Raw genomic sequence first — 57,671 nt, forward strand, 5'->3', positions numbered from 1 at the left:
GATATTGGTCGTCGTGTGTTGGCACAACTCAGTGGCGTCGAAACCCCGAGCGAGCCGGAACAACCTTACATCCTGGTGATGGACGAAGTCGGTCCCTCCGATGTGGCGCGTCTCGATCCCGCGCGTGTCGCCGGTATTCTCACCGCACGCGGTGGCGCGACGGCTCACAGCGCGATCGTCGCCCGTGCCCTTGGCATCCCGGCGCTGGTCGGTGCTGGCGCCGCCGTGTTACTGCTTGCACCGGGCACGCCGCTGCTGCTTGATGGCCAGCGTGGTCGATTGCATGTCGACGCCGACAGCGCCACGTTGCAGCGCGCGACCGAAGAACGCGACACCCGTGAAGAACGCCTGAAGATGGCCGCCGAGCAGCGGCATCAGCCGGCGCTCACTACCGACGGTCACGCGGTCGAAGTGTTCGCCAACATCGGTGAAAGCGCGGGGGTGACCAGCGCGGTGGAGCAGGGCGCCGAGGGCATTGGCCTGCTGCGCACCGAGCTGATTTTCATGGCCCATCCGCAAGCGCCGGACGAGGCGACCCAGGAAGCTGAATACCGCCGCGTGCTCGACGGGCTGGCGGGGCGGCCATTGGTGGTACGCACCCTCGACGTTGGCGGCGACAAACCCTTGCCGTATTGGCCGATTGCCAAGGAAGAAAACCCGTTCCTCGGTGTGCGCGGCATTCGCCTGACCCTGCAACGTCCCAAGGTCATGGAAGCGCAATTGCGCGCCTTGTTGCGCGCCGCCGATAACCGCCCGTTGCGCATCATGTTTCCCATGGTCGGCAGCGTCGATGAATGGCGCCAGGCCCGAGACATGACCGAGCGCCTGCGCCTGGAAATTCCGGTCGCGGACCTGCAACTGGGAATCATGATCGAAGTGCCGTCAGCGGCATTACTGGCGCCAGTGTTGGCCAAAGAGGTCGACTTCTTCAGTGTCGGCACCAACGACCTGACCCAGTACACCCTGGCCATCGACCGTGGTCATCCCACCTTGTCGGCACAGGCTGACGGCTTGCATCCGGCCGTGCTGCAACTGATCGACATCACCGTGCGCGCGGCCCATGCCCACGGCAAATGGGCGGGCGTTTGCGGTGAGTTGGCGGCTGATCCGTTGGCGGTGCCTGTACTGGTCGGCCTCGGCGTCGATGAGCTGAGCGTTTCTGGCCGCAGCATCGCCGAGGTCAAGGCGCGCATTCGCGAACTCAACCTGACTCAGGTGCAGACCCTTGCTCAACAGGCCCTGATCGTAGGCAGCGCGAATGAAGTGCGCGCATTAGTGGAGGCGCTGTAATGGCCCGGATCCTGACCCTGACACTTAATCCCGCGCTGGACCTCACCGTCCAGATGGCGCGAATGGAGCCCGGTCAAGTCAACCGCAGTGACGCGATGCACACCCACGCCGCCGGCAAGGGCGTGAACGTGGCGCAAGTACTGGCGGACCTCGGGCATCAGCTCACCGTCAGCGGTTTTCTCGGTGAAGACAATCTTCAGGCTTTTGAAACGCTGTTCGCCAAACGCGGTTTCGTCGACGCCTTTATCCGGGTGCCCGGCGAAACCCGCAGCAACCTCAAGCTGGCGGAAGCCGACGGGCGCATCACGGACATCAACGGCCCCGGACCACTGGTGAGCCCAGCGGCGCAGCAGGCGTTGCTTGATCGACTCGATCAGATTGCACCCGGTCATGATGCGGTCGTCGTCGCCGGCAGCTTGCCCCAGGGCGTCAGTCCTGCGTGGTTGCAGGCGTTGATCGTGCGGCTGAAAAATCTGGGGCTGAACGTAGCTCTCGACACCAGTGGCGAGGCTTTGCGCGCAGCGCTCAAGGCCAGCCCTTGGCTGATCAAACCCAACACCGAAGAACTGGCCGATGTGCTTGGTTGTGAGGTGTTGTCGGTGGCGGCTCAAGCTGAAGTGGCGAGCCGTCTGCATGCACAGGGCATCGAGCACGTGGTGATTTCCCACGGCGCCGACGGTGTGAACTGGTTCAGTGTCGGCTCGGCGATGCGCGCCACGCCGCCCGAGGTCAGCGTCGTCAGTACGGTGGGCGCGGGTGATTCATTGCTGGCGGGCATGCTCCACGGTTTGCTCAGCGCCGACACGCCTGAGAAAACCTTGCGAACCGCCACTGCCATCGCCGCCATGGCGGTGACACAGATCGGTTTCGGCATCGGTGATGCAGCGCAACTGGCGCGGCTTGAGCAGGGTGTGCGCGTGCGTCCCCTGACAGAACAATAAGAGGGTTTTTCATGAAGTTAGCCATTGTTACGGCCTGCCCGAACGGAATGGTCACCAGTGTGCTGTGCGCGCGCTTGCTCGATGCCGCCGCGCAGCGTCAAGGCTGGAGCACCAGCGTCGAAGTGACCGATGCCACGCACCCGGAACGTCAATTGTCGGCCGCCACGATCGAGGCGGCCGAGTGGATACTGCTGGTGACCAGCGCACCTGTGGACATGTCGCGATTCGTCGGCAAGCGCGTGTTCCAGAGCACCCCGGCTCAGGCGCTGCAGGACGTTGAAGTCGTGCTGCGCAAGGGTGCGCAAGAGGCGCAGATTTATGTCGCTCCTGCCGTCATCGCCGAACCCGTTGCCGCGAGTCAAAGCGCTCCGCGAATAGTCGCCATCACCGCCTGCCCGACCGGTGTTGCACACACCTTCATGGCCGCTGAAGCGCTGCAACAAGCGGCAAAACGTTTGGGTTATGACCTGCAAGTGGAAACCCAGGGCTCGGTCGGTGCACGCAATCCGCTGAGCGCTACCGCCATTGCTGACGCCGATGTGGTGCTGTTGGCCTGCGATATTGAAGTCGCCACCGAGCGTTTTGCCGGCAAGAAAATCTACCGCTGCGGCACCGGGATCGCGTTGAAGCAAGCGGAGGCGACGCTGAAAAAAGCCTTGGCCGAAGGCAAGCAGGAAAGTGCTGCAAGCGGCGCCAAGGGCGCGGTGAAACAAGAGAAGACCGGCGTCTACAAGCACCTGCTGACCGGGGTGTCGTTCATGCTGCCGATGGTGGTGGCGGGCGGTTTGATGATCGCGTTGTCATTCGTGTTCGGCATCACCGCGTTCAAGGAAGAGGGCACCCTCGCGGCCGCCCTGATGCAGATCGGCGGCGAGACCGCGTTCAAGCTGATGGTGCCGCTGCTGGCGGGTTACATTGCCTACTCCATTGCCGACCGCCCGGGCCTGGCGCCGGGGATGATTGGCGGGATGCTCGCCAGCACCTTGGGCGCGGGTTTTATTGGCGGGATCATTGCCGGTTTCATCGCCGGTTATGCAGCCCAGGCGATCAATCGTTATGCGCGGTTGCCGCAAAGTCTTGAGGCCCTGAAACCGATCCTGATCATTCCATTACTGGCGAGTTTGTTCACCGGTCTGGTGATGATTTACGTGGTCGGCAAACCGGTCGCCGGGATGCTCGAAGGCCTTACCCATTTTCTCGACAGCATGGGCACCACCAATGCCATTCTGCTGGGTGTACTCCTCGGCGGGATGATGTGCGTCGATCTTGGCGGGCCGATCAACAAGGCAGCTTATGCCTTCTCGGTGGGGCTGCTGGCTTCGCAAAGTTATGCACCGATGGCCGCCACCATGGCGGCGGGCATGGTGCCGCCGATAGGGCTGGGCATCGCCACGTTCATTGCCCGCCGCAAGTTCGCCCAGACCGAACGCGAAGCGGGCAAGGCGGCCTTGGTGTTGGGGCTGTGCTTCATCTCCGAAGGCGCGATTCCATTCGCCGCCAAGGACCCGCTAAGGGTGATCCCGGCCAGCATCGCCGGTGGTGCGTTGACCGGCGCGCTGTCGATGTACTTCGGCTGCAAACTCATGGCGCCGCACGGTGGATTGTTCGTGCTGGCGATTCCGAATGCGATCAATCACGCGTTGCTGTATCTGCTGGCGATTGTCGCGGGGAGTCTGCTGACGGCAGTGACGTATGCACTGCTCAAACGGCCGGAAGTGGTAGAACTGGCCGTAGAACGCGTCAACGCCTGACCCATTCCTCCTGTGGGAGCGGGCTTGGTCCGGGCGGCTCCCACAAGGTTTTTCCAGTCAGTAGACGTCGCGGCGATAGCGGCCTTGTTCAATCAACCGGTCAACCTCGGATATCCCGAGCACCTCGTTGAGTACGTGATCCACGCCCGACGCCATGCCCTGCAAACTCCCGCAGATGTAAATCACCGCACCGTCAGCCAGCCACTTCTTCAACTCTTCCGCTGAATCGCGCAGTCGATCCTGCACATAAATCTTCTCGGCCTGATCCCGCGAGAACGCCAAATCGAGCCGCTCCAGATCACCCGAAATCAGCCATTCCTGAAGCTCATCACGGCAGAGAAAATCGTACTCGCGATTACGCTCGCCAAAGATCAACCACTGCCGTTGCTGACCATCGGCAATCCGCGCCTTGAGCAAGCTGCGCAAACCCGCCAGACCGGTGCCATTGCCCAGAAAAATCATCGGTAGCGGCTCTACGGGCAGGTGAAAACCGCTGTTGCGACGTACCCGCAGGCTGACAGCGCCACCCACAGGGGCGTGCTCGGTCAACCAACCGGAACCGACGCCGAGGCTGCCGTCAGGATGGACTTCCTGGCGCACGATCAGCTCAAGCACACCGTCGGCCGCGATCGAGGCGATGGAGTATTCGCGCATGGCCAAAGGCACCAATGCATCCGCCAGCGCCTGGGCGTGCAAGCCGACCAGGTGGGTTCGGTTCTCAGGCAGTTGGCGACTGGCAAGGGCCTGATCCAGTGTTTGCGACAAGCCATCAAGTTCCACTGTGGCACGCCCGTCGATCCCCAGGCCGTCGAGGAAATGCTCGATCGCCCACGGGCAGTTGCGTGGCATCACTTCCACCAGGTCACCGGCCAGCCAACCGCTAGGAGCAGGGGGCGTCAGAGCCAGCAGGTAAACCGGTGAGCCTGTGCTGTCCGGGTTCATCAATTCCCGGCGGGTCAGCGTCCAGTTGTCATAGCTGGGCGCTTGCCAGGTGTCCGCGGGCGCCTGACCGGTCACCACGCCGAGTTGTTGCTGCCAGTGACGCAAGGCGTAAGGGTCGCCGCTGTCGACTTCCACGGGTGCAAACAGCGTCTTGCCGCCGTGCTCACCCAGCCAGCCGTGCAAGCGTCGGGCGAATCCACAGAAGTGTTGATACTGCCGATCACCCAGGCCCAGTACGGCGTAGTTCAAGCTTTCCAGACTCGACGCGTGACCCAGCACTTTGCGCTCGAAACCCCGTGCACTGTCAGGCGCTTCGCCGTCGCCGAAGGTGCTGACCACGAACAGTGCATTATCCGAATCCCGTAAGTCCTGCTCGCTGACGGTGGCCAGCGGCTGAACCTTCACAGGCAGACCGGCAGCCTGTAATTGCCCGGCGGTCTGCCAGGCCAACTGCTCGGCAAATCCGCTTTGGCTGGCGAAACCGATCAACCACGCCGGCGTATCGCTACCGGGTTGGGTCAGGCCTTGGCGCGCATTTTTGATCTGCTTTTTCTTGCGACGACGATCGAGGTACAGCAACCAGCCGGTGACAAAAAACATCGGCATCGTCAGTGCGGAAATCGTCAGGATCACGCGCCCGACAATGCCGAAATAGCTGCCGACATGCAGGGCGTAAATGCTGGTCAGCAGTTGCGCATTAAGGCTCTTTTCGCTGTAGCGATCATGCCGCTTGACGATGCCGGTCGCCGGATCGAGGGTGATCTGGTTCAGGGCACGGTCGTGTGGCGAAGTGTTCAGCAGGTAGAACACGGTTGCCGGTTGCCCGGCCACCGGCGGCATACGAATGTTGTAGGCGGACAGGTTCGGACCGGCAGCGCTGTAGATGCTGCTCCACATGGCCGCGTAGTCCGCAGTCGGCGCCGGACCGCTTGGGGCAGGGCCACGACCGCCACGGACGCGCTCGTTTTGCGGCGAGTCGGAGAGCAATCGGGTGAGGCCCTTGTTGTACCACTCGTAAGACCAGGACAACCCGGTCAGGGCCGCCAGGAGGTAGAACACCAGGCACCAGGTGCCGGCAACCGAATGCAGGTCCCAGTTGAAGCTGCGGCCTTTTTTATTCCAGTCGAGAGTCAGCCAGGCACGCCAGCTTTTCCACTGCCGTGGCCAGCGCAGGTAAAGTCCGGACAGGCAGAAGAACACCAGAATCAGCGTGCAGGCACCGGTAATCTGCCGGCCGGTATCGCCCATGGCGAGAAAACGGTGCAGTTGCAGCATCAGGCCGAAGAAGTCCTGGCCGGAGGCGTCGCCCATGAACTCGGCGGTGTACGGATTGAAGTAGCGCATCTCGCCGCGACGCTCACCCGGTTTCGGCGTGAACCACACCTTCGCCGCCGCACCGCTGTCCGTTTCGACGCTGAGCATCGAGACCTTTTTTCCGGAAGCGGCTTCGATGTGCTCCACCAGCTCGGCGGGCGGCAACACGCCGGCCACCTGCTTTTCGACCTGCAGCACCGACGGATTCAGTGCGCTCAGGAACTCATCCTGAAACGACACCGTCGCCCCGGTAATGCCCATCAGGGCCAGTACCAGCCCGGCGCTGATGCCGAAAAACCAGTGCAACTGGAACAGGGTTTTCTTCAACACGTCGCTCGCCTTGTTCGTTCGAAAATGATCATCACGGCGCGCATTATGCCGTGGGTTATCGAGAAACTTTCTTTATTACGCACAAAAGCCCCGTTCATCTGGATGAACGGGGCCCAACTCCTGTTGGAGCTGCCGCAGGCTGCGATCTTTTGATCTTCTGCGATTCCGGATGCGCCAGGAATCAAGATCAAAAGATCGCAGCCTGCGGCAGCTCCTACAGTGGAGCCGATCTCGGCTGCGCCCTGATCGTCCGACGCGGCCCGAGTTTGCGGCAGCTTCTACAGTCAGAAGTGGAAGTTGGTGCTCAGCAACGCTGTACGGCCCGCCGCCTGGTTGGCGAAGTGGGTCGAGAACGCCTTGTCGTAGTAGGTCTCGTCGGTCAGGTTTTGCACGTTCAGCTGCAGGTCGACGTTTTTGGTCAGCTTGTAAGCGACCATGGCGTCGTAACGTACGTAGTCATCAACCATCGTGGTGTTGGCCACGCTGCCGAACACGTCGTCGACGTAGAACGCGCCGCCACCGATGGTCAGCTTCGGCGTGACCTGGTAGGTCGTCCAGAGGCTGGCGCTGTTTTTCGGCGTGTTAGGCAGCTCGTTGCCATCGTTGGCTTTGTTAGCCGGCAGGTCACCACCATCGACTTGCTCGCTGTCCATGTAGGCGTAACCGGCGAAGACTTGCCATTTGTCGGTGATCTTGCCCGTGGCCGACAATTCAATGCCTTGAACACGGGTTTTACCGGCGTTTTCATACGACGTGGTGTCGACTTGAACGCGGGCGTTGTCTTTCTCGGTGCGGAAGATATCGGCGGTCAGGGACAGGCGATCGTTCAGCAAATCCCACTTGGTACCGATTTCGTAGTTCTTGGTGGTTTCCGGCTCCATGTCGCTGCTTACTTGGTTGCCGCTGCGATCAGGGGTGTTACCCAGCGAGTTGCCTTCCATGCCCTCACCCAAAGTATTGCCTGGTGGAGTAGCCGAAGTGGCGTACGAGGCATAAATGCTGCCGTTATCAGCAGGTTTGTAAACAACGCCGAACTGACCGGTGACAAACTCACTTGTGTCTTTGGCCTTGGCAGGCACGCCTTTGTTCACGACCGTTGCACCGGAAGCATCATAGGTGCGGTACTGGGTGTCGAAATGGTCGTAACGCAGCCCCATATTCACCAGCCATTGATCGGACAATTCCAGGGTATCGAACACGTACAGAGCATAAGTGTTGGCTTTGGTGTCTGTGCCAGCGTAGTTACGTGAGATCGAACCGTTCCATGGATCGCTCGGGGTCGGGTTGGACAACGAGGTGCAGTTGTAGCCACTTGGCGCGCCAATTAGTGCGGGCGAGCAAACTGTTGGCCCGAGGTTAGGGTCTGTCGGAGTGGTGTCGGTGTTGACGGTGTACGAGGACTTCTTGCTTTCCTCACGGCTCAACTCGATACCGGTGGCGAAACTGTTCTTGAACCCGGCAATGTAAACGTCACCAAACAGATCGGTCTGGTTGGTGGTGGTGTCAGTGTTGCTGACACGGGTGTTGGCACGACGCCACACGCTGCCGTTGTTAACGTTGCCTTTGGAGTCGTCCGGCTGGGTCAGGATGTAATCCTGCATGCTGCTGCCGTGGCGCAAGGTGTTTTTGACGGTCAGTGCGTCGTTCAGGTCGTGCTCGATGGCGATGGTTGCGGTGTCGGTGCGGCCTTTGCGGAAGTCGCGGCCGTCGAGACCGTAGAAGTTACTGCTGTCACCGCCGTCGTCCGGCGTGCTCGGATTGGACTTGGTGCGCGCGGCAGAACCCGCTACCGGAATGCTGTACGGAATACCCGAGTCCGGGGTGTCGTTGCTTTCCAGATGGTAGTAATCAAGGTTGACGCGAGTGTCGGTGCCCAGACCGAAGGCCACGGATGGCGCGATGCCCCAGCGATCGTAGTCGACGCTGTCACGGCCAGCGACGTTGCTTTCGTGGCTCATCAGGTTCAGCCGGCCAGCGGCGGTGTCAGTGAACTGGTAGTTGCCGTCGAAGGTGTAGCGCTGCGTCTGGTCCGAACCCCAGGTGAATCCACCGTCGAGCGAATCGCCCAGGTGTGCTTTCTTGCTCACCAGGTTGATGCTGCCGCCAGCAGCGCCCCGGCCGCCAATGGCCGAGTTCGGGCCTTTGCTGACTTCGATCGACTCGACCGCGAAGATCTCGCGGCTTTGCGAACCGGTGTCGCGCACGCCGTCCAGGTACGTATCGCCCTGAGCATCGAAACCACGAATGAATGGACGGTCACCCTGTGGGTTGCCACCTTCACCGGCACCGAAGGTGATGCCTGGAACGGTGCGCAGTGCGTCCTGCATGTTGAGGGCGCCGGTGTCCTTGAGGACTTGTTGCGGAATCACGGTAATCGAGCGTGGGGTGTCGACCAACGGCGCGGTGTACTTGGGCGAGGAGGCTTTCTCGACGTTGTAGCTGGTCGCGTCCTGCGCTTCGCCAGTGATGGCGGTCGCGTCCAGGGAAATCGCATTGCCCGGTGCTTTGGCGTCGGTCTTTTCAGCAGCGAAAACCATTTGGCCAGCCGAGCCGGCGGTGATTGCCACGCCAATTGCAGACGCGAGCAAACGCGGTGAACTGACAGGTAATTGTGGTTGTTGGCGTGACATCGGAATTCCCCTCCCCAAGGATTTGAGGTCGCGGAATATAGGGTAGACGCGTATTTGTATCAATTGCGAAACGTTATTATTCGCGAAGAATTTACATTCTTTACAATTTAGCCTTACGGTTTTTGGTGTTTCATTCGTCTGTGGGGTTTTACACGGGCAATAAGAATCAATACCATTGCCACTCCTTTGCCTTCAGGTCTCTTCCCATGCTGCTGCACATTCCCGGCGTGTTCGCGAAAGAAGAAGTGCAGCGCATCAGAGAGGCCCTGGAGCAAGCCGATTGGGCAGATGGCAAGATCACCGCGGGTTTTCAATCGGCGAAGGCCAAGCACAATCTGCAGCTGCCCGAAGGTCATCCCCTGGCCAAGGAAGTCGGCGCGGCGATGCTGGAACGGTTGTGGAAAAATCCGCTGTTCATGTCCGCCGCGTTACCGCACAAGGTCTTTCCTCCGTTGCTGAACTGTTACACGGCGGGTGGCAGTTTCGATTTTCATATCGACAACGCCGTGCGCCAGCCTAAAAACAGCATTGAACGGGTGCGCACCGACCTGTCGGCGACGCTGTTTTTCAGCGAGCCTGAGGACTATGACGGCGGAGAGCTGGAGATCCAGGACACCTTCGGCACCCAGCGAGTGAAGTTGCCCGCCGGCGACATGGTCCTGTACCCCGGCACAAGCCTGCACAAGGTCAATGCCGTCACTCGCGGAACCCGCTTTGCCTCATTCTTCTGGACCCAAAGCCTGGTGCGTGAGGACAGCCAGCGCGCCTTGCTGTTCGAAATGGACGGGGCGATCCAGCAGCTGACCCAGGACATGCCCGACCACCCTTCGCTGATTCGCCTGACCGGCACTTATCACAATCTGTTGCGTCGCTGGGTCGAGGTGTAAGTGGCGGACTTCCGTATACGCCGCGAACAAGTACTCGACGGTGACGGGCTCAAATCCATGCTCGACGAAAGCCCGGCGCGCGCCGCTCAGGCGATTCTGAGCGCTGCCCGCGAAGACATCGTCGATGCTCAGGCGCTGCTCGGTCAGATCCTGCTGGACGGGCAAGGAATCGAGCAGGACCAGCCGCTGGCCGTGCGCTGGTTCGAGATCGCCGCACAGCGTGGGCATCTTATGGCGCGCAATATGCTCGGTCGTTGTCATGAGCATGGCTGGGGGTGCAACGCGGATGCATCGTTGGCGGCGCGACATTATCGAGTCGCCGCTGAAGCAGGCCTGGATTGGGCGATGTACAACCTGGCCAACCTACTGGCGACCGGTCGCGGAGTGGCTGAGGATCAGGTGCAAGCCTTGGGGTTCTACCGCCACGCCGCCGAGCTCGGCCACGCGAAATCGATGAATTTGCTTGGGCGTTATCTGGAAGAAGGGCAGTTCTGTTCAGCGGATCCGCAGGCGGCGCGCAGCTGGTATCGGCGCTCGGCCGTCGGCGGCGATTTTCGCGGGCAGTTCAGTTATGCCGCCGTGCTGGCGGGCGAGGGGAACATCGAGGAAGCGCTGGACTGGTTGCGTCAGGCACTGGCTACTGGAAATCTGAATTTCCTGCGGGTGGCGAGCAAAGCGCTATTGAACGCAACCGATCCACAAGTTCGAGCCTTGGCAACAGAGTACGCCCGGCGCCACGCCGAGCTCGAACAGGAACGCAATCTCCCGTAGGAGCTGTCGCAGGCTGCGATCTTTTGATCTTGCCTTTAAACACACGATCAAAAGATCGCAGCCTCGTTGCACTCGACAGCGCCTACAGGTGTCGGGTCGTTCCGGAGCGAATGGCAGACACAAAAAAGCCCATGACACGTCATGGGCTTTTTGATTGCTGCGCCGACGTTTACACGTAGAACGATTTCAGCGGCGGGAAGCCGTTGAATTCAACAGCGCTGTAGCTGGTGGTGTAGGCGCCGGTCGACAGCCAGTACAGGCGGTCGCCAATGGCCAGGTTCAGCGGCAGGCCGTACTTGTAGTTCTCGTACATGATGTCGGCGCTGTCGCAGGTCGGGCCGGCGATGACCACTTCTTCCATCTCGCCTTTCTTCTCGGTCCAGATCGGGAACTTGATGGCTTCGTCCATGGTTTCGATCAGGCCGGAGAACTTGCCCACATCCGTGTACACCCAGCGCTCGACGGCGGTACGGGATTTGCGCGCAACCAGTACCACTTCGCTGACCAGAATACCGGCGTTGGCAATCAACGAACGGCCTGGTTCCAGAATGATTTCCGGCAGTTCGTCACCGAAATCTTCCTTGAGGAAGCGGATGATTTCTTCGGCGTAGGTTTCCAGGCTGTTGGTGCGGGTGATGTAGTTGGCCGGGAAGCCACCGCCCATGTTGATCAGCTTCAGGTGGATACCGTCTTCTTCTTTCAGGCGCTCGAAAATCACTTTGACCTTGGCGATTGCCGCGTCCCATACGCTGATGTCGCGCTGTTGCGAGCCAACGTGGAACGAGATGCCATAAGGCACCAGGCCCAGGTCGCGGGCGAGGATCAGCAGGTCCATGGCCATGTCGGTCTGGCAACCGAATTTGCGCGACAAAGGCCAGTCAGCCGTGGTCGAGCCTTCGGTGAGGATGCGCACGTAGACTTTCGAACCCGGTGCCGCCTTGGCGATGTTGCGCAGGTCGGCTTCGGAGTCGGTGGAGAACAGGCGCACGCCCTTATCATAGAAGTAGCGGATGTCCTTGGACTTCTTGATGGTGTTGCCGTAGCTGATCCGGTCGGGGCTGACGCCGCGGTCCATCACTTTGTCCAGCTCATAGATCGACGCGATGTCGAAGCTCGAGCCTTTCTCTTTGAGCAGGTCGATGATTTCGACGGCTGGGTTGGCCTTGACCGCGTAATAGACTTTGGCGAATTCGAAACCGGCGCGCAGGTCGTCGTAGGCCTGGCTGATCATCGCGGTGTCGATCACCACGAACGGGGTTTCTTGCGTGTCGGCGAACGCCTTCAATTTGTTGAAGGTATCGCGCGCGTAATAGTCTTCGACGTTGATCGACATGCTGGGAACTCCTACTGGCAAACTGAAATTAACAATGGGTGCGAGGGTGTGTCATCAATGAAATCGCGAGTGCGTGATTTCATTGATGACACACCTTCCTGAACGTCCTCCGTATCCCCACTTTGGTTCGCCTACTTCCCAAGGCATGTCGCCGAAAGCAAAAAGGCCATGGGAAATGGTGCTTCCCTTGGCCTTGCTGTCTCGTCGTCAGTACTTGAGCCGGATGGATCGTTTCCAGCATGGACGTTCGGCGCGAACTTTAGGGCGTGAGGGGCTTGAGATCAACAAAAAATGTCGCGTTTTTGCACGCTTCCGTCGTGCGGTCCAGGACAGCTACCTGTGTAGCTGACAGTGATGACGGATTGATGTTCCCCCCGAAGGGGGAAGCTGGAGGTGTTTGAGGAGGAGGAAACAAGAAAATCGGTACGTAAATCAGTGATACGAAAGCCACTGATGTATCAACCTATTACTTCAACTACCACGGTATATATCCCTGTAACAATCGGATTGGTTTGCGTGGTAACACTCACGTTGATGGTCATATTTTGCTGCACATTGGTTACTACAACTCTACCGTTCAAGCCCCCTCGGGAAAATACTGATACTCCAGGAAGAGGGGTCACTAATCTAAAAGTCCCAGACACGTTAGGTACGATGTTGTTTTGTGCGTCCAGTGCATCACCGGCTGGAAGTTTTTCAAGGCTGCCGCCTCGGCGAACTTTGTTCGGATTGCCAGCGCCGTTGAAGCGAAGCTTGACAGGCGGGCCTGCTAGGGCGGAATTCTGATCGTTCACGGGTAACTCCTGATGGGGTCATACATCTTATGTGGGGGTTCTTTTGGTTTGATATCTGAACGGCGTAAACAGGCCGTCAGTTACGTGTCCAGTTAAACCAATTCCACCAGAAATAGGACCTATCAGAAGTGACCGTATGTTTTGCGAATTGTAATGGCAGGAAGTTTTCGGGAGTTTATAAATGTTTATTACGTCGTTACTTCTCTCAATAAAAAAGCCGCCGGATAATATTATCCAGCGGCGGTTAATCCACTTCAGGCCAGCGCAGTCTCGGCGGGCGAAACAATACTGGTCTTGCCGCCACGGGACTTGCCGGAGCTCAGGTACTCGGCAATCGATTCCTGGGTCACTTCACCCAGGAACACGCGATCGGCATCCATCACCGGCAGCCATGAGCGGTTGAACTCGTACATGCGCGACAGCAGGATGCGCAAATGCTCGTCGTACGCCGCCGTGGCGTTGAACTCGCGCAGGTACTGCGCGCACGTACCGGTCTGACGGTGCAGATCGCGACGTCGTACATACCCGAGCGCCTTGTTCTCACCATCGGTGACGACGACATAACGACGGTCATGCTCGTCCATCAGCTCCAGCGCATCCGCCACCGGCGTTTCCGGGCTCACGGACGGGGCGTTGTCCGCAGCATCCTCGGCTTTTACCAGCAGCAGACGCTTGAGCGTGCTGTCCTGGCCGACGAAGTTACTGACAAATTCATCTGCCGGATGCGCCAGCAACGTGTCCGGATGATCGATCTGCAACAGTTTGCCGGCACGGAAAATCGCAATCTTGTCACCCAGCTTGATCGCCTCGTCGATGTCGTGGCTGACCATGATCACGGTCTTGTTCAGCGCACGTTGCATCTCGAAGAATTCGTTCTGGATCATCTCGCGGTTGATCGGGTCGACCGCGCCGAACGGCTCATCCATCAACAGCAGCGGCGCATCCGCTGCCAGGGCGCGAATCACGCCGATTCGCTGCTGCTGGCCACCGGACAGTTCACGCGGATAGCGATTCAGATACTGCTTGGGCTCGAGCTTGATCATGCTCATCAACTCGCGGGCGCGGTCGTGGCATTTCTGTTTGTCCCAACCCAGCAGGCGCGGAACGATGGTGATGTTTTCCTCGATGGTCATGTTCGGGAACAGACCGATCTGCTGGATCACATAACCGATGTTGCGACGCAGGGTGACGGCGTCGAGGTCGGTGGTATCTTCGCCATTGATCAGGATCTTGCCGGACGTCGGCTTGATCAGGCGGTTGATCATTTTCAGCGTTGTGCTTTTGCCGCAGCCCGATGGCCCGAGGAACACACAGATCTCGCCTTCATTGACGGTCAGGCTTACCGAGTCCACGGCTTTTACGTCTTTGCCGTTGCTTTGGAAGGTCTTGCTGAGGTTTTGAAGTTCGATCATTTCAGGAGTCCTTTTGGAGTCAGCGTGCGTTGCAGCCATTGCAGAAGCAGGTCGGCGAAGATGGCCAGGAGACTGACCAGCACGGCGCCGACGATCAGCATCGACATATCGCTGCGGCTGATTGAAGCGAGAATGAGTACACCAAGGCCACCGGCGCCGATGGTCGCGGCGATGGTCATGACACCAATGTTCATGACCACGGCGGTGCGCACGCCAGCGAGGATGACGGGCACGGCAATTGGCAGTTCGACCATGCGCAGGCGCTGGCCGAAGGTCATGCCGATGCCGCGGGCGGCTTCGCGGATGCCCGGCTCAACGCCGGTCAGCGCCAGGTAGGTGTTACGCATGATCGGCAGCAGCGAGTACAGGAACACGGCGGTGATCGCTGGCATCGGGCCAAGGCCCTGGCCGAATTTCGAGTAGAACGGCAGCAGCAGGCCGAACAGCGCAATCGACGGCACGGTCAGCAACACCGTGGCGCTGGCTTGCAACGGGCCGGCGAGGGTCGGGAACCGGGTCATCAGGATGCCCAGCGGCACGCCGACGAGGATCGCCAAGGTCACCGCAATGCCGACCAGGGTGATGTGCTGCCAGGTCAGGTGCGCGACCTGCGCCCAGTCGAGATGGGAAAAGGCGTTCAAAAATTCCATGTCTTTTCCTCCTCAGTTGAGTGGGTGCTGGCGCAGGAAATCTGCGGCAACGGATGAAGGGCTTTCGTGATCGACATCGACCCGTGCATTTAGCGCACGCATGGTTTCGTCATCGAACAGTTCGGCCAGCGGCTTGATGTCTTCGGCGAGTTTCGGGTGGGCGTCGAGGTAAACCTGACGCACTACTGGGGCCGCGGTGTAGTCCGGGAAGTAGTGCTTGTCGTCTTCCAGCAGTTTGAGCTTGAAGGCGTTCAAACGACCGTCTGTGGTGTAGACCAGACCGGCAAACACCTGACCATTACGCAAGGCGGTGTAGACCAGCCCTGCGTCCATCTGGCGGGTGTTTTTACGGGTGAGGTTCATGCCGTAGAGGTCGACCATGCCGGCCATGCCGTCGGAACGGTTAGCGAACTCGGTGTCCAGGGCCACGAGGTGGTTGGTCTTCGCCTCAGCCTGCATCACCGTGTTCAGCTCGCTGATGGTGTTGATCTGCGGATAAGCCTTCGCGGTTTTTTCCGGCAGGGCCAGGGCGTAGGTGTTGCTGAACCTCGACGGCGTCAGCCAGACCAGGCCTTTCTTCGCGTCAAGTTCTTTCACCTTGGCGTAGGACTGAGCGCTGTCGAGTTTGTCGGTGATGTGGTTGTAAGCCACCAGCGACACGCCGGTGTATTCCCATATCAGGTCCAGTTGGCCGCTTTCCTGAGCGCTGCGGGCGAGGTTACTACCCAGACCACCAGTAACCTGGGTGTCATAACCCTTGGTGCGCAGGTACTGGGACGTGATTTCCGCGAGCAGGGTTTGCTCGGTGAACACCCGGGCGCCGATACGGATCACGGGTTTCTCTGCGGCTTGGGCAACTCCTGCAAACAGCAGGGCACAGCCCAGTAACAAGCCGAACTTCTTTGAAAAGTAGGTCTTCATGATTATTCCTTTGCCGAGGCTTAAGACGGGCGCAGGCCGCGTTCGAGCCAGAGACGACTGGCCAGTATCACCAGGCCGTCGAGCAGCAAGGCCAGCAGGGCGGTGCAGGCCGCGCCGAGCATTAGTTGCGGCTGATTGTTCAGGGCAATGCCAGGGAAAATCAGGCTGCCCAGGCTGTTGGCGCCGATCAGGAACGCCAAAGGCGCAGTACCCACGTTGATCGCCAGGGCGACACGCACACCACCGATGATGATCGGCACAGCGTTCGGCAGTTCAACCCGCCACAGCACCTGAGTCGGTGTCATGCCGATGCCGACGGCCGCTTCCTTGAGTGAACCCTGGACGTTTTTCAGCCCTTCGTAGGTATTGCGCACAATCGGCAAGAGCGAGGCGAGGAACAGGGCGAAGATCGCAGGGCCGCTGCCGATGCCGAGGATACCCAGGGCGATGGCCAGTACGGCGAGAGGCGGCACGGTGTTGCCGATGTTGAAGATCTGCATGAAGCGTTCGGCGCGTCCAACCATGGTCGGGCGGCTGAGGAAGATGCCGGCGGGTATGCCCACGACAAGGGCGGCCAGCATGGAGACAATCACAAGAATCAAATGAGCTTGCAGGTAAAACAACAAATCGTCGCGGTAATGTTCGATCGTGTTGATGCCAATCCAGTGGACCAGCAGGGCCAGAAGGGCGACGACAACCGCTCCTCCTATCAGCCCTTTGCCATAGCGAATAGCCACAGGCGGACTCCTTTTTTTCTTTGTCGGCGAACGCAGTCCCGTGTGGCAATGCCATTCCTGGCTGCCGGGTGTTTTACGTTCGCGAGAAGCAGCTCGTTCTATGTCCGCAACGGGACATGAATCGGGCCATAAGCGCAGCCTCGTCAGGCTAACTTGCTGATTTATCAGCCCCTGGTACGAGTGCAGTAACAGGGGAGTGGACGCCTCCACCTTTTAAAAGGTTCCATAATTAGCAGCAATTAGCCACCCCGCATGTCGCATCGCCTCCTGCAGCAGCTGCCGAGTGGTGAGGGGATTTATCCCCGTTGGGCTGCGAAGCGGCCCTGTTTTTCCAGTCACACCTCGTCCAATGGCTTGCGACGGCTTCGCCGCCGAACGGGGATAAATCCCCTCGCCACAGTCTCGCAAGCTCGGCAGCTGCTACAGGTCGAACGGTGGTCTGTCGAGGTCGGTTTGCGCTATACTCGCCGCCCTTTTTTGAATCACCGCCAGGCGATTTCCCATGACCAAACAGGCCGCCGAAGTCGCGAAACGCCGCACTTTCGCCATTATTTCCCACCCCGATGCGGGTAAGACCACCATCACCGAGAAGCTCTTGCTGATGGGCAAGGCGATTGCGATTGCGGGCACGGTGAAGTCGCGTAAATCCGACCGCCATGCCACCTCCGACTGGATGGAAATGGAAAAACAGCGGGGTATTTCCATTACCACGTCGGTCATGCAGTTCCCGTATCGCGATCACATGATCAACCTGCTCGACACCCCGGGCCACGAAGACTTCTCCGAAGATACCTACCGCACCCTGACGGCGGTCGACTCGGCATTGATGGTCCTCGACGGCGGTAAGGGCGTAGAGCCACGGACCATCGCGCTGATGGACGTCTGCCGTCTGCGTGACACGCCGATCGTCAGCTTCATCAACAAACTCGACCGTGACATCCGCGACCCGATCGAACTGCTCGACGAAATCGAAGCCGTCCTGAAGATCAAGGCCGCGCCAATCACCTGGCCGATCGGTTGCTACCGCGACTTCAAAGGCGTTTATCACCTCGCCGACGACTACATCATCGTGTACACCGCCGGCCACGGCCATGAGCGCACCGAGGTGAAAATCATCGAGAAGCTCGACTCCGATGAAGCCCGTGCGCACTTGGGCGACGAGTACGATCGCTTCGTCGATCAGCTGGAGCTTGTGCAAGGCGCCTGCCATGAATTCAATCAGCAGGAATTCCTCGACGGCCAGCTCACCCCGGTGTTCTTCGGTACCGCACTGGGCAACTTCGGTGTCGATCACGTGCTCGACGCGGTGGTCAACTGGGCGCCGAAACCGCTGGCCCGTGTCGCCAACGAACGCACCGTGGAGCCAATCGAGGAGAAGTTCGCCGGCTTCGTGTTCAAGATCCAGGCGAACATGGACCCGAAACACCGCGACCGTATTGCCTTCATGCGTATCTGCTCCGGCAAGTACGAGAAAGGCATGAAGATGCGCCATGTGCGCACCGGCAAAGACGTGCGGATCGGCGATGCCCTGACGTTCTTCTCCTCCGAACGTGAGCAGCTTGAAGAAGCCTTCGCGGGCGACATTATCGGCCTGCACAACCACGGCACCATCCAGATCGGCGACACCTTCACCGAAGGCGAAGTCCTGGGCTTCACTGGCATCCCGCACTTCGCCCCGGAACTGTTCCGCCGCGTACGCCTGCGCGACCCGCTGAAATCCAAGCAACTGCGCCAAGGCTTGCAGCAACTGGCGGAAGAGGGCGCCACCCAGGTATTCTTCCCCGAGCGCAGCAACGACATCATCCTCGGCGCCGTCGGTGTGCTGCAGTTCGATGTGGTCGCCAGCCGTCTGAAAGAGGAATACAAGGTCGAATGCTCCTACGAGCCGATCACCGTGTATTCCGCGCGCTGGATCGATTGCAGCGATAAGAAAAAGCTCGAAGAGTTCAGCATCAAGGCCGTGGAAAACCTCGCCATCGACGGCGGCGGTCACCTGACCTACCTGGCCCCGACCCGGGTCAACCTGGCACTGATGGAAGAGCGCTGGCCGGACGTGAAATTCCGCGCGACGCGTGAGCATCATTAAGCGCTGATCCGAAACACCCAAACCCCGCTGCGAAAGCCGCGGGGTTTTTTGTGGCTGAACACAATCCCTGTGGGAGCGAGCCTGCTCGCGATGGCGACGGATCATTCAACATTCACGTTGACTGACACTCAGTCATCGCGAGCAGGTTCGCTCCTACACGTTTTATGTTGACAGTCGCTACGTGGAATCAATGTTCCCTGATGAAAAACCATCTGCCATCGATCACCCTGCAGGCGCCAGATCGAGCTGCGCAAGCTTGTGACGGGAGTAATGGAGCCGGTGTGACAGTGATAGGTCACTAATGCCGTATTGGGTGAGAGCTGTTTGACTGCGAACTCGCTGATGGTCCGTGGGGTAAAGGGTTGATCAGGGAGGTGCTCGACGATGTCGGCTTTATGCCAGACGCCGCCGCTGGCGCCGAATTCGGTGAAGTCGTCGGCGATCAGGCCCGAAATAACCTCGGCATTACTTCGAGTAGCCTGCGACATCAGGCATTGCTCCATCTCGAGCAGGGTTTGCACTAGATCCATTGTTCCGACACTCCTCTCAGACACCAGGCCTGACTCTTGTAGGAGCAGCTTTGCTCCTACAAGGCTCCCCTCCTTCGTAAATAACCAATCGCCCTAACGATTATGCAAAACCAGTCTGCCGGTCAATGGCATTTCCACCCATTCGTTAGCGTCCTATCTGGAGAACCGAGTCAATCGGAACTAGATTTGATTCAGTTCCACTCAGGCACCCCACGCTTCACCCCAAAAAGGATGGATTCAGCTATGAGCATTTTTCAACGCATTGTGCTGTTGCTTAAGGTTTTGGTGATGCTTTCTGTTGGTATGTCAGCGGCATGGGCCGAGTGCCCGGATCAGGGTGAGCACGCGTCGAGCGGGCAGGTGGTGCACACGGGCATGATGATCGCCAAGTCCGAATCGGAACCCGGGGATCAGGATCAGGGTGGCAGCAAGGACGATGACGACTCCACCACCGATGAGCCGGACTCCGATGACCCTGACGAAGGCGATAGCCAGACGTAGTCGGTAAATTCCGCGCCAAAGAAAACCCCTTCTCCCTCGACTGATGCGCAATCGAAGTGGAAGGGGTTTGGTCGACGGTGTAACGGTGGGAGCAAGTCTGCTCCCACTTTTTTTATGCCGCGCCGTCCAGGAACTGTTCGGCGTAATGGCAAGCCACCTGGCGGCTGTCGAGCAGGCGCAGGGCCGGCTCTTCAGTGCTGCAGCGCTCGGTGGCGTATGGGCAGCGCTTGTGGAAGGAGCAGCCGGAAGGCGGGTTCAGCGGGTTGGGGAGTTCGCCGACAATCTTGATCTTCGGCTTGTTCGGGTCCGGGTGAATGGTCGGGGTGGCCGACAGCAACGCCTGGGTATACGGGTGCAGAGGACGGGCATAGATGTCGTTCTTGGGGCCCATTTCCACCGGGCGACCGAGGTACATCACCATCACGTCATCGGCGACGTGCTGCACGACCGCCAGGTTGTGGGAGATGAACACGTAGGCGGTGTTGAACTCTTGCTGCAGGTCCATGAACAGGTTCAGTACCTGAGCCTGAATCGACACGTCCAGTGCGGAAGTCGGTTCGTCCGCCACCAGCACTTTCGGTTGCAGCATCATGGCGCGAGCGAGGGCGATCCGCTGGCGCTGACCGCCGGAGAACATGTGCGGGTAACGCTGATAATGCTCAGGGCGCAAACCCACTTGCTTCATCATCGCCTGCACTTTCTCGCGACGTTCAGCCGCCGACAGATTGGTGTTGATCAGCAGCGGTTCGCCGAGTTGATCACCGACTTTCTGCCGGGGATTCAACGACGCGTAAGGGCTTTGGAACACCATCTGCACGTCTTTGCGCAGTTGCTTGCGCTGAGCCTTGTCAGCGCCCGCGACTTCTTGCCCGGCGATTTTCAAGGAGCCTGAAGACGGCTCCTCGATCAGCGTCAACGCACGAGCCAGGGTGGACTTGCCGCAACCTGATTCACCCACGACAGCGAGGGTTTTGCCAGCTTCCAGTTCGAACGACACGCCGTTGAGGGCGCGTACGGTCGCATGGCCTTTGAACAGGCCACGGGACACTTCGTAATGACGGGTCAGGTCGCGGGCGGTAAGTACGACGGCCATTACGCCACCTCCTGGTTCAGCGGGTAGAAGCAGCGGGCGAGGCTGTTGCTTTTCGGGTCAAGGGCCGGACGCTGGGTGCGGCAATTCTCTTGCACATACGGGCAGCGCGGCGACAACAGGCAACCTTGCGGGCGGTCGTAACGACCAGGAACGATGCCCGGCAATGTCGACAGGCGTGACGCACCGAGGCTGTGTTCCGGAATCGCCTTGAGCAGCGCTTCGCTGTACGGGTGTGCCGGGATGTCGAACAATTGCGGCACCTGACCGACTTCCACCGCCTGACCGGCGTACATCACACACACACGCTGAGCGGTTTCGGCCACGACAGCGAGGTCGTGGGTGATCAGCACCAGGCCCATGTTCTGCTCTTTTTGCAACGCCAGCAGCAGGTCCATGATCTGCGCCTGAATCGTTACGTCCAGTGCCGTGGTCGGTTCATCGGCAATCAGCAGTTTTGGTTCGCCGGCAATCGCCATGGCGATCGCGACACGCTGGCTCATACCGCCGGAGAGTTGATGCGGATAGGCGTCCATACGGCTCGCAGCGCCCGGGATCTCAACTTTTTCCAGCAGTTCGATGGCGCGTTTGCGCGCTTGCTTGCCCGACATTTTCAGGTGCAGGCGCAGCACTTCTTCGATCTGGAAACCGACGGTGTAGCTCGGGTTCAGCGCGGTCATCGGGTCCTGGAAAACCATCGCCAGGTCTTTGCCGACGATTTGCCGACGCTGACGGTTGCTGAGCTTGAGCATGTTCTTGCCATCGAAATTCAGGGCGTCGGCGGTGACGATCCCTGGATGTTCGATCAGGCCCATCAGCGCCATCATGGTCACGGACTTGCCGGACCCCGATTCGCCAACGATGGCCAGGACTTCGCCCTTGTCCACGGAGATGTCGAGACCGTCGACCACCGGAACAGCATTCTTGTCGCCAAAGCGAACGTTGAGATTCTTGATTTCTAGCAATGACATTTGAATCTCCTCAGGCGGCGTTCTTGAGTTTCGGGTCCAGCGCATCGCGCAAGCCGTCACCCATCAAGTTGATTGCCAGCACGCTGAGCAAAATGGTCAAACCAGGCAGACTCACTACCCACCAGGCGCGTTCGATGTAGTCGCGAGCCGAAGCCAGCATGGTGCCCCACTCAGGGGTTGGCGGTTGTACGCCAAGGCCGAGGAAGCCCAGTGCAGCGGCATCGAGAATCGCCGAGGAGAAGCTCAAGGTCGCCTGAACGATCAGTGGGGCCATGCAGTTAGGCAGCACGGTCACGAACATCAGTCGTGGCAGACCGGCACCGGCCAGGCGCGCGGCGGTCACGTAGTCGCGGTTCAATTCGCCCATCACCGCGGCGCGGGTCAGACGAACATAGGACGGCAACGAAACCACGGCGATGGCAATAATGGTGTTGATCAGGCCAGGGCCGAGGATGGCGACAATCGCCACTGCCAAGAGCAGGGACGGCAGGGCCAGCATGATGTCCATCAGACGCATGATGGTCGGGCCGAGCAAGCGCGGGAAGAACCCGGCGAACAGACCCAGGAGGATGCCCGGAATCAGCGACATCACCACCGATGACAAACCGATCAGCAGGGACAAGCGCGAACCATGGATCAGCCGCGACAGCAGGTCGCGACCCAGTTCATCGGTGCCGAGCAGGAACTGCAGCTGCCCACCTTCCAGCCACGACGGCGGGGTCAGCAGGAAATCACGGTATTGCTCGCTCGGGTTATGCGGCGCGACCCACGGCGCGAAAAGCGCGCAGAAGATCACCAGCAGCATGAACAACAAGCCGGCAACAGCGCCTTTGTTCTTGGAGAACGCTTGCCAGAATTCTTTGTACGGAGACGGGTACAGCAGGCTTTGATCGACTGCTACCGATGGAATTGGAGTGGTCATGGTCATGATCTCAGCGCTGGTGACGGATGCGTGGGTTGGCAAAGCCGTAGAGGATGTCCACTACGAAGTTGACCAGAATCACCAGGCAGGCGATTAACAGGATGCCGTTCTGCACCACGGGATAATCCCGTGCGCCAATGGCTTCGATGAGCCATTTGCCGATGCCGGGCCACGAGAAAATGGTTTCGGTCAGGACCGCACCGGCCAGCAGTGTGCCGACTTGCAGGCCGACTACGGTCAGTACCGGAATCAGCGCATTACGCAAACCATGGACGAACACCACGCGCGAAGGCGACAGACCTTTTGCGCGGGCGGTACGGATGTAGTCTTCACGCAGCACTTCGAGCATCGAAGAACGGGTCATCCGCGCGATCACTGCCAGCGGGATGGTGCCGAGCACGATGGCGGGCAGGATCAGGTGGTGCAGGGCATCGAAGAATGCGCCCACATCATCGGCCAGCAGGGTGTCGATGAGCATGAAACCGGTGCGGGGCTCGATGTCATAGAGCAGGTCGATCCGCCCGGACACCGGGGTCCAGCCCAGGGACACCGAGAAGAACATGATCAGGATCAGGCCCCACCAGAAGATCGGCATCGAATATCCCGCCAGGGAGATGCCCATCACCCCATGGTCGAACAGGGATCCTCGCTTGAGTGCCGCGATCACCCCGGCCAGGAGGCCCAGGATGCCGGCGAACAACAGGGCGGCCATGGACAGTTCCAGGGTCGCGGGGAATAGAGAAGTGAATTCACTCCAGACGCTTTCACGGGTACGCAGGGATTCGCCGAGATCGCCGTGGGCCAGTTTGCCAATGTAATCCAGGTATTGGGCATACAGGGGTTTGTTGAGACCTAGGCGTTCCATTGCCTGAGCATGCATTTCGGGGTCGACTCTGCGTTCGCCCATCATTACTTCCACGGGGTCGCCTGGAATCATGCGAATCAACGCGAAAGTCAGCAAGGTGATGCCGAAGAACGTGGGGATCAGTAACCCCAATCGGCGGGCAATAAAACTAAACATCTTGTGGTGTACCTCATCAGCCGGTTAGGCGTGCCCGGTATCCCTGGGGTCAGGGACACCGGGAGTTTTCTTATCTACTTCACCTGGGTGGTGGCGAAGTTATTAGTGGTGAGAGGGCTGATGTGATAGCCCTCTACGTTCTTGCGCATTGCAGTAAACATACGGGTGTGTGCCAAGGCGATCCAGGGCTGGTCCTGGTTGAAAATCTCCTGCGCTTGCTCATAGAGCGCTGCGCGTTCGTCCGGGTTCACTTTAGCCCGGGCTTCGTCGAGCAGCGCCTGAAACTTCTCGTTACACCAGCGCGCGTAGTTTTCGCCGTTTTTGGCCGCCTCGCAACTGAGCATAGGCGTCAGGAAGTTATCCGGGTCGCCGTTATCGCCCGCCCATCCGGCTGCCACCATGTCGTGTTCGCCATTTTTGGCGCGCTTGAGCATCTCGCCCCATTCCATGACACGGATGTCGAGTTTGATCCCGACCTTGGCCAGATCCGCTTGCATCATCTGCGCGGCGAGCATCGGGTTAGGGTTGGTCGCACCCCCGCCGTTGCGCGTGAACAGGGTAAATACGGTGCCCTCTGGCACGCCGGCTTCCTTGAGCAGGGCGCGAGCCTTGTCCAGGTCGCGAGGCGGGTTGGCCAGTTTGTGGTTGTAACCCAGCAGGGTGTCAGGGTACGGGTTGACTGCCACGGTGGCATTGCCTTTGCCAAACAGCGCGTTGACCGCTGCGGCTTTGTCGAAGGCGATGTCGATGGCTTTGCGTACGCGCACATCACTCATGTACTTGTGCGAGGTGTTCATGGCGATGTACGAAACGGTCATCGCATTCATTTCATCAACCTTCAGGTTGGTGTCTTTCTTGATGCTCGGGATGTCATCCGGTTTTGGATACAGCGCGATCTGGCACTCGTTGGCCTTGAGCTTCTGCAGGCGCACGTTGTTGTCGGTGCCAATGGCCAGGATCAGCGCGTCTGCCGGAGGCTTGCCACGGAAGTAGTCCGGGTTGGCCTTGAAACGGACCTGGGCGTCTTTGTTGTAACGCTGAAAGACAAACGGGCCAGTACCGACCGGTTTGTTGTTCAGGTCGCCCATCTTGTCGCCCTTGACCAACTGGTCGGCGTACTCGGCGGAGTAGATCGACGCGAAGGCCATGGCGACGTCGGCCAGGAACGGTGCTTCGCGGCGGGTCAGGGTGAATTTGACGGTGTTGTCGTCAACCTTCTCGACGCTTTTCAGCAGTTCCTTGAAGCCCATGCTTTCAAAGTAGGGGAAGCCCACGGTCGACTGTTTATGCCAAGGGTGATTCGGGTCCAGCTGACGCTGAAAACTCCAAAGCACGTCGTCGGCGTTCATGTCGCGGGTCGGCTTGAAATATTCGGTGGTGTGGAACTTGACGCCTTTGCGCAGGTGGAACGTGTAGGTCAGACCGTCTTCGCTGATGTCCCAGGATTCGGCCAGCGCCGGAATCACTTCAGTGGTACCCGGCTTGAAATCGGCCAGGCGATTGAAGATGGTTTCAGCTGCGGCGTCGGCGGTGACTGCAGTCGTATACAGGGCCGTGTCGAAGCCTTCCGGACTGTTCTCGGTACAAACCACCAAGGGTTTGGCCGAGACGCCGACAGCGACACTCAGCAACGCGGCAGCGATGGCCGCACGTAGGGGAAGCATTTTCATCAAGAACCCTCTGCAATCAGGTGAAAGGCAAACGCCGAATGGCCGATTCATCACTGAATCAGCCGTTCGGCAGGCGCATTACAGAATGTTGAACGGGATGGTGGTCACGAGACGGAACTCGTTGATGCTGCCATCTGCCTGGTTTTCGCTGGCGCGGTGAGCGGTGTAGGTCGCACGAATCGCGGTGGCCTTGAGCGGGCCGCTCTGCACGGCGTACGCAGCGCCGATGCCGTATTCGTAGTGAGTTTCGCCGTCCATGGCCTGCACGCCATCGTAGCCGCCACCTTTGTAGTGGGTACCGTCGATGCCCCAGCCGCGAGCCTGGTAGATGTTGAACTTAAGGCCCGGCACGCCGTATTCGGCCATGTTCAGACCGTAGGCGATCTGGAAGGATTTCTCGTTCGGGCCGTTGAAGTCCGACAGCAGGGAGTTGGCCAGGTAGATGCCGTTGGTTTCGTGCAGGTAATCGAAGTACTCGTTACCGTTCACTTCCTGATACGAGAAGGTCAGGCTGTGGGCCATGTGGGTCAGGCCGAGCGACAGGGAGTACGTGTCGTTGTCGATTTCGCCCAGCAGCTTTTTGCCTTCGTCGACGGTCTTGTAGTAGTTCAGGCCGGTGGTCAGGCTCAGTACCGAGCTGTCACCCAGCACGTGGCTGGCGCCGAAGTAGTACTGGTTCCACAGGTCTTCGGCTTGCGTGCCCCAAAGGCTGGTGGTCAGGCTGGCGAACGGCGTGTAGGTGATACCGGCGGTGTTCACGTGATCCGCTTCGGCGTCGATCGAGCCGTATTCGGAGCGGAACTTGCTCAGGCTTTCTTCGGTACGCGGTGAATTGCGATCGAAGGTAGCCAGGTCGAAGGACAGGTTGTTCAGTTCTTCGCTGTGGATCGCGATACCTTCGAAGCTCGAAGGCAGGGCACGGTTGCCGATAACGTCGACTTGCGGGCTGCTGAAGTTCATGCGGCCGGCGGTCAGGGTGGTGTTGGAGATGCGCGCCTTGACGTTGGCCAGGCCCAGTTTGCTCCACTGACCTTGAGCGTCGCCGCCTTCTTTGGTCAGGGTACGGTTGTTGCCCGCGCCTGGACGAGTGCCCGGTGCGCCGCCGTTGTTGGAAGCCAGGTTCTCGCGGTCGCGCTCCAGCGCGATGGCGTTGTAGGCAGCGACTTCAGTGCTGAAGCCAACGGTGCCTTCAGTGAAACCGGAGTTGTACTTGATGATGGTGCCTTGAACCCAGTTGATACGACGATCAGTCGGGGTCGAAACGCCGTCTTTCTTGTAAGCGAACTTGCCGCCGCGTTTCAGTTGCTCGTTGGCGTACCAGTTACGGGTCGTGCCGCTGATCGACTGGCCTTCAACAAAACCGGTGGCTTCGGCTTGGGCGCTTTTGGTGTTGACCGATACCGGGGTGAATTCCTGGCTTTGGGTCTCTGCGTACGCCGTGGCGGTGATGCTGCTGATGGCCAGGGCCAATAACGCGGTGCTGCTCAGTTTCATGGGTGAAGCTCCTTTCTTTCTTTTTTTTATGCCGGTCTTTTTTTGTGATCCGGCTTTATGGTTTTGAACTCATTCGACGCGTGCAAACGTTTGCAACACGCCTGATAGGCGAATTACGGCAATACGCTTGCGTGAGGGCGGAATCCGCCCCCAGCGTTTTTCGGCTAATCGGTTATTTTTCTATGCTGACACCCGAGAACACGTTGCGACCGAAAGGACTGACCTTGAACCCTTCGATTTTGGCGCTCAACGGCTGGTTGACCGTCGAGTGGGCGACTGGCGTGATCGGCACTTGCTGCTTGAGCAATTGCTGCGCCTGTTTGTAAAGCACGGTGCGCTGGTCGCGATCGGTGACGATCTTGGCCTGCTTGATCAGCTTGTCGTAAGCCGGATCGCACCACATGGAGTAGTTGTTGCCGCCAATGGCGTCGCAGCTGTAAAGCGTACCGAGCCAGTTGTCCGGGTCCCCGTTGTCACCGGTCCAGCCGATCAGGCTGATATCGTGCTCGCCGTTTTTGGTGCGCTTGATGTACTCGCCCCATTCGTAGCTGACGATCTTCACCTTGAGGCCGATCTTCGCCCAGTCAGCCTGAAGCATCTCAGCCATCAACTTGGCGTTGGGGTTGTAGGGACGCTGGACCGGCATGGCCCAGAGGGTGATCTCGGTGCCTTCCTTCACGCCGGCAGCCTTGAGCAATTCCTTGGCTTTCTCCGGGTTGTAGGCGGCGTCCTTGATGGTTTCGTCGTAGGACCATTGGGTCGGCGGCATGGCGTTGACTGCGAGCTGGCCGGCGCCTTGATAGACGGCGTTGAGAATCCCTTGCTTGTTCACCGCCATGTCCAGCGCCTGGCGTACTTCGAGCTGGTCGAATGGCTTGTGGCGCACGTTATAGGCGATGTAGCCAAGGTTGAAACCGGGCTTTTCGATGAGCTTGAGTTTCGGGTCGTTCTTCAGGGCGGTGACGTCGGCAGGGCGCGGATGCAGGGTGATCTGGCACTCGTTGGCCTTGAGTTTCTGCACGCGCACAGAGGCGTCGGTATTGATTGCGAAAATCAGGTTGTCGAGTTTGACCCGGCTCGGGTCCCAGTACTGCTTGTTGCCGCTGTAACGGATGTTCGAGTCTTTCTGATAACTCTTGAACACGAACGGCCCGGTGCCGATCGGCTTCTGGTTGATGTCGCTCGGCTTGCCACCGGCCAGCAGCTTGTCGGCGTATTCGGCGGAGAGGATGGCGGCGAAGCTCATGGCGATGTTCTGGATGAACGCGGCGTCGACACTGTTGAGCGTCATGACCACGGTCAGCGGCCCGGTCTTTTCGACCTTGGCGATGTTCTTGTTGAGGCTCATCCCGTTGAAGTACGGGAATTCGGTTGGATAGGCCTTACGGAAAGGCTGTTGCGGATCCAGCATGCGATTGAACGTGAAGAGCACGTCATCGGCGTTGAAGTCGCGGGTAGGCGTGAAGTACTTGGTCGTATGAAATTTCACCCCTTCGCGCAGGTGAAAAGTGTAGGTGAGGCCGTCTTCGGAAATATCCCAGCTGGTCGCCAGGCCCGGTACGACATTGGTCGCGCCTTTTTCGAACTCTGCCAAGCGGTTGTACAGCGGCTCGGCGGCGTCGTTATCGGTCGCGGTCGTGTACTGCGCGGTGTCGAAGCCAGCGGGGCTGCCTTCGGAACAGAACACCAGGCTGTCAGTGGCGGCCTGGCTGATGGAAGTGGCGGCCAAGAGGCCGGTGCCCAGCAATGCGGATAAAACCAAGGTATGGCGCATGACGCTCCCTCTTGTTCTCGTAGTGTTTTTCAATGAGCCCGCCGTCCCGTCCGGGGAGAAGGAGGTCTCTTTGAATCCAGACCGTGCATGCAGCAATAACCGAGAGCCCACGCATGGACTGGTCGGATCCCCCGACGGTATGAGCCGTGGGGGCCGGCAGTAAATGCGCAGAGTCCTAAAAACTCGTAGGAAAAGTCGACGCGTCGCACCTCGCTGCTGTAGTCCTCAGCGGAAGTCGACGTAGGGCGTTTCCTGCTTTCTCGGTAGATAAAGCAACGGCGACGTCAAAGACGTCGCCGTTGCCAGATCTTATTTGCTGACGCTGACGCCGTAGAAGGAGTTCAAGCCAAACGGGCTGATCTTGAAGTCCTGCACGTTGTTGCGCATGGGTTGGAACACCGTCGAGTGAGCGATAGGTGTCATCGGAACGGCGTCTTTGAGGACGTGTTGCGCCTGCTTGTACAGTTCGGTGCGCTTGGCCTGATCGGTTGTGCGCTTGGCTTCCTTGACGATGCCGTCAAATTTCTTGTCGCACCATTTCGAGAAGTTGTTGCCTTCCAGCGAGTCGCAGCCGAACAGCACGTTGAGCCAGTTGTCCGGGTCACCATTGTCACCGCTCCAGCCGATGATCATCGCCTGGTTCTCGCCGCCCTTGGAGCGCTTGATGTACTCGCCCCATTCGTAGCTGACGATTTTGACTTTGAGACCGATCTTGGCCCAGTCGGACTGCAGCATTTCAGCCATCAGCTTGGCGTTCGGGTTGTACGGACGTTGCACTGGCATCGCCCACAGAACGATTTCGGTGCCTTCCTTGACGCCAGCTTCCTTGAGCAGCTCTTTGGCTTTCTCAGGGTCGTACTTGGCGTCCTTGATGGTGGTGTCGTAAGACCACTGGGTCGGCGGCATGGCGTTAACTGCCAACTGGCCGGCACCCTGGTAAACCGAGTCGATGATCTGCTGTTTATTGACGGCCATGTCCAGTGCCTGACGCACTTTCAGCTGGGCCAGCGGGTTCGCCTCGTTGCTGCCCTTGACCTTGTCCATCACGTTATAGGCGATGTAACCCAGGTTGAAACCAGCCTGGTCAGGCACTTTCAGGGCTTTGTCTTCTTTCAGCGCCTTGAGGTCCGCCGGACGTGGGAACAGAGTGATCTGGCACTCGTTCTTCTTCAGCTTCTGGATGCGTACCGACGGGTCGGTGGTGATGGCGAAGATCAGGTTGTCGATCTTGACGTCGTCAGGCTTCCAGTAGTCCTTGTTCCCGGTGTAGCGGATGTTGGAGTCTTTCTGGTAGCTCTTGAACACGAACGGACCAGTGCCGACCGGCTTCTGGTTGATGTCGGCAGCCTTGCCTTCCTTGAGCAGCTGGGCAGCGTACTCGGCGGACTGCACGGACGCGAAGCTCATCGCCATGTTCTGAATGAACGCGGCGTCTACGTCTTTAAGGGTGAACTTGACAGTGTGGTCGTCGACTTTATCGATCTTGGTGATGTTGGTGTCCATCCCCATGTCGGTGAAGTACGGGAATTCGGTTGGGTACGCCTTACGGAACGGGTCGTCCTTGCTAATCATGCGATTAAAGGTGAACAACACGTCGTCAGCGTTGAACTCACGAGTCGGCTTGAAGTACGGAGTGGTGTGGAACTTGACGCCTTCACGAAGGTGGAAGGTGTAAGTCAGGCCATCGTCGGTAATGTCCCAACTGGTCGCCAGACCAGGAATCACGGCGGTGCCGCCGCGCTCGAACTGGGTCAGGCGGTTGAACATGGTTTCTGCAGAGGCGTCGAAGTCGGTTCCGGTGGTGTACTGACCAGGATCAAAACCGGCCGGGCTCCCTTCGGAGCAAAACACCAGGTTAGTCGCCGCAGAGGCGAAAGGAGCGCTAGCCAACAGGCTGGCGCCGACTAAAAACGGAATGACCGCGTGTTTAAGCATGGTGGCCTCATGATTTGTTGTCATTTTTGGAATTAGAGGACGACCTCGTGAGTCGTGCCTGCGGATACTTATGCAGGGGCCATACCCATTGCAAGATGCTGGGTGGCTCCAAGCCTTAAACAGTGGCACGAACGTACCTTAATGTCGCATATGTATAAATTCACGCGCATTTGACCGTTTGCGCGGGGTTTTTTCGGTGCAAATCGCGCACCGATCAGGTGCGCCCGGGCAACGGCCGCACCCGGTTGGCGCGGGGTGTTACTTATCTATACCCACTCCGTAGAAGGGCGTCAGTCCAAAAGGACTGATCTTGAAGTCGGTCACTTCCTTGCGCAGTGGCTGGAAAACGGTGGAGTTGGCGATCGGCGTGATAGGTACTTGTTGTTTAAGGATTTGCTGTGCCTGTTGGTACAGTTTGATCCGTTGCTGCTTGTCGGTGGAGACCTTGGCCTGCTGCACGAGTTTGTCGTAGGCCGGGTCGCACCATTTAGCATAGTTGCTGCCTTTCACTGCCGCACAGCTGTAAAGCACGCCGAGCCAGTTATCCGGATCACCGTTGTCGCCGGTCCAGCCGTAAATCATCGCGTCGTGTTCGCCATTTTTGGCGCGTTTGATGTATTCGCCCCACTCGTAGCTGACGATGTTGGCCTTGATCCCGACTTTTTCCCAATCCTGCTGAATCATCTGCGCCGACATCCGCGCGTTGGGGTTCGATGCGCGCTGCACGGTCATGGCCCACAAATTAATAGTGGTACCGGGTGCAACCCCTGCTTCTTTGAGTAGCGCTTTGGCCTTGGCCGGATCGTGGGGAGCATCCTTTATGCCTGGGTCATACGACCATTGCGCCGGTGGCAGGGCGTTCTGCGCCAGTTGTCCTGCGCTTTGGTAAACCGCTTTGATGATCGCCGGTTTGTCGATGGCCATGTCCAGGGCCTGGCGTACCTTGAGTTGATCCAGCGGCGGATGCGTCACGTTGTAGGCCAGGAACCCGAGGTTGAATCCCGCTTGCTTGAGCACCCGCAGATTCGGATCTTTTTCCATGACGTCGATATCGGCCGGGCGTGGGTAGCCGCTGACCTGACACTCACCGGCCTTGAGCTTCTGCAAGCGCACGGCCGCGTCCGGGGTGATCGAGAAGACCAGGTTGTCGAGCTTCACGTCTTCGGGCTTCCAGTACGACCGGTTGGCGGTGTAGCGGATCTGCGAGTCTTTCTGATAGCGCTTGAACACAAAAGGGCCGGTGCCGACGGGCTTCTGGTTGAGATCGGCAGCCTTGCCTTCTTTGAGTAACTGCGCGGCGTATTCGGCCGATTGCACCGAGGCAAAACTCATGGTTAGATTTTGCACGAACGCCGCATCGACATTATTCAGGCTGAATCGCACGGTGTGATCGTCGATTTTATCGACGCTTTTGATCGTGGTGTTCAGGCCCATGTCGGTGAAGTAGGGCGATTCGGCGGGGTAGGCTTTGCGGAACGCGTTTTCGGGGTCGAGCAGGCGCTGGAAGGTGAACAACACATCGTCGGCATTGAAGTTGCGGGTGGGGGTGAAGTAATCCGTGGTGTGGAATTTCACGCCGTCGCGCAGGTGGAAGGTGTAGGTGAGGCCGTCCGTGGATACGTCCCAGCTTGTGGCGAGGCCGGGTTCGGTTTCCGTGCCGCCGCGCTTGAATTGGGTGAGGCGGTTGAAGACGGTTTCAGCCGAGGCGTCGAAGTCGGTGCCGCTGGTGTATTGGCTGGGATCGAATCCGGCGGGGCTCGCTTCGGAGCAGTAGACCAATGTTGTGGCCGCTTGAGCGAACGGGGTGGTGGAGGCTAAGGCGAGAGCGAGTAACAGCGGTTTGACGGTGGTTCTTTCCATGGAGTCCCCGAGGATGTGGGCAGCGGTGTTTTCCTCAGGGTAGCGTTGTTGCCGGGATTCGAGGAAATACCTGTTTTTGAGGACGACCCACAAAAACGGCATACATCGATTCCTGTAGGAGCTGCCGCAGGCTGCGATCTTTTGATCTTATTTTTGAAGCAAGATCAAAAGATCGCAGCCTGCGGCAGCTCCTACAGGGGGCGCGCAATCAACGCGGGTTAAGGCATCAACACTTCAATAGACCCATCCGCCGTCATGCTGACCTGGCTGGTGCCAGCCTCGACTTCCGGGGTCACCGGGGCGGCATCCATGCTGGCTGCTTTCATCATCATCGGGCCGCGCATGTACGGTTGTGGATAACCGTTGCTGTTGAGGTTCAGGTTGACGATTTTATAGCCCTTGCCACCCAGGGCATCCGTGGCCAGTTGCGCACGGGCCTTGAAAGCGGTCACGGCTTCTTTAAGCAATGCGTCTTCGCTGGCCTTGCGGGTTGGCGTAGCGATGGCGAAGTCCATGCCACCCATTTTCAGGTCGGTCAGCAGTTCGCCCGTCAGTTTGGACAGGGCGGCGAAATCCGAGCTTTCCAAACGCAGTTCGGCACGTTCGCGCCAGCCGGTGATTTTCTGGCCCTTGGTGTCGTAGATCGGGTAGCTGTTGCGGCTGCCCTGGCGCAGCGTGACGTCTTTGACTTGTTTGGCCTGGGCCAGCGCCTTGTTCATGGTGGTGCTGACATCGGCGGCGAGCTTGGCTGGATCGGTGTTTTGGTCTTCGGTATAGAGGGTCACGATCATCAGGTCGCGTGCCACTTCCTGACTGACTTCTGCGCGCAGGGAAATCTGGTTGTAATGGAGCTCATCGGCGGCCAGGGCCGGAAGGCTGGCGACGGTGCCAACGGTCAGGGCGAGAAGGGCGGCGCTGCGGCGAAAAGTGTGCATGAAAACTCCTTGGACGGTGCGCAGGGGTTAAGGTCCGAGCCTGCGTGAAACCATCAGACTCTAGCTTTATTAATCCGGTTCGCACAGTTACAACTTCTATACAGATAGCACCAGTGGTGGTGGTGGTGGTGGTGGTGGTGCGCCTTTGTGGCGAGGGAGCTTGCTCCCGCCCGGCTGCGCAGCATTCGTAAAGTTATTGCACGGATCGCCAGATTCACTTGGGCGACTGGTTTGGGTCTGCTGCGCAGACCAGCGGGAGCAAGCTCCCTCGCCACAGAGGGGATTTGATCGCTAGGCAACTGTGGCCGTTTGCCGCACTTTTGCCTGTCAGGCCCTACGCTTGGTTATACTCCCGGCGATCCGCCTGGAGCGCTCATCAGGAGAGCTCATGCTCGCCCCCGTCCAAATTACTTCCGCGACTCGCCAGAACCTCTGGCGTCTGACGTTCATCCGCACCTTGGTGCTGGCTGCCCAGGCCGGCTCCGTTGGTTTGGCCTACTGGCTCGACTTGCTGCCGCTGCCCTGGTTTCAACTGGCCGCCACCCTCGGCTGCTCGATGCTGCTGTGTGCATTCACTGCCATTCGCCTGCGCACTTCGTGGCCGGTTACCGAACTCGAATATGCCGTGCAACTGGCCTGCGACCTGTTTATCCACAGCGCGTTGCTGTATTTCTCTGGTGGCTCGACCAACCCGTTCGTCTCGTATTACCTCGTTCCACTGACTATCGCCGCCGTGACCTTGCCATGGCGCTATTCGGTGATTCTGTCGGGTATAGCGTTGACGATGTACACCCTGTTGCTGGCGCGCTTCTATCCGCTGCAAACCTTCCCCATCGCCAGGGAAAACCTGCAGGTTTATGGCATGTGGCTGAGCTTCGCCCTGGCGGCGGCGGTGATCACGTTCTTCGCCGCACGGATGGCCGAAGAGTTGCGCCGACAGGAAGAGTTGCGCGCAATCCGGCGCGAAGAAGGTCTGCGTGATCAGCAGTTGCTGGCTGTCGCGACCCAGGCCGCCGGTGCCGCCCATGAGCTGGGCACACCGTTGGCGACCATGAGCGTGCTGCTCAAGGAAATGCAGCAGGATCATCCGGATCCGATGCTGCAGGATGACCTGAAGGTGCTGCAGGATCAGGTCAAGGCGTGCAAGGACACCTTGCAGCAGCTTGTCAGGGCGGCAGAGGCCAACCGTCGGCTGGCGGTGGAAATGCAGGACGTCACCGACTGGCTCGACGAAGCGCTGAACCGCTGGCACCTGATGCGCCCCGAAGCCAGCTATCGCTTCCAGCGTCTGGGGCAGGGAGCTGTGCCGCGCATGGCGCCGCCACCCGACCTGACTCAAGCGTTGCTGAATTTGCTTAACAACGCCGCCGATGCTTGCCCAGAAGGGTTGCAAGTCACGCTGGACTGGAATGCCGAGGACCTGACCATCAGCATTCGCGACCACGGTGCCGGTGTACCGCTGGCCATTGCCGAGCAGATCGGCAAACCGTTTTTTACCACCAAGGGCAAAGGTTTCGGCCTGGGCCTGTTTTTGAGCAAAGCCAGCGTGACACGCGCTGGCGGCTCAGTGAAACTCTACAGTCATGAGGAAGGTGGCACGCTCACCGAGCTGCGCCTGCCCCGTGTCGCCCGAGGAGACGAACATGAGTGACGATATCCAAGTCGAAGGTGAAGGCGAAGAGCTGCCGCATTTGCTATTGGTTGACGACGACGCAACCTTCACCCGCGTTATGGCCCGTGCCATGGCTCGCCGTGGCTTTCGCGTCAGCACCGCCGGTTCCGCCGAAGAAGGCCTGACCATCGCTCAAGCCGATCTGCCGGATTACGCCGCGCTGGATCTGAAAATGGACGGCGACTCCGGCCTGGTACTGCTGCCCAAGCTGCTTGAACTGGACCCGGAAATGCGCGTGGTGATCCTCACCGGTTACTCGAGCATCGCCACCGCTGTCGAGGCGATCAAGCGAGGCGCCTGCAACTACCTGTGCAAACCGGCGGACGCCGATGACGTACTGGCCGCATTGCTCTCCGAGCACGCCGACCTCGACACCCTGGTGCCGGAAAACCCGATGTCGGTGGATCGCCTTCAGTGGGAACACATCCAGCGCGTACTGACCGAACACGAAGGCAACATCTCCGCCACTGCCCGCGCCCTGGGCATGCACCGTCGCACGCTGCAGCGCAAATTGCAGAAGCGTCCGGTCCGCCGCTGAACCGGTGCTGAACAATTGTTGTCACACCGCGTTACAACACGAGCTGATCATCTATGATCGGTTCGTGTGTGTTCTTTTCTCCAATGAGCCTTTTCCATGAATCAGAACGCTGAATATTCCGCGGTCAACGATGCCGTGCACGGGCAGTTTTTTCGCAAAGTCTGGGCAATGATCACGCCTTATTGGCACAGTGAAGAGAAGGTCAAGGCGTGGACGCTGCTGATCGCGGTAATTGCGCTGTCGCTGGTCAGCGTGGGGATCTCGGTGTGGTTCAACACCTGGTACAAGGATTTTTACAACGCCTTGCAAAAGAAGGATGAAGCCGCGTTCTGGCAGCTGATTCTGTATTTCTGCGCGATTGCGGCAGTGGCGATTGTTGGCGCGGTGTACCGGCTATACCTGACGCAGATGTTGACCATTCGTTGGCGGGCCTGGCTGACCGAAAAGCATTTTGCCCGCTGGCTCGGCAACAAAAATTACTACCACCTGGAGCAGGGCGGTTACACCGATAACCCGGACCAGCGGATTTCCGAGGACCTCAACAACTTCACCTCCAACACCCTGGAACTGGGCATTGGTTTGCTGCGCAACGTCGTCAGCCTGGTGTCGTTTTCGATCATTCTGTGGGGCGTGTCGGGCAGTATTGAAGTCTATGGCTTCACCATTCCTGGCTATATGTTCTGGTGTGTGCTGGTTTACGCCGTGATCGGCAGCTGGCTGACGCACTTGATCGGTCGTCGCTTGATCGGCCTGAACAACCAACAACAACGCTTCGAAGCCGACCTTCGTTTCTCCATGGTGCGGGTTCGCGAGAATGCGGAAAGTATCGCGCTCTACAACGGCGAGCCCAATGAGAATCGTCGCCTGAGCCACCGCTTCGGGATGGTCTGGCACAACTTCTGGGACATCATGAAGGTGTCCAAGCGCCTGACGTTCTTCACGGCAGGTTACAGCCAGGCTGCGATCATCTTTCCCTTCATGGTGGCCGCGCCGCGTTTCTTCGCTGGCAAGATCGAACTCGGTGAGCTGATGCAGATCAGCTCGGCGTTTGGCAACGTGCAAGAGAGTTTCAGCTGGTTTATCAACGCCTATCAGAGCCTCGCCTCCTGGCGCGCGACCTGTGATCGTCTGTTGAGCTTCCGCCAGGCCATGACTGACAACGAGCAGCGCCCACCGGCGATCGATGTGCAGAACTCGGGTTCGGTGTTGAAAGTGCACAACCTTGGCCTCGATCTCGCTGACGGCCGTCATCTGCTGACCAGCGCCGATATGACAGTGGAAGAGGGTGACCGTGTGATGATCAGCGGCCGCTCAGGCAGTGGTAAATCGACGTTACTGCGAGCAATGGGGCATTTGTGGCCAGCGGGCCATGGCAGCATTCGTCTGCCAACGGCGCGCTATCTGTTCCTGCCGCAAAAACCCTATCTGCCAATTGGCACCCTGCGTGAAGCGCTCAGTTATCCACAGACGGGTGATACCTACCCGGATGAGCGTTACGAACACGTGCTGGAAGTCTGTCGTTTGCCTCATCTGATTTCCCGCCTGGATGAAGCCAATCACTGGCAGCGCATGCTGTCTCCGGGTGAGCAGCAACGCCTGGCATTTGCCCGAGCGCTGCTCTACGCGCCGCAGTGGCTTTATATGGACGAAGCGACGTCGGCAATGGACGAAGAGGATGAAGCGTCGATGCATCAGGCGTTGATTGACGAGATACCGGGCCTGAGCATCGTCAGCGTCGGGCATCGCAGCAGCTTGAAGCGCTTCCACCCACGGCATGTGCGTATCGAGAATGGGCATCTGGTAGAGCAGACCGTCACCGCCTGATCACCACTCCCCCTTGTAGGATCTGCGTAGGATCTGTAGGAGCTGTCGAGTGAAACGAGGCTGCGATCTTTTGATCTTGTCTTTTAAAAAACAACGTCAAAAGATCGCAGCCTCGTTTCACTCGACAGCTCCTACGCAGCTCCTACGCAGCTCCTACAGGGGGATTGGTGATCGTACAACCGCGTTGAGCTATGATGCGGTTTCAGCCGAAATTTTCGAGACCGATGCACATCATGGAAAATCCGATCGACGCACCACGCCTCCCTCGCAAGCGCCGCAGCCTCGCACAGGAACTGGTGACGGTGCTGTCCGAGCAGATCCGCGACGGGCACCTCAAGCGTGGCGACAAGTTGCCCACCGAGTCGGCGATCATGGATGCCCATGGCGTCAGCCGCACCGTGGTGCGCGAGGCGATTTCCCGGTTGCAGGCGGCAGGCCAGGTTGAAACCCGCCACGGCATCGGCACCTTCGTGCTGGACACGCCAAGCCCGAGCGGTTTCCGCATCGACCCGGCGACTGTAGTGACCTTGCGTGACGTGCTGGCGATTCTGGAACTGCGCATCAGCCTCGAAGTGGAATCCGCCGGCCTCGCTGCACAGCGCCGCAGCCCGCAGCAACTGGCAACCATGCGTGCCGCCCTCGATGCGCTCAACGAAAGCGCATCCCACGCCAGTGACGCCGTGGCCTCGGACTTCGCCTTCCACCTCGAGATCGCCCTGTCCACCGGCAACCGTTACTTCACCGACATCATGACGCACCTGGGCACCAGCATCATTCCGCGGACACGCCTCAACTCCGCGCGCTTAGCCCATGACGACCAGCAGCACTACATGAGCCGGTTGAGCCGTGAGCACGAAGAGATCTACGACGCGATTGCCCGCCAGGACTCCGATGCTGCGCGGGCGGCAATGCGTCTGCACCTGACCAATAGCCGTGAGCGGCTGCGCCATGCGCATGAAGAAGCTGAGGCGCAGCGTTGAGTCGGAACTATCCTGTGCAAGTGTTGCTATGCGCCCTAAGCAAAAGGTCTGTCCTTGATCAATCGGTGCAAAGTGGATGATGGTTTCGGTGCTTCTGCTATTTTTGCCTCGTAACTTAGTAATACCCACCCGTCTTGCGTTCTTAAATCGAACAGTGTCGCTGCAAACTTCACTTCCTCTTTGTCATTTTGTTTTGTCGTAAAACGAGCGTGCATAGGGATGACAGGACTGAAGCGGTCGACATGCAGTTCAAAGGTGAAGTCGACCTGCTGCCCTGTTGCTTTTCCCGGGTAATTGATGTGAAGCAGGAACGCATCCCCGAACTTGTCACGGTCGAGAATTTCGCCCTCCGATTGAGGCGTTTCTGGCTGGGGAAGCAGTTCAATCTGCGAGACGTTTAGCGCCGTCATGGTGAATCTCCGTTAACTCTTGAAGTGGCGAAAATTGCATTAATTTGCATCACCAGTTAAGGGGGAATGCTTCAGATCTTGCTACTGTCATAAATGACAGTGGCGACATAGGGTGATCATGTGCAGAGAGGTGACACTTCGCTCCCACATCAGACAACCCCCTGATTCAAGTGATCTTCAGTGAAATCAGGTTCGAGTTCACAGCCAGACTCGACTCCCCCATCCCCTGATAACGCAACTGCACGGTGTGCCCGGCAAACTTTCGCAATTGCACCACGGACAACTCAACCTCCAGGTTACGGCTTTGTTGATATTCGCCTTCGTCCGGTTCTGCCGGTGGCGGTGTGCTCACCCAATGGCCTGCGGGGACGTCATCACCGGTCAATTCGGGGTATTCGGGATCACCCAGGATCGCATAGACACGCCCTTCCGGAGGGAGCCGTGCGGTGTTGGGGATGCCGAGGCGCAGAGGTTGATTGAACTCGGCGAGATTGATCACTGCTTGCGGTGGTGACCCGGTGACCGGGATATTCAGTGTTGGCGCAGGATTGTCCATGATAAATGTTCCTTGAAGTGTGGCCATCAGGTGTGCGGCAGAAGCGGGCACGTGGTTTCAAGGGAACACTTATCCGTTGCGGGGTTGTACAGGGGAACTGTTAAAAATAACAGTCCCGACAAATGGTGCCATGGGATTGAAGCGGTTTTTCAGAAGTCGGGTGAGTTGTTGCCTCTCAGATCGTCATCGCGGGCAAGCCCGCTCCCACGGTTCTTCATGGTTGATAAAACCCATGAACACCGAAGTTCCTTGTGGGAGCGGGCTTGAACTGGCCTAATGATTTTGGACACTTCAATCGGGCGCTATGATGGCGCCCAAATCTGAGGTGTTTGGATATGCGTAAATCTTATTCGAGAGAGTTCAAGCTCAAGGCTGCGAGCATGGTGCTGGACGAGGGCCAGTCAGTTCCCGATGTCTGTGCCAATCTGGATATTGGTCCTACGGCCCTGCGCCGCTGGGTCGATCAAGTTCGAGAAGAGCGCCTGGGCTCGACCCCGGTGGGTGCCAAAGCGATTACTGCCGAGCAGCGAGAGATCCAGCAGCTCAAAGCCTTGCTCAGGCAAAAAGACCTGGACATCGAAATCCTAAAAAAGGCCAGTGCTCTCCTGCTTTTGGACTCCAAAGATCATTCTCGCTGATCAACGAGCTGGACGAGCAGTACGGCGTTAACAATTGCTGTCGGGCGTTTGGAGTCAACCGCAGCAGCTTTTACGCCTGGCGTCAGCGCCAGGGCAAGGTGAAACCTGAGCGGGAGAAACTCAAAGCCGTGCTGATCGAACATCACAAGGAATCCAGAGCCTCTGCCGGCTCGCGCACCTTGGCCAAGGAGCTGCAAGCCAAGGGACATCGTGTCGGGCGGCATATGGCTCGCAGCTTGATGCGCGAAGCCGGTGTTGCCAGTCATCAGCGGCGACGCCACAAGTACAAATCCTCCGGCGTGGAAGCGCTGGTGGCACCACATGTGCTCAAGCGCAAGTTTGACGTCACGGCGATGAATCAGGTGTGGTGCGGCGATGTCACGTACATCAAGGTCGGCAAGCGTTGGATGTATTTCGCGGCGGTGCTGGATCTGTTTGCTCGTCGGATCGTGGGGTGGGCGTTTTCAATGATTTCCGACGCCACGCTGACCTGTGAAGCGTTGCGAATGGCGGTGCAATTGCGAGGCGGTCCAAAAGAGGTGCTGTTTCATTCTGATCAAGGCTGCCAATACACCAGCCACAAATTCAGGAATGAGATGCGCAAGCATGGACTCCTGCAAAGCATGAGTCGCAAAGGTGAATGCTGGGACAACGCCCCGATGGAGCGTTTCTTTGGGAGCCTGAAGTCAGAATGGCTGCCCGAAGATGGCTACAGCTCGGAACATGAAGCCCGCGTAGATGTGCAGCGTTATGTGATGCGTTACAACAACGTCAGGCTCCACAGCTACAACGGCTATCGGTCGCCGGTAGCTATGGAGAAACTGGCGGCGTGAAACCTTAACTGGTGTCCAGAATTACTTGACCAGTTCAGCTTGCCCGCGATGAGGCTCGAAAAAACACCGCAAACAATGCGCGCTCACTCAACTCTTCCGACAACCTGTCTCCAAACCCTATCTAACCCTTCTCGCTGAGAAGCCCTGAATGAAGGGTCAAACGCACCCGGCCCAGCAATTTCACCCCATCAGCGATGAAATGCAGTTGACGATTATATTTTAAGTTGTACGATGACCTACAACTCGGCGAAGGCTGAACGGTTTTCCCAACAACTTAGACGTCGCTACTCAGGGTGTTCGAATAATGAATCCACAAGAACTGAAGTCCATCCTCTCCTCCGGCCTGCTGTCTTTCCCGGTAACCGATTTCAATGCCCAGGGCGATTTCCATCGCGCTGGCTACATCAAGCGTCTCGAATGGCTGGCCCCATACGGCGCCAGCGCCCTGTTCGCCGCGGGCGGCACCGGTGAGTTCTTCTCCCTGGCGGCCAGCGAATATTCGGAAATCATCAAGACCGCCGTCGACACCTGCGAAACCAGCGTACCGATTCTGGCCGGTGTTGGCGGTTCGACCCGTCAAGCTATCGAATACGCACAGGAAGCCGAGCGTCTGGGCGCCAAAGGCCTGTTGCTGCTGCCGCATTACCTGACCGAAGCCAGCCAGGACGGCGTGGCTGCTCACGTTGAAGCCGTGTGCAAATCGGTGAATATCGGCGTGGTTGTCTACAACCGCAACGTTTGCCGCCTGACTGCTCCGTTGCTGGAACGTCTGGCCGAGCGTTGCCCGAACCTGATCGGCTACAAGGATGGCCTGGGTGATATCGAGTTGATGGTGTCGATCCGTCGCCGCCTCGGTGATCGCTTCAGCTACCTGGGCGGTTTGCCGACCGCCGAAGTCTACGCCGCTGCCTACAAGGCGCTGGGTGTGCCGGTCTACTCCTCGGCGGTGTTCAACTTCATCCCGAAAACCGCCATGGATTTCTACCACGCCATCGCCCGCGAAGATCACGCCACCGTTGGCAAGATCATCGACGACTTCTTCTTGCCCTACCTGGACATCCGTAACCGCAAAGCCGGCTACGCGGTGAGCATCGTTAAGGCCGGGGCAAAAATTGTCGGCTACGACGCAGGTCCTGTGCGTGCACCGCTGACCGATCTGCTGCCAGAAGAGTACGAAGCTCTGGCCGCACTGATCGACAAGCAGGGCGCGCAATAACAACCGACTAAGCAAGGCCGCTGAGTAATCAGCGGCCTTTTGCGTGAGGAGATAGAACAGTGGCAGATGCAAAGCGTTTCGATAACTACATCAATGGCGAATGGGTTGCCGGTGGCGATTATTCCGCCAACATCAACCCGTCCGAACTGACCGACACCATTGGCGACTATGCCAAAGCTGATCTGGCTCAAGTCCACGCCGCCATCGACGCGGCCCGTGCAGCGTTTCCGGCCTGGTCCACTTCGGGCATTCAGGCTCGTCACGATTCCCTGGACAAAGTCGGCAGCGAGATCCTCGCCCGTCGCGAAGAGCTCGGCACCTTGTTGGCTCGGGAGGAGGGCAAGACCCTGCCTGAAGCCATCGGTGAAGTGACTCGCGCCGGCAATATTTTCAAATTCTTCGCCGGTGAATGCCTGCGCCTGTCCGGCGACTATCTGCCGTCGGTACGTCCGGGCGTCAACGTCGAAGTGACTCGCGAAGCCTTGGGTGTGGTCGGTCTGATCACCCCGTGGAACTTCCCGATTGCGATCCCGGCGTGGAAAATCGCCCCGGCCCTGGCCTACGGTAACTGCGTCGTGCTGAAACCGGCGGACCTGGTGCCGGGTTGCGCTTGGGCGCTGGCTGAGATCATCTCCCGCGCAGGCTTCCCGGCCGGCGTGTTCAACCTGGTGATGGGCAGCGGTCGTGTGGTGGGTGATGCATTGGTGCAGAGCCCGAAAGTCGACGGCATCAGCTTCACCGGTTCCGTAGGGGTCGGCCGTCAGATCGCCGTCAGCTGCGTGTCGCGCCAGGCCAAGGTTCAGCTGGAAATGGGTGGCAAGAACCCGCAGATCATTCTCGACGACGCCGACCTCAAGCAAGCGGTCGAACTGTCGGTACAGAGCGCGTTCTATTCCACCGGCCAGCGTTGCACCGCTTCGAGCCGCTTTATTGTCACTGCCGGTATTCACGACCAGTTCGTTGAAGCCATGGCCGAGCGCATGAAATCGATCAAGGTCGGTCACGCGCTGAAAACCGGTACCGACATTGGTCCGGTCGTTTCGCAGGCTCAACTTGAACAGGATTTGAAGTACATCGACATCGGCCAGTCCGAAGGTGCACGTCTGGTCAGCGGTGGTGGTTTGGTGACTTGCGAAACTGAAGGTTACTTCCTCGCGCCGACACTGTTTGCCGACAGTGAAGCCGCGATGCGCATCAGCCGTGAAGAGATCTTCGGTCCGGTGGCGAACATCGTTCGCGTCGCGGACTACGAGGCTGCACTGGACATGGCCAACGACACCGAATTCGGTCTGTCGGCGGGCATCGCCACCACGTCGCTGAAATACGCCAACCACTTCAAACGCCACTCCCAGGCCGGGATGGTGATGGTCAACCTTCCGACGGCAGGCGTGGATTACCACGTTCCGTTCGGTGGGCGTAAAGGTTCATCCTATGGATCCCGCGAGCAAGGTCGCTATGCGCAAGAGTTCTACACGGTCGTGAAGACCAGCTACATCGGCTCGTAACCCGTTGCAGCGTGGTGTCCGGTTTCACCGGCCGCCGCAGCCCCCCTGCACTGTAGGAGCTGTCGAGTGAAACGAGGCTGCGATCTTTTGATCTTGTCTTTAAAAATCAACATCAAAAGATCGCAGCCTCGTTTCACTCGACAGCTCCTACATTCCCACAGGGGATTCGCCGAACACGCGATATACGCGGACCAGGCGACTACAAAAGATTCACCCGCGCATAAAAATAATCAGTGGGAGTACATCTACATGCAAGCGACCAAGCCGACCCATGTCCGCTATTTGATTTTGCTCATGCTTTTCCTGGTGACCACGATCAACTACGCCGACCGGGCTACTATCGCCATCGCGGGCTCCAGCCTGCAAAAAGACCTCGGCATCGACGCGGTCACCCTCGGTTATATCTTCTCCGCATTCGGTTGGGCCTACGTGGCCGGGCAAATCCCCGGTGGCTGGCTGCTGGATCGTTTCGGCTCGAAAAAAGTGTATGCACTGAGCATCTTCACCTGGTCGCTGTTCACGGTACTACAGGGCTACGTCGGTGAATTCGGCATGTCCACGGCGATCGTTGCGCTGTTCATGCTGCGGTTCCTGGTGGGCCTGGCCGAAGCGCCGTCCTTCCCCGGTAACGCGCGCATCGTCGCGGCCTGGTTCCCGACCGCTGAACGCGGCACCGCCTCGGCGATCTTCAACTCGGCGCAATACTTCGCCACGGTGTTGTTTGCACCGCTGATGGGCTGGATCGTCTACTCCTTCGGCTGGCAGCACGTGTTTATCGTCATGGGCGTGATCGGCATCATCTTCTCGGGTATCTGGCTGAAGGTTATCCACAGCCCGCGCCAACACCCGATGATCAACGAAGCCGAGTTCAAGCACATCGCCGACAACGGCGGCATGGTCGACATGGACCAGGACAAGGGCAAAGGCAAAAAAGTCGACGGCCCGAAATGGGACTACATCCGTCAGCTGCTGACCAATCGCATGATGCTCGGCGTGTATCTGGGCCAGTACTGCATCAACGGCATCACCTACTTCTTCCTGACCTGGTTCCCGGTGTACCTGGTGCAAGAGCGTGGCATGACCATTCTCAAGGCCGGTTTCATTGCCTCGTTGCCAGCCATCTGCGGCTTCATCGGTGGGGTGCTGGGCGGGGTGATTTCCGACTACCTGCTGCGCAAGGGGCACTCACTGACCTTCGCCCGCAAGGCACCAATCATCGCTGGCTTGCTGGTTTCGAGCAGCATCGTGGCCTGCAACTACGTTGACGTTGAATGGATGGTTGTCGGCTTCATGGCGCTGGCGTTCTTCGGTAAAGGCGTGGGCGCGCTGGGCTGGGCCGTGGTGTCTGACACCTCGCCCAAACAGATCGCCGGTCTCAGCGGTGGCCTGTTCAACACCTTCGGCAACATCGCATCGATCACCACCCCGATTGTCATCGGCTACATCATCAGCTCCACCGGATCGTTCAAATGGGCGCTGGTGTTTGTCGGTTGCAACGCCCTGGTCGCGGTGTTCAGCTACCTGGTGATCGTCGGCCCGATCAAGCGTGTGGTGCTCAAAGAGCCGCCAGTCAGCGGACCTGAAACACACAACAAATTGTCTCAAGCGCATTCCTGAGGAGCGGCGTCATGCAGTTGATTGAACATTCCGACTCGCCGCGCTACATCCGCCTGCACGAGCGGGACAACGTCGTGATCGTGGTCAATGACCAGGGCGTGCCGGCCGGCACGGAATTTCCCGACGGTCTGGTCACCGTGGACTTCGTGCCGCAAAGCCATAAGGTCACTCTGGAAGACATTCCCGAGGGCGGCCAGGTGATTCGTTACGGGCAGACCATCGGTTATGCACTGTTGCCGATTCCCCGGGGCAGCTGGGTCAAGGAAGATCAACTGCGCATGCCCACCGCACCGCCGCTGGACAGCCTGCCGCTGTCCACCGAAGTGCCGGAGGCGCAGGCACCGCTGGAAGGCTTTACGTTCGAGGGTTATCGCAACGCGGACGGCACCGTCGGCACGCGCAATATTCTGGGTATTACCACGACTGTTCAGTGTGTCGCCGGGGTGCTGGACCATGCGGTCAAGCGCATCAAGGATGAATTGCTGCCGCTTTATCCGAACGTTGATGACGTGGTCGCGCTGACCCACAGTTACGGTTGTGGCGTGGCAATTACTGCCACCGACGCCTACATCCCGATCCGCACCGTGCGCAATCTGGCGCGCAACCCGAACCTGGGCGGCGAAGCCTTGGTGATCAGTCTGGGCTGCGAGAAATTGCAGGCCGGGCAGGTGATGCACGAGAACGACAGCTCCGTGGATCTGAGCGATACGTGGCTGTACCGCTTGCAGGATTCGAGTCACGGTTTCACCGAGATGATCGAGCAGATCATGGCGCTGGCCGAGACGCGTTTGAAGAAGCTCGATCAGCGTCGCCGGGAAACCGTGCCGGCGTCCGAGCTGATTCTGGGGATGCAGTGCGGCGGTAGCGATGCGTTTTCCGGCATCACTGCCAACCCGGCGCTGGGTTATGCCTCGGACCTGTTGCTGCGTGCGGGGGCGACGGTGATGTTCTCCGAAGTCACCGAAGTGCGCGACGCGATCTACCTGCTGACCTCCCGAGCGGAAACTCAAGAGGTGGCTCAGGAACTGGTGCGGGAAATGGACTGGTACGACCGCTACCTGGCCAAGGGCGAAGCGGATCGCAGCGCCAATACCACGCCGGGGAACAAGAAGGGCGGGTTGTCGAACATTGTCGAGAAGTCATTGGGCTCCATCGTCAAATCCGGCAGCAGCGCGATCAATGGCGTGCTCGGGCCGGGAGAACGCTTCAAGCGCAAAGGCCTGATCTTCTGCGCGACACCTGCCAGCGATTTTGTCTGCGGGACGTTGCAGTTGGCAGCCGGTATGAACCTGCATGTGTTCACCACCGGGCGCGGCACGCCATATGGGCTGGCCATGGCGCCGGTGGTCAAGGTGTCGACCCGGACTGAACTGGCGCAACGCTGGCCGGATTTGATCGACATCGATGCCGGGCGGATTGCGACCGGGCGGGCGTCGATCGAAGACCTTGGCTGGGAGTTGTTCCACTACTATCTGGACGTGGCCAGTGGCAAGCAGCAGACGTGGGCTGAAAAGCACAAGCTGCATAACGACATCAGCCTGTTCAACCCGGCGCCGATCACCTGATACCGAGTTGCCTGCATCGCCAGCAGGCTGGCTCCCACAGTGATCTCCAGCGTTCACACAATTTGTGTAGCTATGAAGAACCCCTGTGGGAGCGAGCCTGCTCGCGATGGCGATCTACCAGACGCCAACGCCTCGGGTGGCTTATCATTAGCCCCCTAACGACGCCCACCAAGGTATCCCCCGGCATGCTGGCAATCTTCCTCGAAACCCTGAACATCACCGCGCCGGTGTTTGCCATGCTTTTTCTGGGTGTGCTGCTCAAGCGCATCGACTGGATCAACGACAACTTCATTCACACCGCGTCGGCTCTGGTGTTCAACGTCACCATGCCGGCGTTGTTGTTTCTGGGCATCCTGCATGCCGACCTGCACGCCGCTTTGCAGCCGGCGCTGCTGATCTATTTCTCGGTCGCGACCCTGGCGTGTTTCGCCATCGCCTGGGGCTGGGCGATCTGGAAGTGTCCGCGCGAGGATCGCGGGATTTACACCCAGGGCGCGTTTCGCGGGAACAATGGAGTGATCGGGCTGGCGCTGGCAGCGAGCATGTACGGCGATTACGGGATTTCCCTCGGGGCGATCCTCGCAGCGCTGGTAATCCTGTTTTACAACACGCTTTCGACCATCGTGCTGGCGGTGTACAGCCCGGTGATCAAGTCCGACCCCTGGAGCATCTGCAAGAGCGTGATGGTCAATCCGCTGATCATCAGTGTGATTGCGGCGGCCCCCTTTGCTTATTTCGAGATCGGCTTGCCGGGATGGCTGGAAACGTCCGGTCAGTATCTTGCGCAAACCACCTTGCCGTTGGCCCTGATCTGCATCGGCGGCACGCTGTCGCTGGCATCACTGCGTAAAAGCGGAAACATGGCGCTCAGTTCAAGCCTGGTGAAGATGATCGGCCTGCCGGTGCTGGCGACGCTTGGTGCGTGGTTGTGGGGGTTTCGCGGAGCGGAGTTGGGGATTTTGTTTCTGTACTTCGGCAGCCCGACCGCTGCTGCCAGTTTTGTCATGGCACGGGCGGCCAACGGTAATCATGAACTGGCCGCGGCGATTATCGTGATTACTACGCTGATGGCGGCGGTTACCACCAATCTCGGGATTTTCCTGTTGCAGTGGGGTGGGTGGATCTAGTTGACGGTACGCCACGCCCGGTCCCTGTGGCGAGGGAGCTTGCTCCCGCTGGACTGCGTAGCAGTCCCCTGCTCTTTAGGTAAAAAAGGGGGCCGCTTCGCAGCCCAGCGGGAGCAAGCTCCCTCGCCACAAAAAATCGCATCGGGATTACTCCGGCTTCTGGTAACTATCAATCACTTCCTGCGCCGCCCGGAACGCATCGATGGCCGCCGGTGCACCGGCGTACACCGCACAATGCAGCAGCGTTTCACGAATCTCTTCCACGGTGCAGCCGTTGTTCAGCGCACCGCGCACGTGGCCTTTCAATTCCTGCGGGCACTTCAACGACGTCAATGCGGCGAGGGTGATCAGGCTGCGGGTTTTCAATGGCAGGCCTTCGCGGTTCCAGACGCCGCCCCATGCGTGTTCATTGACGAAGTCCTGCAGCGGCTGGCTGAACTCGGTGGCATTGCCCAGCGCGCGGTCGACGAAAGCGTCGCCCATGACTTGGCGGCGGACTTCAACTCCGGGTTTCTTATTGTCGGTCATGGCGATTCCTTCTTGTGGTGTTGGCGACGCCAGGCGCGCAGCGACGTGAACAGCAAAAACGCCACCAGCGCCGGCAAGACGAAAAACAGCATCAGATGTTCGAGCTTGCCAGCCAGCGGCATACCGGTGGTGAACGACACCACATGCAGGCCGTAAGCCAGGTACAAACCCAAAAACAGCAGACCTTCGGCGCGCGTTACCCGATACCCGGAATAGAACACGGGCAGGCACAACGCCGCGACGCCGAGCATCACGGGCAGGTCGAAATCCAGGGCATTGGGCGATACCGACAAGGGTGTCGGCGCGACCAATGCGGTGACGCCAAGCACCCCCAGAAGGTTGAACAGATTGCTGCCGATCACGTTGCCCACGGCGATCTCCCGCTGGCCGCGCAAGGCGGCAATCAAGGAAGTCGCCAGCTCCGGCAGTGAGGTGCTGACCGCAACGATCGTCAGCCCGATGATCCGTTCCGACAGTCCCAGATCCGTGGCCACCGCGACTGCAGCGCCCAGCAGCAAGTGGCCGGCATACACCAGCATGGCCAGTCCGGCGACGATCATCAGCAGGCTGCTGATCCATGGCGTGTGGCGCGTCGGGTCGTGTGATGGCGGGCGCGCCGAGTGCCGTGACTGGCGCAGCAGCAACGCCAGGTACAACACCAGCGCTGCCAGCAGCACCATGCCGTCGACGCGGGTCAGTTCTTCATTCCACGCGAGCACGAATACCAACAGGCTGGCGCCGATCATCAGCGGGATGTCCAGCCGTACCAGTTGCCGGGAAACCCGCAGCGGGATGATCAGCGCCGACAGGCCAAGGGTTACCAGAATGTTGAAAATACTGCTGCCGATCACGCTGCCGACCGCGATATCGGCGTTCTGCGCCAAGGTAGCTTGCAAGCTGACCGCCATTTGCGGCGCGCTGCTGCCGAGGGCGACGATGGTGAGACCAATGATCAGAGGTCGTACCTGCAGGCGTGCGGCCAGGCGCACGGCGGCCCGTACCATGAGTTCGGCGCCGGCGATCAGTAGAAACAGGCCGCTGAGCAATTCAATCACGCTACTCAGGGGTAAATCGGCAAGTCCGAAAATAGTCAGCGCTCCGTCAGTCGTCGAGGGCCTGCACGCGAACCCGCGCAGTGCCGCTGCGCACCATGCCCAATCGCTCGGCCGCTTCGTGCGACACGTCAATAAGGCGCCCACGAGTGTGCGGCCCGCGATCGTTGATACGGACCACGCAGGACTTGTTGTTACTCAGGTTGGTGACCTTCACTCGCGTGCCAAAGGGTAACTGGCGATGGGCGGCGGTCAGGGAATTCTTGTTGAAACGCTCGCCACTGGCGGTGCGTTTGCCTTGGTGTTTGGCGCCGTAGTAAGAGGCGGTACCGGTCTTGTCGTAGCCGTGTGGATCGATGATGTCGTTGCTGGCACAACCGGCCAGAAGAGATATCAGGGCGCAAAGGCCGAGCAGACGCTTCATTCAAGGTTTCCCGAAAACAAATGTGGGAGCCAGCTTTCGTGGCGAGGGGACTTGTCCCCGTTGGGTCGCGAAGCGGCCCCAAACGGTGAGTTCGGAATGCATCTGACACACCGAGAACTCAGGTTTTGGGCCTGCTGCGCAGTCCAACGGGGACAAGTCCCCTCGCCACAAAAGCTCGCTCCCACAAGGGTGGAGCCAGATTTGACGGCTGGCTCCATTCTCATCAGCCTTCGAGCTTGCTTTTCAGTAGTTCGTTGACCTGTTGCGGGTTGGCCTTGCCTTTGGAGGCTTTCATGGCTTGGCCGACGAAGAAACCGAACATTTTGCCGCGCTTGGCTTCGTCTGCCGCGCGGTATTGCTCGACCTGCTCGGCGTTGGCCGCGAGCATTTCGTCCAGCACCGCAGAGATCGCGCCGCTGTCGGTCACTTGCTTCAGGCCGCGCTTGTCGATGATCTCGTCCGCACTGCCTTCACCATTGGCCATTGCTTCAAAGACCACCTTGGCGATCTTGCCGGAGATGGTGTTGTCCTTGATGCGCAGCAGCATGCCGCCCAGTTGCTCGGCCGAAACCGGCGACTGATCGATGTCCAGGCCCTGTTTGTTAAGCAAACTGCCAAGCTCTACCATCACCCAGTTCGCTGCAAGCTTGGCGTCACCGCCGATGCTCACGACCTTCTCGAAGTAATCGGCTTGCTCGCGGCTGGTGGACAGAACGCTGGCATCGTAGACCGAAAGACCGAACTGCTCCTGGAAGCGCTCGCGTTTCTGCGGTGGCAATTCCGGAAGGGTGGCGCGCACCTCATCGAGGAACGAGTTCTCGATCACCACCGGCAGCAGGTCCGGATCGGGGAAGTAACGGTAATCGTTGGCTTCCTCTTTGCTGCGCATCGGACGGGTTTCGTCCTTGTTTGGATCGTACAGACGGGTCTGCTGGATCACCTTGCCGCCGTCTTCGATCAGCTCGATCTGACGCTGCACTTCACTGTTGATCGCCTTCTCGATGAAACGGAACGAGTTGACGTTCTTGATCTCGCAGCGGGTGCCGTATTCAACCTGCCCCTTCGGACGGATCGATACGTTGCAGTCGCAACGCAGCGAACCTTCGGCCATGTTGCCGTCGCAGATGCCCAGGTAACGCACCAGTGCGTGGATGGTCTTGACGTAAGCCACCGCTTCCTTGGCGCTGCGCATGTCCGGCTCGGAAACGATTTCCAGCAGTGGCGTACCGGCACGGTTCAGGTCGATGCCGGTGGCACCGTTGAATTCTTCGTGCAGGCTTTTGCCGGCGTCTTCTTCCAGGTGCGCACGGGTCACGCCAACACGTTTTATCGTGCCGTCTTCCAGGGCGATGTCCAGGTGGCCCTTGCCAACGATCGGCAATTCCATCTGGCTGATCTGGTAGCCCTTGGGCAGGTCCGGGTAAAAGTAGTTTTTACGGGCGAACACATTGTGCTGGCCGATCTCGGCGTCAATCGCCAGACCGAACATCACGGCCATGCGCACCGCTTCCTGGTTCAGCACCGGCAATACGCCGGGCATGCCGAGGTCAACCAGGCTGGCCTGGGTGTTCGGCTCGGAACCGAACGTGGTGGAACTACCGGAAAAGATTTTCGACCGGGTGGTGAGCTGGGTGTGAATCTCCAGCCCGATCACGACTTCCCATTGCATGTGTTTCTCCTCAGAAGCCGGTTGGGGTGCGGGTGTGCCAGTCAGTATTCAATTGATACTGGTGGGCAACGTTCAACAGGCGACCTTCCTGGAAATACGGAGCGAGCAGTTGCACGCCGACCGGCAGACCGTCGACAAAACCTGCTGGCATGGACAAGCCCGGGAGACCGGCAAGGTTGGCGGTGATGGTGTAGACGTCTTCCAGGTACGCAGCGACCGGATCGCTGTTCTTGGCGCCGAGCTTCCAGGCCGGGTTCGGCGTGGTTGGGCCGAGGATGATGTCGACCTCATTAAAGGCCGCCATGAAGTCGTTCTTCACCAGACGGCGGATTTTTTGCGCCTTCAGGTAGTAAGCGTCGTAGTAACCGGCCGACAGGGCGTAGGCACCGACCATGATCCGGCGCTGGACTTCCGGGCCGAAACCTTCGCCACGGGAGCGCTTGTACAGGTCTTCCAGGTTCTTCGGGTCTTCGCAGCGATGGCCAAACCGCACGCCATCAAAGCGCGACAGGTTGGAGGACGCTTCTGCCGGGGCGATCACGTAGTACGCAGGGATCGCGTGCTGCATGTTCGGCAGGCTGATTTCCTTGATCACGGCACCGAGCTTTTCCAGCTCCTTGACGCTGTTGTGGATCAGCTCGGCGATGCGCGGATCGAGACCGGCGCTGAAGTATTCCTTCGGCACGCCAATGCGCAGGCCTTTGAGCGATTCGTTGAGGCTGGCGCTGTAGTCCGGCACCGGTTCGTCGATGCTGGTGGAGTCATTGGCGTCAAAACCCGCCATGCCCTGCAGCAGGATCGCGCAATCTTCGGCGGTGCGGGCAAGCGGGCCGCCCTGATCGAGACTGGAGGCATAAGCGATCATGCCCCAGCGCGAAACACGACCGTACGTCGGTTTCAGGCCGGTCAGGTTGGTAAACGCTGCGGGCTGACGAATGGAGCCGCCGGTATCGGTCGCGGTGGCGGCGGGCAGCAGACGGGCGGCAACGGCTGCCGCCGAACCACCGGACGAACCGCCGGGCACGTGTTCCAGGTTCCACGGGTTTTTCACGGCGCCGTAGTAGCTGGACTCGTTGGCCGAACCCATGGCGAATTCGTCCATGTTGGTCTTGCCAAGGGTCACAGCGCCCGCAGCGGCGAGCTTCGCAACGACGGTGGCGTCGTACGGTGCCTTGAAGTTATCGAGCATCTTCGAGCCGCAGCTGGTGCGGATGCCCTGGGTGCAGAACAGGTCTTTGTGGGCGATCGGCGCGCCGAGCAGGGCGCCGCTTTCACCATTGGCCCGGCGTGCGTCAGCAGCTTTCGCCTGCTGGAGCGCCAGGTCTTCGGTGAGGCTGATGAAGCTGTTGAGCTGCGGATCGAGCTGGGCGATGCGCGCCAGCAGGACTTTGGTCAGCTCTTCGGAGGAAAACTTTTTATCGGCGAGTCCGCGGGCGATCTCGGCCAGAGTCAATTGATGCATTGCAGGCTCTTTCCCTTTAGTCGATGACTTTCGGAACCAGGTACAGGCCGTTTTCGACCGCTGGTGCGATGGACTGATAAGCCTCGCGGTGATTGGTCTCGGTCACGACGTCTGCACGCAGGCGCTGGCTGGCTTCCAGTGGGTGGGCGAGCGGCTCGATACCGTCGGTATTGACCGCCTGCATTTCGTCGACAAGCCCGAGAATGCTGTTAAGGGCCGAAGTGATGTGTGGAAGATCGGCATCATTGAGGCCAAGGCAGGCCAGATGAGCGATTTTTTCCACGTCGGAGCGTTCAAGCGCCATGGGAATCTCCAGTGGAAAACAGAACGGACGGCGTCCGTGTGTTAGATTGTCGGAACACTACCGCATTTCTACGGTCATAAGGCCGCGATTGTGGGGGTTGGTGCACAGAAAAGCGGCCAATTTAACATATTGGCGCCTTGCCCAAAATCCCTGTCGTTGTTAGAGTTTGCCGCACTTTTTTACCCACGCGTTGCCTAGGGTCCTTTCCCCATGTTCAAGAAACTGCGTGGCATGTTTTCCAGCGATCTCTCCATTGACCTGGGCACTGCCAACACCCTTATTTACGTGCGCGAGCGCGGAATCGTCCTGAATGAGCCATCGGTTGTGGCCATTCGGACACACGGTAACCAGAAAAGTGTCGTTGCCGTTGGCACCGAGGCCAAGCGCATGCTCGGCCGTACGCCGGGCAACATTGCTGCCATTCGTCCGATGAAAGACGGCGTGATCGCCGACTTCAGCGTCTGCGAAAAGATGCTGCAATACTTTATTAACAAGGTTCACGAAAACAGCTTTCTGCAGCCTAGCCCGCGTGTGTTGATCTGCGTTCCATGCAAATCCACTCAGGTTGAGCGTCGCGCCATCCGTGAATCGGCCCTGGGTGCCGGTGCTCGTGAAGTGTTCCTGATCGAAGAACCAATGGCCGCTGCGATCGGCGCCGGCCTGCCGGTTGAAGAAGCCCGCGGTTCGATGGTTGTCGACATCGGTGGTGGTACTACCGAAATCGCACTGATCTCCCTGAACGGTGTGGTTTACGCTGAATCCGTGCGAGTTGGCGGTGACCGCTTCGACGAAGCGATCATCACCTACGTGCGTCGCAACTACGGCAGCCTGATCGGCGAATCCACCGCCGAGCGCATCAAGCAGGAAATCGGTACGGCCTACCCGGGCGGCGAAGTGCGCGAAGTTGATGTTCGCGGTCGCAACCTGGCAGAAGGTGTTCCTCGTGCCTTTACCCTGAACTCGAATGAAGTGCTGGAAGCTCTGCAAGAGTCTTTGGCTACCATCGTTCAGGCTGTGAAAAGCGCGCTGGAGCAATCGCCTCCGGAGCTGGCTTCCGATATCGCCGAGCGTGGCCTGGTGCTGACCGGTGGTGGCGCCTTGCTGCGTGACCTCGACAAGTTGCTGGCCCAGGAAACCGGTCTGCCAGTCATCGTTGCCGAAGACCCGCTGACATGTGTTGCTCGCGGCGGTGGCCGTGCATTGGAAATGATGGATAAACACACCATGGATCTGCTTTCCAGCGAGTAAATCGTTGGCATGCATCTATGCTGTTGAGCGCGCAGGCAGCACTTTGCAGTGCTGCCTGTTGGCGTTTATCTTCTGTCAGTCTGCATCCAGGCCGGTTTGATGCCGTATGAATAAAGAAAACATTTGCCTGGGAGGAGCGGCTTATTAAACCGCTTTTCACCAAAGGGCCTTCACTGGGCGTGCGCTTGTTGGTGCTGGTCGTGCTATCGGTCGCGCTGATGGTGGTCGATGCCCGCTTCACACTGTTCAAGCCAGTGCGTAGCCAAATGTCGCTGGTACTGATGCAGTCCTACTGGATCACCGACCTGCCACAGCGGTTATGGCAGGGTGTGGCCAGCCAGTTTGGCAGCCGGACCGAACTCGTCGCAGAAAACGAAAAACTCAAGACTGAAAACCTGCTGTTGCAGGGCCGCATGCAGAAGCTTGCAGCCCTTACCGAGCAGAACGTTCGGCTGCGCGAGTTGCTCAACTCCTCGGCACTGGTCAATGAAAAGGTCGAAGTCGCCGAGTTGATCGGCATGGACCCCAACCCCTTCACCCATCGCATCATCATCAACAAAGGTGAGCGCGACGGTGTGGTCCTCGGCCAGCCGGTGCTCGACGCCCGTGGCCTGATGGGCCAAGTGGTGGAGTTGATGCCCTACACCTCCCGCGTCCTGCTGCTGACCGACACCACTCACAGCATCCCGGTACAAGTGAACCGTAACGGTCTGCGGGCGATTGCCAGCGGTACCGGCAATCCGGAACGCCTGGAACTGCGTCACGTGGCCGATACCGCCGACATCAAGGAAGGTGATCTGCTGGTCAGCTCCGGCCTGGGTCAGCGCTTCCCGGCGGGTTATCCCGTAGCGACGGTCAAGGAAGTGATTCACGATTCCGGTCAACCCTTCGCCATTGTTCGGGCCGTACCCACTGCCGCATTGAACCGCAGCCGCTACTTGCTGCTGGTGTTCAGCGACGGTCGTACAGCCGAAGAGCGCGCCAATGAAGCCGCCCAGGCTCAGGAGGCGCTGGATCAGTATGGTGGTGGTCCGGTTATTCCTCCCACTGTGTCGAAACCGGCCATTGTGCCTGCAGCGGTAGCGGCTCCTGCCGCTCCTGTAGCGCCGGCTGCCGCAACACCGGCAACACCGGTAGCGCCGACCCCGGCCAAACCTGCCGCATCCAAACCTCCTGCCAAACCACCCGCTGCCGCCAAGCCTGCTGCCAAACCGCCTGTCACCGCGCCGGCTTCCACTGGGGGACGAGAATAATGGTCGGTACGACTGCTTCCCGAAATGGCTGGATTGTCTGGCTGACGTTTGCCATCGGCATGCTGCTCAGCGTTTCACCGTTGCCGCAGTTCATGGAAATTCTCCGTCCTTTGTGGCTGGCACTGCTGCTGGCCTTCTGGGCATTGGCGATGCCGCAGAAAGTCGGCATGGTCACTGCGTGGTGCCTGGGCCTTGCTGAAGATGTGCTGTATGGCACCTTGCTGGGGCAAAACGCGTTGATCCTGACACTCATCACCTTCCTGGTGCTGTCGCTGCAACAGCGCCTGCGGATGTTCCCGATGTGGCAGCAAAGCCTGGTGATCCTGGTGATCTTCGGCCTCGCACAACTCGTTCAATTGTGGCTCAGCGCCCTGACCGGCAATCGTCAGCCAACGTTGGCGCTGGTATTGCCGGCACTGGTCAGTGCCTTGCTCTGGCCATGGATCAGCTACGGTTTGCGCGGTTTGCGTCGACGCTACAAAATCAATTAATCCGGTCAGGCATTGGCCTGCACCTGTGACCTGTCTCGCCAATAAGGAACAGCATTTGTGAGACAGGGCACTGGACAGGGAGATGTCGTGATGAAACAGCTTTACCTCGCCTCAGGCTCGCCACGTCGCCGCGAACTGCTCACGCAGATTGGCGTGCCGTTCTCCGCCATCAGCGCGGACATCGATGAAACCCCTCTGATTCATGAATCCCCATCGGCTTATGTCGAGCGCCTGGCGCGCGGCAAAGCCGTGGCCGGGCGCAGCGCAGTCCTGTCCGCCGCAGAGTGTTGCGTGCTGGGTGCCGATACTGCCGTGGTACTGGACGGGAAAATTCTTGGCAAGCCGGTGGACGAAGCTGACGCGTGCGCCATGCTTATGATGTTGTCCGGACGTGAACATGAAGTTCTGACAGCCATCGCACTGCTTGATGGAGAGCGATGCGAGTCGAGGGTGGTGCGCAGTCAGGTGCGTTTTCGCAACATCAGTCCTGAAGAAGCAGCGGCCTACTGGATCAGCGGTGAGCCTCGGGACAAGGCGGGTGGCTATGGCATTCAGGGGCTCGGCGCGGTGTTTGTTGCCCAGCTGAATGGCAGCTACTCGGCGGTGGTCGGATTGCCGCTGTGCGAAACCGCAGAACTGCTGGGCCATTTCGGCATACCCTGTTGGCAAACCCTTAACGCGCTCTGAGCGTCGTAATGACAAGATGCGGCCATTATCGTGAACATGCCTGAACGAGACCCTGCCATGAGTGAAGAGATCCTGATCAACATCACGCCGATGGAATCGCGCGTGGCGGTGGTTGAAAACGGTGTCCTGCAAGAAGTTCATGTCGAGCGCACGCAAAAGCGCGGGATCGTCGGCAACATCTATAAAGGCAAGGTCGTGCGGGTACTGCCAGGTATGCAGGCGGCGTTCGTCGACATCGGCCTGGACCGTGCTGCCTTCATTCACGCCTCGGAAATTTCCCTGCGAGAAGGCCCGGCGGTCGAGAGCATCAGCGCGCTGGTTCACGAAGGCCAAAGCCTGGTCGTGCAAGTCACCAAGGATCCTATCGGCTCCAAAGGCGCGCGCCTGACGACGCAATTGTCGATTCCATCGCGTTATCTGGTGTACATGCCGCGCACCGCGCACGTCGGTATCTCGCTGAAAATCGAAGACGAAGCCGAGCGTGAACGACTCAAGCAAGTGGTGACCGATTGCGTGGCAAAGGAAGGTATCAAGGAAGCCGGCGGGTTCATCTTGCGGACCGCGGCAGAAGGCGCCGGTG

General features: G+C 59.1%; 50 protein-coding genes (2 of these 50 only partly in view). 23 read left to right on the plus strand and 27 right to left on the minus strand.

The annotated features are described in order from the left end of the window. The 3 genes in view from ptsP to ACA063_RS03740 are tightly spaced (at most 11 nt apart) and all read left to right on the plus strand, a layout consistent with a single transcriptional unit that may run on beyond the window. A protein-coding gene (gene ptsP / locus ACA063_RS03730) for a phosphoenolpyruvate--protein phosphotransferase (protein ID WP_497664827.1) crosses the window boundary here: on the plus strand, window positions 1-1,290 show its 3' portion. It extends 1,572 nt beyond the left edge of the window; the window shows 1,290 of its 2,862 coding nt (coding positions 1,573-2,862); its start codon lies off the left edge, out of view; its stop codon occupies window positions 1,288-1,290. After that, the gene (pfkB, locus tag ACA063_RS03735; protein ID WP_497664828.1) at window positions 1,290-2,231 is read left to right on the plus strand and encodes a 1-phosphofructokinase; all 942 of its coding nucleotides are present in this window, start codon (window positions 1,290-1,292) and stop codon (window positions 2,229-2,231) included. The genes ptsP and pfkB overlap by 1 nt, the downstream gene beginning before the upstream one ends. An 11-nt stretch (window positions 2,232-2,242) precedes the next feature. Continuing rightward, window positions 2,243-3,982 (plus strand): PTS fructose-like transporter subunit IIB, encoded by a 1,740-nt coding sequence (locus ACA063_RS03740; protein ID WP_497664829.1) that lies wholly within the window; start codon window positions 2,243-2,245, stop codon window positions 3,980-3,982. Between the two features lie 57 nt (window positions 3,983-4,039). Here the strand turns inward: ACA063_RS03740 and ACA063_RS03745 are convergent, their stop codons facing one another. Both ACA063_RS03745 and ACA063_RS03750 read right to left on the minus strand, forming a co-directional pair. Continuing rightward, on the minus strand, window positions 4,040-6,568 hold the full coding sequence (locus ACA063_RS03745) for a PepSY domain-containing protein (RefSeq protein ID WP_497664830.1): 2,529 nt from the start codon (window positions 6,566-6,568) through the stop codon (window positions 4,040-4,042). 284 nt (window positions 6,569-6,852) lie between these two features. Continuing rightward, window positions 6,853-9,198: a TonB-dependent receptor gene (locus ACA063_RS03750; RefSeq protein ID WP_497664831.1), complete on the minus strand. Its 2,346-nt coding sequence runs from the start codon at window positions 9,196-9,198 to the stop codon at window positions 6,853-6,855. A gap of 206 nt (window positions 9,199-9,404) precedes the next feature. Between ACA063_RS03750 and ACA063_RS03755 the strand changes: the two genes are divergently transcribed. Together ACA063_RS03755 and ACA063_RS03760 are read left to right on the plus strand one after the other, a co-directional pair. After that, window positions 9,405-10,085: a Fe2+-dependent dioxygenase gene (locus ACA063_RS03755; RefSeq protein WP_497664832.1), complete on the plus strand. Its 681-nt coding sequence runs from the start codon at window positions 9,405-9,407 to the stop codon at window positions 10,083-10,085. 57 nt (window positions 10,086-10,142) lie between these two features. Beyond that, window positions 10,143-10,856: a tetratricopeptide repeat protein gene (locus ACA063_RS03760; protein ID WP_497666470.1), complete on the plus strand. Its 714-nt coding sequence runs from the start codon at window positions 10,143-10,145 to the stop codon at window positions 10,854-10,856. 169 nt (window positions 10,857-11,025) lie between these two features. Here the strand turns inward: ACA063_RS03760 and ACA063_RS03765 are convergent, their stop codons facing one another. The 6 genes from ACA063_RS03765 to ACA063_RS03790 all read right to left on the minus strand — a co-directional run bounded on the left by ACA063_RS03765 (window position 11,026) and on the right by ACA063_RS03790 (window position 16,703). Beyond that, complete coding sequence (locus tag ACA063_RS03765; RefSeq protein WP_162440776.1) at window positions 11,026-12,189, minus strand: type III PLP-dependent enzyme; 1,164 nt, start codon at window positions 12,187-12,189, stop codon at window positions 11,026-11,028. Window positions 12,190-12,647: 458 nt separating this feature from the next. After that, window positions 12,648-12,983, minus strand: coding sequence for a hypothetical protein (locus tag ACA063_RS03770; protein ID WP_497664833.1), 336 nt, complete (start codon window positions 12,981-12,983; stop codon window positions 12,648-12,650). 254 nt (window positions 12,984-13,237) lie between these two features. Further along, on the minus strand, window positions 13,238-14,395 hold the full coding sequence (locus tag ACA063_RS03775; RefSeq protein WP_162440777.1) for an osmoprotectant ABC transporter ATP-binding protein OsmV: 1,158 nt from the start codon (window positions 14,393-14,395) through the stop codon (window positions 13,238-13,240). Further along, the gene (locus ACA063_RS03780) at window positions 14,392-15,045 is read right to left on the minus strand and encodes an ABC transporter permease (protein WP_266015078.1); all 654 of its coding nucleotides are present in this window, start codon (window positions 15,043-15,045) and stop codon (window positions 14,392-14,394) included. The genes ACA063_RS03775 and ACA063_RS03780 overlap by 4 nt, the downstream gene beginning before the upstream one ends. A gap of 12 nt (window positions 15,046-15,057) precedes the next feature. Then, the gene (locus tag ACA063_RS03785) at window positions 15,058-15,966 is read right to left on the minus strand and encodes a glycine betaine ABC transporter substrate-binding protein (protein ID WP_497664834.1); all 909 of its coding nucleotides are present in this window, start codon (window positions 15,964-15,966) and stop codon (window positions 15,058-15,060) included. Between the two features lie 20 nt (window positions 15,967-15,986). Next, window positions 15,987-16,703 (minus strand): ABC transporter permease, encoded by a 717-nt coding sequence (locus ACA063_RS03790; RefSeq protein WP_497664835.1) that lies wholly within the window; start codon window positions 16,701-16,703, stop codon window positions 15,987-15,989. 502 nt (window positions 16,704-17,205) lie between these two features. Here ACA063_RS03790 and ACA063_RS03795 point away from each other — a divergent pair. Continuing rightward, window positions 17,206-18,789: a peptide chain release factor 3 gene (locus ACA063_RS03795; RefSeq protein WP_162440781.1), complete on the plus strand. Its 1,584-nt coding sequence runs from the start codon at window positions 17,206-17,208 to the stop codon at window positions 18,787-18,789. Window positions 18,790-18,917: 128 nt separating this feature from the next. Here the strand turns inward: ACA063_RS03795 and ACA063_RS03800 are convergent, their stop codons facing one another. After that, the gene (locus tag ACA063_RS03800) at window positions 18,918-19,319 is read right to left on the minus strand and encodes a nuclear transport factor 2 family protein (protein ID WP_497664836.1); all 402 of its coding nucleotides are present in this window, start codon (window positions 19,317-19,319) and stop codon (window positions 18,918-18,920) included. Window positions 19,320-19,562: 243 nt separating this feature from the next. Here ACA063_RS03800 and ACA063_RS03805 point away from each other — a divergent pair, with 243 nt between their 5' ends. Further along, window positions 19,563-19,820 (plus strand): hypothetical protein, encoded by a 258-nt coding sequence (locus tag ACA063_RS03805; protein ID WP_497664837.1) that lies wholly within the window; start codon window positions 19,563-19,565, stop codon window positions 19,818-19,820. Window positions 19,821-19,932: 112 nt separating this feature from the next. Here ACA063_RS03805 and ACA063_RS03810 read toward each other — a convergent pair whose 3' ends face one another. The 10 genes from ACA063_RS03810 to ACA063_RS03855 form a co-directional block, all read right to left on the minus strand. Then, a complete protein-coding gene (locus ACA063_RS03810) occupies window positions 19,933-20,913 on the minus strand; it encodes a peptide ABC transporter ATP-binding protein (RefSeq protein WP_497664838.1) in 981 nt (326 codons plus the stop codon). Further along, the gene (locus ACA063_RS03815) at window positions 20,913-21,881 is read right to left on the minus strand and encodes an ABC transporter ATP-binding protein (RefSeq protein WP_162440065.1); all 969 of its coding nucleotides are present in this window, start codon (window positions 21,879-21,881) and stop codon (window positions 20,913-20,915) included. The genes ACA063_RS03810 and ACA063_RS03815 overlap by 1 nt, the downstream gene beginning before the upstream one ends. A gap of 10 nt (window positions 21,882-21,891) precedes the next feature. Continuing rightward, on the minus strand, window positions 21,892-22,803 hold the full coding sequence (locus tag ACA063_RS03820; protein WP_497664839.1) for an ABC transporter permease subunit: 912 nt from the start codon (window positions 22,801-22,803) through the stop codon (window positions 21,892-21,894). Between the two features lie 10 nt (window positions 22,804-22,813). After that, entirely contained in the window at window positions 22,814-23,824 is a 1,011-nt protein-coding gene (locus tag ACA063_RS03825; protein WP_017336505.1) for an ABC transporter permease subunit, read from the minus strand. 74 nt (window positions 23,825-23,898) lie between these two features. Further along, window positions 23,899-25,494: an ABC transporter substrate-binding protein gene (locus tag ACA063_RS03830; protein WP_497664840.1), complete on the minus strand. Its 1,596-nt coding sequence runs from the start codon at window positions 25,492-25,494 to the stop codon at window positions 23,899-23,901. Window positions 25,495-25,572: 78 nt separating this feature from the next. Continuing rightward, window positions 25,573-26,988 carry an OprD family porin gene (locus tag ACA063_RS03835; RefSeq protein ID WP_194691420.1) on the minus strand — a complete coding sequence of 472 codons (1,416 nt, stop codon included), beginning with the start codon at window positions 26,986-26,988 and terminating at the stop codon, window positions 25,573-25,575. 172 nt (window positions 26,989-27,160) lie between these two features. Beyond that, window positions 27,161-28,762, minus strand: a complete 1,602-nt coding sequence (locus ACA063_RS03840) for an ABC transporter substrate-binding protein (RefSeq protein WP_497664841.1) — start codon at window positions 28,760-28,762, stop codon at window positions 27,161-27,163. Window positions 28,763-29,071: 309 nt separating this feature from the next. Then, window positions 29,072-30,697, minus strand: coding sequence for an ABC transporter substrate-binding protein (locus ACA063_RS03845; protein WP_497664842.1), 1,626 nt, complete (start codon window positions 30,695-30,697; stop codon window positions 29,072-29,074). 258 nt (window positions 30,698-30,955) lie between these two features. Beyond that, complete coding sequence (locus ACA063_RS03850; protein ID WP_497666471.1) at window positions 30,956-32,557, minus strand: ABC transporter substrate-binding protein; 1,602 nt, start codon at window positions 32,555-32,557, stop codon at window positions 30,956-30,958. 218 nt (window positions 32,558-32,775) lie between these two features. Next, entirely contained in the window at window positions 32,776-33,492 is a 717-nt protein-coding gene (locus tag ACA063_RS03855; RefSeq protein WP_497664843.1) for an SIMPL domain-containing protein, read from the minus strand. Window positions 33,493-33,880: 388 nt separating this feature from the next. On the opposite strand from ACA063_RS03855, the gene ACA063_RS03860 reads away from it, so the two are divergent. The 4 genes from ACA063_RS03860 to ACA063_RS03875 all read left to right on the plus strand — a co-directional run bounded on the left by ACA063_RS03860 (window position 33,881) and on the right by ACA063_RS03875 (window position 38,506). Continuing rightward, the gene (locus ACA063_RS03860; protein ID WP_162440072.1) at window positions 33,881-35,143 is read left to right on the plus strand and encodes an ATP-binding protein; all 1,263 of its coding nucleotides are present in this window, start codon (window positions 33,881-33,883) and stop codon (window positions 35,141-35,143) included. After that, window positions 35,136-35,702: a response regulator transcription factor gene (locus ACA063_RS03865; protein ID WP_045061485.1), complete on the plus strand. Its 567-nt coding sequence runs from the start codon at window positions 35,136-35,138 to the stop codon at window positions 35,700-35,702. The genes ACA063_RS03860 and ACA063_RS03865 overlap by 8 nt, the downstream gene beginning before the upstream one ends. Before the next feature lie 96 nt (window positions 35,703-35,798). Further along, on the plus strand, window positions 35,799-37,526 hold the full coding sequence (locus ACA063_RS03870) for an ABC transporter ATP-binding protein/permease (RefSeq protein ID WP_497664844.1): 1,728 nt from the start codon (window positions 35,799-35,801) through the stop codon (window positions 37,524-37,526). Between the two features lie 233 nt (window positions 37,527-37,759). Continuing rightward, complete coding sequence (locus ACA063_RS03875; protein ID WP_497664845.1) at window positions 37,760-38,506, plus strand: FadR/GntR family transcriptional regulator; 747 nt, start codon at window positions 37,760-37,762, stop codon at window positions 38,504-38,506. 35 nt (window positions 38,507-38,541) lie between these two features. On the opposite strand, the gene ACA063_RS03880 is transcribed toward ACA063_RS03875, so the two are convergent. Beyond that, the gene (locus tag ACA063_RS03880; RefSeq protein ID WP_497664846.1) at window positions 38,542-38,916 is read right to left on the minus strand and encodes a hypothetical protein; all 375 of its coding nucleotides are present in this window, start codon (window positions 38,914-38,916) and stop codon (window positions 38,542-38,544) included. A 166-nt stretch (window positions 38,917-39,082) separates the two neighbouring features. Beyond that, the gene (locus tag ACA063_RS03885; RefSeq protein WP_497664847.1) at window positions 39,083-39,472 is read right to left on the minus strand and encodes a hypothetical protein; all 390 of its coding nucleotides are present in this window, start codon (window positions 39,470-39,472) and stop codon (window positions 39,083-39,085) included. A 335-nt stretch (window positions 39,473-39,807) separates the two neighbouring features. Between ACA063_RS03885 and ACA063_RS03890 the strand changes: the two genes are divergently transcribed. From ACA063_RS03890 to ACA063_RS03920, 7 genes are all read left to right on the plus strand, one after another. Further along, on the plus strand, window positions 39,808-40,110 hold the full coding sequence (locus ACA063_RS03890) for a transposase (protein ID WP_497666472.1): 303 nt from the start codon (window positions 39,808-39,810) through the stop codon (window positions 40,108-40,110). A gap of 8 nt (window positions 40,111-40,118) precedes the next feature. Further along, window positions 40,119-40,943: an IS3 family transposase gene (locus tag ACA063_RS03895; protein ID WP_497666473.1), complete on the plus strand. Its 825-nt coding sequence runs from the start codon at window positions 40,119-40,121 to the stop codon at window positions 40,941-40,943. A gap of 304 nt (window positions 40,944-41,247) precedes the next feature. Continuing rightward, complete coding sequence (gene kdgD, locus ACA063_RS03900; RefSeq protein WP_307339677.1) at window positions 41,248-42,159, plus strand: 5-dehydro-4-deoxyglucarate dehydratase; 912 nt, start codon at window positions 41,248-41,250, stop codon at window positions 42,157-42,159. A 59-nt stretch (window positions 42,160-42,218) separates the two neighbouring features. Continuing rightward, window positions 42,219-43,664 carry an aldehyde dehydrogenase family protein gene (locus ACA063_RS03905; protein WP_497664848.1) on the plus strand — a complete coding sequence of 482 codons (1,446 nt, stop codon included), beginning with the start codon at window positions 42,219-42,221 and terminating at the stop codon, window positions 43,662-43,664. Window positions 43,665-43,730: 66 nt separating this feature from the next. Further along, window positions 43,731-45,281, plus strand: coding sequence for an MFS transporter (locus ACA063_RS03910; protein ID WP_497664849.1), 1,551 nt, complete (start codon window positions 43,731-43,733; stop codon window positions 45,279-45,281). Window positions 45,282-45,292: 11 nt separating this feature from the next. Next, the gene (gene garD, locus ACA063_RS03915; RefSeq protein ID WP_497664850.1) at window positions 45,293-46,846 is read left to right on the plus strand and encodes a galactarate dehydratase; all 1,554 of its coding nucleotides are present in this window, start codon (window positions 45,293-45,295) and stop codon (window positions 46,844-46,846) included. Window positions 46,847-47,031: 185 nt separating this feature from the next. Continuing rightward, window positions 47,032-47,973 (plus strand): AEC family transporter, encoded by a 942-nt coding sequence (locus tag ACA063_RS03920; protein ID WP_497664851.1) that lies wholly within the window; start codon window positions 47,032-47,034, stop codon window positions 47,971-47,973. Window positions 47,974-48,120: 147 nt separating this feature from the next. Here the strand turns inward: ACA063_RS03920 and ACA063_RS03925 are convergent, their stop codons facing one another. From ACA063_RS03925 to gatC, 6 genes are all read right to left on the minus strand, one after another. Next, window positions 48,121-48,501, minus strand: a complete 381-nt coding sequence (locus tag ACA063_RS03925; protein ID WP_497664852.1) for a carboxymuconolactone decarboxylase family protein — start codon at window positions 48,499-48,501, stop codon at window positions 48,121-48,123. Further along, window positions 48,498-49,556: a calcium/sodium antiporter gene (locus ACA063_RS03930; RefSeq protein WP_162440081.1), complete on the minus strand. Its 1,059-nt coding sequence runs from the start codon at window positions 49,554-49,556 to the stop codon at window positions 48,498-48,500. The genes ACA063_RS03925 and ACA063_RS03930 overlap by 4 nt, the downstream gene beginning before the upstream one ends. A 46-nt stretch (window positions 49,557-49,602) precedes the next feature. Continuing rightward, window positions 49,603-49,977 carry a septal ring lytic transglycosylase RlpA family protein gene (locus tag ACA063_RS03935; RefSeq protein WP_497664853.1) on the minus strand — a complete coding sequence of 125 codons (375 nt, stop codon included), beginning with the start codon at window positions 49,975-49,977 and terminating at the stop codon, window positions 49,603-49,605. Window positions 49,978-50,200: 223 nt separating this feature from the next. Further along, a complete protein-coding gene (gene gatB, locus ACA063_RS03940; protein ID WP_162440083.1) occupies window positions 50,201-51,646 on the minus strand; it encodes an Asp-tRNA(Asn)/Glu-tRNA(Gln) amidotransferase subunit GatB in 1,446 nt (481 codons plus the stop codon). A 10-nt stretch (window positions 51,647-51,656) separates the two neighbouring features. Continuing rightward, window positions 51,657-53,108, minus strand: a complete 1,452-nt coding sequence (gene gatA, locus ACA063_RS03945) for an Asp-tRNA(Asn)/Glu-tRNA(Gln) amidotransferase subunit GatA (RefSeq protein ID WP_497664854.1) — start codon at window positions 53,106-53,108, stop codon at window positions 51,657-51,659. Window positions 53,109-53,124: 16 nt separating this feature from the next. Further along, window positions 53,125-53,412: an Asp-tRNA(Asn)/Glu-tRNA(Gln) amidotransferase subunit GatC gene (gene gatC / locus ACA063_RS03950; protein ID WP_007901429.1), complete on the minus strand. Its 288-nt coding sequence runs from the start codon at window positions 53,410-53,412 to the stop codon at window positions 53,125-53,127. A gap of 210 nt (window positions 53,413-53,622) precedes the next feature. Here gatC and mreB point away from each other — a divergent pair, with 210 nt between their 5' ends. The 5 genes from mreB to rng all read left to right on the plus strand — a co-directional run. After that, window positions 53,623-54,660, plus strand: a complete 1,038-nt coding sequence (gene mreB, locus ACA063_RS03955) for a rod shape-determining protein MreB (RefSeq protein ID WP_002555108.1) — start codon at window positions 53,623-53,625, stop codon at window positions 54,658-54,660. Window positions 54,661-54,803: 143 nt separating this feature from the next. Next, window positions 54,804-55,913 carry a rod shape-determining protein MreC gene (gene mreC, locus ACA063_RS03960; protein WP_497666474.1) on the plus strand — a complete coding sequence of 370 codons (1,110 nt, stop codon included), beginning with the start codon at window positions 54,804-54,806 and terminating at the stop codon, window positions 55,911-55,913. Further along, complete coding sequence (mreD, locus tag ACA063_RS03965) at window positions 55,913-56,404, plus strand: rod shape-determining protein MreD (protein WP_045061471.1); 492 nt, start codon at window positions 55,913-55,915, stop codon at window positions 56,402-56,404. Before mreC ends, mreD begins: the two co-directional genes overlap by 1 nt. Before the next feature lie 90 nt (window positions 56,405-56,494). Continuing rightward, window positions 56,495-57,091, plus strand: coding sequence for a Maf family protein (locus ACA063_RS03970; protein ID WP_497664855.1), 597 nt, complete (start codon window positions 56,495-56,497; stop codon window positions 57,089-57,091). Window positions 57,092-57,148: 57 nt separating this feature from the next. Next, on the plus strand, window positions 57,149-57,671 hold the 5' portion of the coding sequence (gene rng, locus ACA063_RS03975; RefSeq protein ID WP_162439239.1) for a ribonuclease G. It continues 935 nt past the right edge of the window; 523 of the gene's 1,458 nt are visible here — the first part of the coding sequence; the start codon lies at window positions 57,149-57,151; its stop codon lies beyond the right edge, outside the window.

It is taken from the genome of Pseudomonas sp. LBUM1643, assembly GCF_059716215.1.

What these genes read in the sequence shown, in the direction of transcription:
- ACA063_RS03800 (WP_497664836.1), bottom strand. Translation starts at nt 19,319, where the DNA reads ATGGATCTAGTGCAAACCCTGCTCGAGATGGAGCAATGCCTGATGTCG.
- ACA063_RS03890 (WP_497666472.1), top strand. Translation starts at nt 39,808, where the DNA reads ATGCGTAAATCTTATTCGAGAGAGTTCAAGCTCAAGGCTGCGAGCATG.
- ACA063_RS03830 (WP_497664840.1), bottom strand. Translation starts at nt 25,494, where the DNA reads ATGAAAATGCTTCCCCTACGTGCGGCCATCGCTGCCGCGTTGCTGAGT.
- ACA063_RS03810 (WP_497664838.1), bottom strand. Translation starts at nt 20,913, where the DNA reads ATGGCCGTCGTACTTACCGCCCGCGACCTGACCCGTCATTACGAAGTG.
- ACA063_RS03765 (WP_162440776.1), bottom strand. Translation starts at nt 12,189, where the DNA reads ATGTCGATCAACGTCGAAGACTATTACGCGCGCGATACCTTCAACAAA.
- ACA063_RS03820 (WP_497664839.1), bottom strand. Translation starts at nt 22,803, where the DNA reads ATGACCACTCCAATTCCATCGGTAGCAGTCGATCAAAGCCTGCTGTAC.
- ACA063_RS03925 (WP_497664852.1), bottom strand. Translation starts at nt 48,501, where the DNA reads ATGACCGACAATAAGAAACCCGGAGTTGAAGTCCGCCGCCAAGTCATG.
- gatB (WP_162440083.1), bottom strand. Translation starts at nt 51,646, where the DNA reads ATGCAATGGGAAGTCGTGATCGGGCTGGAGATTCACACCCAGCTCACC.
- ACA063_RS03885 (WP_497664847.1), bottom strand. Translation starts at nt 39,472, where the DNA reads ATGGACAATCCTGCGCCAACACTGAATATCCCGGTCACCGGGTCACCA.
- ACA063_RS03740 (WP_497664829.1), top strand. Translation starts at nt 2,243, where the DNA reads ATGAAGTTAGCCATTGTTACGGCCTGCCCGAACGGAATGGTCACCAGT.
- gatA (WP_497664854.1), bottom strand. Translation starts at nt 53,108, where the DNA reads ATGCATCAATTGACTCTGGCCGAGATCGCCCGCGGACTCGCCGATAAA.
- ACA063_RS03855 (WP_497664843.1), bottom strand. Translation starts at nt 33,492, where the DNA reads ATGCACACTTTTCGCCGCAGCGCCGCCCTTCTCGCCCTGACCGTTGGC.
- ACA063_RS03760 (WP_497666470.1), top strand. Translation starts at nt 10,143, where the DNA reads ATGCTCGACGAAAGCCCGGCGCGCGCCGCTCAGGCGATTCTGAGCGCT.
- ACA063_RS03805 (WP_497664837.1), top strand. Translation starts at nt 19,563, where the DNA reads ATGAGCATTTTTCAACGCATTGTGCTGTTGCTTAAGGTTTTGGTGATG.
- ACA063_RS03860 (WP_162440072.1), top strand. Translation starts at nt 33,881, where the DNA reads ATGCTCGCCCCCGTCCAAATTACTTCCGCGACTCGCCAGAACCTCTGG.
- ACA063_RS03750 (WP_497664831.1), bottom strand. Translation starts at nt 9,198, where the DNA reads ATGTCACGCCAACAACCACAATTACCTGTCAGTTCACCGCGTTTGCTC.
- ACA063_RS03815 (WP_162440065.1), bottom strand. Translation starts at nt 21,881, where the DNA reads ATGTCATTGCTAGAAATCAAGAATCTCAACGTTCGCTTTGGCGACAAG.
- ACA063_RS03920 (WP_497664851.1), top strand. Translation starts at nt 47,032, where the DNA reads ATGCTGGCAATCTTCCTCGAAACCCTGAACATCACCGCGCCGGTGTTT.
- ACA063_RS03775 (WP_162440777.1), bottom strand. Translation starts at nt 14,395, where the DNA reads ATGATCGAACTTCAAAACCTCAGCAAGACCTTCCAAAGCAACGGCAAA.
- ACA063_RS03970 (WP_497664855.1), top strand. Translation starts at nt 56,495, where the DNA reads ATGAAACAGCTTTACCTCGCCTCAGGCTCGCCACGTCGCCGCGAACTG.
- ACA063_RS03840 (WP_497664841.1), bottom strand. Translation starts at nt 28,762, where the DNA reads ATGCGCCATACCTTGGTTTTATCCGCATTGCTGGGCACCGGCCTCTTG.
- mreD (WP_045061471.1), top strand. Translation starts at nt 55,913, where the DNA reads ATGGTCGGTACGACTGCTTCCCGAAATGGCTGGATTGTCTGGCTGACG.
- ACA063_RS03935 (WP_497664853.1), bottom strand. Translation starts at nt 49,977, where the DNA reads ATGAAGCGTCTGCTCGGCCTTTGCGCCCTGATATCTCTTCTGGCCGGT.
- ACA063_RS03850 (WP_497666471.1), bottom strand. Translation starts at nt 32,557, where the DNA reads ATGGAAAGAACCACCGTCAAACCGCTGTTACTCGCTCTCGCCTTAGCC.
- ACA063_RS03795 (WP_162440781.1), top strand. Translation starts at nt 17,206, where the DNA reads ATGACCAAACAGGCCGCCGAAGTCGCGAAACGCCGCACTTTCGCCATT.
- mreB (WP_002555108.1), top strand. Translation starts at nt 53,623, where the DNA reads ATGTTCAAGAAACTGCGTGGCATGTTTTCCAGCGATCTCTCCATTGAC.
- ACA063_RS03865 (WP_045061485.1), top strand. Translation starts at nt 35,136, where the DNA reads ATGAGTGACGATATCCAAGTCGAAGGTGAAGGCGAAGAGCTGCCGCAT.
- ACA063_RS03845 (WP_497664842.1), bottom strand. Translation starts at nt 30,697, where the DNA reads ATGCTTAAACACGCGGTCATTCCGTTTTTAGTCGGCGCCAGCCTGTTG.
- ACA063_RS03835 (WP_194691420.1), bottom strand. Translation starts at nt 26,988, where the DNA reads ATGAAACTGAGCAGCACCGCGTTATTGGCCCTGGCCATCAGCAGCATC.
- ACA063_RS03875 (WP_497664845.1), top strand. Translation starts at nt 37,760, where the DNA reads ATGGAAAATCCGATCGACGCACCACGCCTCCCTCGCAAGCGCCGCAGC.
- ACA063_RS03825 (WP_017336505.1), bottom strand. Translation starts at nt 23,824, where the DNA reads ATGTTTAGTTTTATTGCCCGCCGATTGGGGTTACTGATCCCCACGTTC.
- kdgD (WP_307339677.1), top strand. Translation starts at nt 41,248, where the DNA reads ATGAATCCACAAGAACTGAAGTCCATCCTCTCCTCCGGCCTGCTGTCT.
- ACA063_RS03755 (WP_497664832.1), top strand. Translation starts at nt 9,405, where the DNA reads ATGCTGCTGCACATTCCCGGCGTGTTCGCGAAAGAAGAAGTGCAGCGC.
- ACA063_RS03785 (WP_497664834.1), bottom strand. Translation starts at nt 15,966, where the DNA reads ATGAAGACCTACTTTTCAAAGAAGTTCGGCTTGTTACTGGGCTGTGCC.
- ACA063_RS03870 (WP_497664844.1), top strand. Translation starts at nt 35,799, where the DNA reads ATGAATCAGAACGCTGAATATTCCGCGGTCAACGATGCCGTGCACGGG.
- ACA063_RS03880 (WP_497664846.1), bottom strand. Translation starts at nt 38,916, where the DNA reads ATGACGGCGCTAAACGTCTCGCAGATTGAACTGCTTCCCCAGCCAGAA.
- ACA063_RS03780 (WP_266015078.1), bottom strand. Translation starts at nt 15,045, where the DNA reads ATGGAATTTTTGAACGCCTTTTCCCATCTCGACTGGGCGCAGGTCGCG.
- garD (WP_497664850.1), top strand. Translation starts at nt 45,293, where the DNA reads ATGCAGTTGATTGAACATTCCGACTCGCCGCGCTACATCCGCCTGCAC.
- gatC (WP_007901429.1), bottom strand. Translation starts at nt 53,412, where the DNA reads ATGGCGCTTGAACGCTCCGACGTGGAAAAAATCGCTCATCTGGCCTGC.
- pfkB (WP_497664828.1), top strand. Translation starts at nt 1,290, where the DNA reads ATGGCCCGGATCCTGACCCTGACACTTAATCCCGCGCTGGACCTCACC.